The organism is Streptomyces sp. NPDC029169 (genome assembly GCF_055563935.1).
Window position 1 is genome coordinate 204,341 of record NZ_JBVHXA010000011.1, and the last position, 57,671, is coordinate 262,011.

Annotated in this window: 18 protein-coding genes (1 of these 18 cut by a window edge); 16 read left to right on the forward strand and 2 right to left on the reverse strand. The window is 72.0% G+C overall.

Translation table 11 applies throughout. The features are described from left to right. Window positions 1–307 precede the first annotated feature (307 nt). Window positions 308–955: an NAD(P)-dependent oxidoreductase gene (locus ACZ4VI_RS21860; RefSeq protein WP_468001453.1), complete on the reverse strand. Its 648-nt coding sequence runs from the start codon at window positions 953–955 to the stop codon at window positions 308–310. A 104-nt stretch (window positions 956–1,059) separates the two neighbouring features. Further along, the gene (locus tag ACZ4VI_RS21865) at window positions 1,060–2,067 is read right to left on the reverse strand and encodes a LuxR C-terminal-related transcriptional regulator (protein WP_468001454.1); all 1,008 of its coding nucleotides are present in this window, start codon (window positions 2,065–2,067) and stop codon (window positions 1,060–1,062) included. Between the two features lie 214 nt (window positions 2,068–2,281). Between ACZ4VI_RS21865 and ACZ4VI_RS21870 the strand changes: the two genes are divergently transcribed. From ACZ4VI_RS21870 to ACZ4VI_RS21945, 16 genes are all read left to right on the forward strand, one after another. Then, on the forward strand, window positions 2,282–2,443 hold the full coding sequence (locus tag ACZ4VI_RS21870; protein WP_468001456.1) for a hypothetical protein: 162 nt from the start codon (window positions 2,282–2,284) through the stop codon (window positions 2,441–2,443). A gap of 87 nt (window positions 2,444–2,530) precedes the next feature. Next, window positions 2,531–4,921, forward strand: coding sequence for a helix-turn-helix transcriptional regulator (locus ACZ4VI_RS21875; protein ID WP_468001458.1), 2,391 nt, complete (start codon window positions 2,531–2,533; stop codon window positions 4,919–4,921). Window positions 4,922–4,983: 62 nt separating this feature from the next. Beyond that, complete coding sequence (locus ACZ4VI_RS21880; protein WP_468001460.1) at window positions 4,984–5,742, forward strand: SDR family NAD(P)-dependent oxidoreductase; 759 nt, start codon at window positions 4,984–4,986, stop codon at window positions 5,740–5,742. Window positions 5,743–5,774: 32 nt separating this feature from the next. Beyond that, entirely contained in the window at window positions 5,775–6,986 is a 1,212-nt protein-coding gene (locus tag ACZ4VI_RS21885) for a cytochrome P450 (protein ID WP_468001462.1), read from the forward strand. Then, the gene (locus ACZ4VI_RS21890) at window positions 6,983–7,207 is read left to right on the forward strand and encodes a ferredoxin (protein ID WP_468001464.1); all 225 of its coding nucleotides are present in this window, start codon (window positions 6,983–6,985) and stop codon (window positions 7,205–7,207) included. The genes ACZ4VI_RS21885 and ACZ4VI_RS21890 overlap by 4 nt, the downstream gene beginning before the upstream one ends. Beyond that, a complete protein-coding gene (locus ACZ4VI_RS21895; RefSeq protein ID WP_468001466.1) occupies window positions 7,204–8,664 on the forward strand; it encodes an MFS transporter in 1,461 nt (486 codons plus the stop codon). Before ACZ4VI_RS21890 ends, ACZ4VI_RS21895 begins: the two co-directional genes overlap by 4 nt. Window positions 8,665–8,684: 20 nt before the next feature. Next, complete coding sequence (locus ACZ4VI_RS21900) at window positions 8,685–10,553, forward strand: 2-oxoacid:acceptor oxidoreductase subunit alpha (RefSeq protein ID WP_468001468.1); 1,869 nt, start codon at window positions 8,685–8,687, stop codon at window positions 10,551–10,553. Next, window positions 10,543–11,595 carry a 2-oxoacid:ferredoxin oxidoreductase subunit beta gene (locus ACZ4VI_RS21905; protein ID WP_468001470.1) on the forward strand — a complete coding sequence of 351 codons (1,053 nt, stop codon included), beginning with the start codon at window positions 10,543–10,545 and terminating at the stop codon, window positions 11,593–11,595. Before ACZ4VI_RS21900 ends, ACZ4VI_RS21905 begins: the two co-directional genes overlap by 11 nt. 242 nt (window positions 11,596–11,837) lie before the next feature. Next, on the forward strand, window positions 11,838–13,433 hold the full coding sequence (locus tag ACZ4VI_RS21910) for an FAD-binding oxidoreductase (protein ID WP_468001472.1): 1,596 nt from the start codon (window positions 11,838–11,840) through the stop codon (window positions 13,431–13,433). Window positions 13,434–13,447: 14 nt separating this feature from the next. Beyond that, window positions 13,448–14,239, forward strand: coding sequence for an SDR family oxidoreductase (locus tag ACZ4VI_RS21915; protein WP_468001474.1), 792 nt, complete (start codon window positions 13,448–13,450; stop codon window positions 14,237–14,239). A gap of 33 nt (window positions 14,240–14,272) precedes the next feature. Beyond that, window positions 14,273–15,379, forward strand: a complete 1,107-nt coding sequence (locus ACZ4VI_RS21920) for an NAD(P)-dependent alcohol dehydrogenase (RefSeq protein WP_468001476.1) — start codon at window positions 14,273–14,275, stop codon at window positions 15,377–15,379. A gap of 208 nt (window positions 15,380–15,587) precedes the next feature. Then, window positions 15,588–30,212 carry an SDR family NAD(P)-dependent oxidoreductase gene (locus tag ACZ4VI_RS21925; protein ID WP_468001478.1) on the forward strand — a complete coding sequence of 4,875 codons (14,625 nt, stop codon included), beginning with the start codon at window positions 15,588–15,590 and terminating at the stop codon, window positions 30,210–30,212. Window positions 30,213–30,278: 66 nt separating this feature from the next. Beyond that, window positions 30,279–38,759 carry a type I polyketide synthase gene (locus ACZ4VI_RS21930; RefSeq protein ID WP_468001480.1) on the forward strand — a complete coding sequence of 2,827 codons (8,481 nt, stop codon included), beginning with the start codon at window positions 30,279–30,281 and terminating at the stop codon, window positions 38,757–38,759. 150 nt (window positions 38,760–38,909) lie between these two features. Beyond that, window positions 38,910–49,730, forward strand: coding sequence for a type I polyketide synthase (locus tag ACZ4VI_RS21935; RefSeq protein WP_468001513.1), 10,821 nt, complete (start codon window positions 38,910–38,912; stop codon window positions 49,728–49,730). Window positions 49,731–49,790: 60 nt separating this feature from the next. Further along, the gene (locus ACZ4VI_RS21940) at window positions 49,791–55,427 is read left to right on the forward strand and encodes a type I polyketide synthase (protein ID WP_468001482.1); all 5,637 of its coding nucleotides are present in this window, start codon (window positions 49,791–49,793) and stop codon (window positions 55,425–55,427) included. 31 nt (window positions 55,428–55,458) lie between these two features. Then, window positions 55,459–57,671, forward strand: partial view of a type I polyketide synthase gene (locus ACZ4VI_RS21945; RefSeq protein WP_468001484.1) — the 5' portion only. The gene runs 1,678 nt beyond the window's last position; 2,213 of the gene's 3,891 nt are visible here — the first part of the coding sequence; its start codon is at window positions 55,459–55,461; the stop codon falls past the right edge of the window.

A 57,671-nucleotide genomic window follows, 5' to 3' on the forward strand; every position in this document is an offset into this window, starting at 1 on the left:
ACCCCCCCCCCCCCCCCCCCCCCCCCCCCCCCCCCCCCCCCCCCCCCCCCCCCCGCACCCCCCCCCCCCCCCCCCCCCCCCCCCCCCCCCCCCCCCCCCCCCCCCCTGTGCCGTACGGCCCTCTGGAAATGTCCGTACCGGGGTGCCGGCTTCTCATCCGGGAGCTTTGCCGACTGTTCATCAGATACGCCAATCACAGGGGGTGTTGGCGATTCCCGTCCGGTTGGTTTCTGCGTGCGGCCCGGACGGAAAGCGGGGGCGGGCGTGGGGCCCGGTGTTGGCCGGGGCCCACGCCTGAGGGCCTGGGTCAGTCGGCCACGGAAATGCGCGTCTGGTGGTGCTTCGGCGTCTCGGCCTCGTCCAGGAGGGCGACGGCGAGGTCGGCGTAGGACAGGTGGCTGGTGCCGTCCTCCTTGGCGAGGAACTGGTCGCCGCCGACCCGGTAGACGCCGGTCCGCGCGCCCTCGTCGAGGACCATGGGCGGGGTCACCACGAGCCAGTCGAGCTCGGTGGTCGCCGAACGGAAGACGTCCAGACCGGCGGCGTGGCCCTTGCTGAACTCCAGGAACCCCTCGGGGAATTCGGGGCCGTCCATGAGGCGCTGGCCCGGGGCCACCTCCAGGTTGGAGACCAGGCCGATGATCAGGGCACGCTTCACGCCGGCCTCGGGGAGGCTCTCCAGCAGGGCGTGCGCGGCGCCGACGAAGAAGGGCTCCGGCGCGGCGCCGGCGTCGTAGACCGCGCTGATCGCGACATCGTGACCGGCGGCCACGGCGGCGACGCTGCGCACGTTGGTGATGTCACCGGCCACGACCTCGACGTTGTCCGAGGCGAGGTCGTCGTACTTGGCGGGGTCGCGCACCACGGCGGTGACCTGGTGGCCGCGGGTCACGGCCTCCTTCAGAACCGCACGGCCCGCCTTGCCGCCCGCGCCGAACACCACAATCTTGCTCATGGGGAAAACCTTCCTTCACATCCGGGGCACCGTCGATCCGGCCCGCATAACGACCGTAGTGAGGCGGCCGTGTGTGAAGCAATGGCGATTGACCCCAGAATTTTCTAGGGGTTGGCACCGGTCTCATCCAGGAACTCGGACTCGTCGGTGGGTTGGACCAGGCCGTGCTGCCGGATGAGATATCCGGCCTGAAGTCTTGTACGTGCGTCGATCTCCTGCATGAGATCGGAGATTCTTCTCTGGCACGTTCTGGGTGAGATGCCGAGCTGGCGGGCGATCGATTTGTCGTCGTGACCGCTGACCAGCATGCGCAGGAGGGTCTGGTTCAGGGAATCGGATATCGAGCGTATCTCGTTGCGGTCGAATTGGGGACTGAACGGTTCTGCGGTGACCCATGCCCACTCGAACGCCTGCACGATGAAGTGGGTCAGTTCGGGGCTCCTGACCAGTGCCGCCCCCTTGGTGTTGTCCGGCAGGGAGATGACCGCGGTCTTGCGGTCGTAGATGATGGCCCGCATGAACCCGGTGCCGGTGGTGCGGACCTCGGCGCCGTTGCGGGAGATGCGGTCCACGTACGCGCGCGTGGGCTGGTCGAAGCGGGCCGTGTGCTGGTAGAGGGTCCGCATCTGCACGCCCCGGCCCAGGACTTCGCTGTCGCGCCGCGCGGCCTCCTCCAGGATCGCCTCGTCCCGGGCGCCGCCGGGCTGCGAGGTGATGACCTCGTGCTGGCACTCCTCGGCGAGCCGCCCGAGGATCCCGCGGACCGCGTCCAGGTCGTCGATCCGCTCCACCGAGGCGTCGCGGTGCTCCGTCGGGGTACTGGCCCGGTAGAGCGGCAGCAGGCTGTGCATCTGCTGCCGGACCTGTTCGAGGGCGTGCTGCCGCGCCCGTACCTCCTCGTCGTAGGGAGCGAGGAGTTGGAGCGAGGCCGACATGGGGTTGACCGCGATGTACTCGTCCGGGCTCCCCTGGGCCGGCAGGAGGAGCCGGAGCGAGGACAGTTGCGCCACGGCCTCCTCCACCTCTGCCGCGTCGAGCCCGAGGTCCCGGGCGCACGCGCTGAGGCGGATGCAGACACGACGGACGGCGTAGGCGTACACCTCATGGGCCACAACGCCTACCTGCGAGATATCAGAGATGTCCTGTATGTCCCTGTAGCTCACTGTTTGGATCCCCTCAACTTTCAGTCAGTCGGCAACTGGATCCTATGTTCTTTTGAAACCGCGCCACGGTTCTTGTGATGATTGCCGTGCGGAGATTCCTGCTGGTCAACAGCAGAGACCCGCGTCATTTCGTCTCCAATTTCTGTCACTACGGGGGTAAGTGATGAACCTTCTCAGCCATGCCGCACGCACCATGTCCGCCGCATTCCTCGCCGCAGCCGCGGTGGCCGGGATCGCACTGTCCGCCCAGGCCTTCGTCGTCACCGACACTCTTGTCGTCGCCGGCGCTCAGAGCGACTCCGGCGATGACCAGGGCTGGGGCTGACGGATCCACCACATATCGAGCGTATAAACGTCTCGTTACGCCGGGATGTGCATCCGGTAATGCAAGAGGGGGATCCTGATGGCTTCCATGCGATCGACATTCGGGTGGAAAGTGCTCCGCGACGTACTCGCCGACGCGGACGCGGGGCACGGGAGGACGGTCCTGATCACAGGGCCTGTCGCGGCCGGCAAGACGGCGCTGCTGGGCGAGTTCGCCGCCCACGCGGCGGAACACGGCGCGCACGTCGTCACCACCGGTTGCTCACGGTTCGGCGACAGCAGACCGCTCGGTGTCCTGAGCCGGCTCCTCGGCGCTCACGCGCAGAGCGCCGACGGAGACACGCCGGACGATCCCACCGAACAGCGGACGGCCGCGCTCGTCGACACAGTCGTCCGCAGGTCCACGCAGGGCACCGTCGTTCTCTGCATCGACGACCTGCGGTACGCCGACCAGGCGACCGCACGCCTGCTGCCGCGCCTGTCGGCCGCCGTCACCGACCGGCCGGTGCTCGTCGTCGTCACCGACCGCGCCGACTCACCGCACGACACCCACAAGCTGGCCCTCGAACTCGCCGGCCGCTCCACCTTCCGCAGGATCTCGCTCACCTCGGTCACCACCGAGTGGATCCAGGACCTCGCCCGGGCCGACTTCGGCCTGAGCCTCACCCCGGACACCGCGTCCCGCATGCTCCGGATCTCCAACGGCAACCTCCTGCTCGCCACCGCCCTGCTCCGCGACCTCGCCACGCCGGGCACAACCGAACCGACTCCTGCGGCGGCCCGCATCCAGGCCGCCGCGGGACCCGCCTATGCGCAGGCCGCCCTCGACTCCCTGTACCGCCTCGATCGCGAGGTACGCGAGATCGCCGAGGCCGTCGCCGTCGTCGGCGACTGCGGCTCGCCGCGCCTCATCGCCGAACTGTGCGGCACCGACCCCGCCGAGGTCGAGGAGGCTGTCCGCGAGCTCGTCGCCGCCGGGCTGCTCACCGAGAGCGGATTCCGCCACCCCGTGGCCCGCGACGCCGTCCTCCGGGACATGCCGCGACGCCGCAGAACCCGCCTCGGCCGCCGTGCCGCGGTCGCCCTCGACGCCGAGGGCACACCCGCCGAAGAGGCCGCCCAGTGGCTGGAGTCCTTCCAGCACGGCCAGGTGCCCACCCAGCCGCCCCTGCGGTTCTCCGGCGAGGACTTCCGGATCTCCGGCCGCCGTCTGGAGACCCTCCGCGACGCCCGTGACATCGTCGGTGGCATCGACCAGGGCATCCACCGTCTCACCTCCCGGGAGAACCTCAAGGTCATGGACCTGGAGGCCGGAAGGCTCCTTGTCGCCAGCGAATTCCCGGGCCTGCTCCGCCAGGCCGTCGAACAGCGGGCACCCCAGTCCCGTATCGACACCACCTCCGTCGCCGGCGCCCGCTACGCCGCCGCCTGGGCCCTCGCGGGCACCCTGACCCGGCGCACCGACCCGCGGCTCACCGCCCAGCTGGCCGACCGGGCCCTCGAACGCAGCATCCTCACCGACGAGACGGCGCCCGCCGTCGTGGCCGCGCTCGCCGCCCACCTGCACAACGGCAGGTCCGACCACGCCCGTGACTGGTGCGACCGTTTCCTCGCCGACACCCAGCCGGGCGACCTCACCCCGTGGCGGGCCCAGGTCACCGCATTACGGGCCGAAGCCGCCCTGCGACAAGGCGACTTCGCCACGGCCGTCGACGACGCCACCACGGCGCTCGGCACCCTGCCCGCGCACCGCTGGGGAGTACGCATCGGCGGCCCCCTGGGCACCCTCCTCCTCGCGCACACCTTCGCCGGCACCGCCACCCGGGCCGCCGGCCTGCTGAACCGCCGCGTCCCGGCCTCCATGTTCGAGACCCGCTACGGGCTCGGCTACCTCTACGCCCGCGGCCACCACCACCTCGCCACCGGCGAACACCTGCTCGCCCTCGCCGACTTCCTGCGCTGCGGCCGCCTCGTCGCCGACTGGGACCTCGACGGGCACCTGCGCACGCCCTGGCAGCTCTCGGTAGCCGCCACCTACATGGCCATCGGCGACTACAGCAGATCCGTCGAATACATCGTGCGCGCCCTCGACGGCCCCCGGCACGCCATCCTCACCGACGGTCTCACCGACACCGGCGAGCGCATCGACCTGCGGGAGGCCATCTTCGAGCAGCTCCGCGGCGTCACCGGAACGCCCATGCTGCCTGCCGTCGTCGCCGAACTCCACAGCGGCCGACTGCTCGAGAGCCTCGAGTCCGACACGCCGCGGTACAAGATCTACGACCGCAACACCGTGTGTCTGCAGCAGCTCAGCCCCTCCGAGCGACGCGTCGCCGTGCTCGCGGCCAAGGGGGTCTCCAATCAGAAGATCGCCCGCGAACTGTCCGTCACCGTCAGCACTGTCGAACAGCACCTGACGCGGACGTACCGGAAGCTCCAGCTCGCCGACCGGCGCGAGCTCCGCTCACGCCTGGGATGAACAACCGGTGGCGGCCGCCCAGCGGCCCCCACCGGACCGACGCTCAACAACAGAGGAACACGATGGATTTCGGACTCAAGGACAAGGTCGTCGTCGTCACCGGCGGCAGCGGCGGCATCGGCCGCGCGACCGCCGCGGCCTTCGCGGCGGAGGGTGCCCGCGTGGTCGCCACGTACCACAGCAATCCGCGTGGCGCCGAGGAGACCGTCCGCCGCGCCGGCGGCGAGGTCGTCGCCGAGCGCCTCGACCAGTCCGACCCGAACTCCATCAACCGTCTGGTGTCCGCCGTCACCGACCGGTGGGGCGGCGTCGACGTCCTCGTCAACAACGCCGTAGCCCTTCCCGACTTCCCCGCCCACGGCGAACTCTTCGAGACCGAGCCGCCGGAGCGCTTCGCCGCCTCCCTCCAGGCCAACCTCCACGGCCCGTACCTGCTCAGCCGCGCCGTCGTCGGCGGCATGCGCGCCAACAGGTGGGGCCGTATCGTGCACGTCTCCTCCACCTTCGCGGCGGACGGCTACCCCGGCCGCGTCGCCTACGCCAGCGCCAAGGCCGGCCTGCACGGCCTCACCCGGGTGATGTCCCGCGAACTCGGCCGCGCCGGCATCCTGACCAACGTCGTCGTGCCCGGCTTCACCCCCGGCGACAAGCCCATGTCCCAGGGCCTGCTCGACTTCACCGCCCAGGCCGCCGCCACCAAGCGGGTCACCACGCCCGAGGACGTCGCCAACACCATCGTCTTCCTCGGCTCCCAGGCGAACACCAACGTCACCGGGGAAGTCGTCCGGGTCGACGGCCACTTCCTCACCCCCGCCCCCTGACCGGCCACGACGCAGCGAACGGAGACACGCCCATGACGGAGACCGTCGCGACCGGGACCCCGGTCGACCTCCCCGACCTCCCCATGACCCGCAAGTGCCCCTACCACCCGCCCGCCGAGTACGAGGACCTGCGCGCCACCGCCCCCGTCACCCAGGTGCGGCAGTGGGACGGCCGGCCCGTGTGGGCCGTCACCGGACACGCCGAGACCCGGGAACTCATGTCCCACCCGGCCATGTCCGTCAACCGGTTCCACCCGAACTTCCCCATGCCGATTCCGGCGCTCACCCAGCTCCAGACCCCCCGCTCCGCCGCCATCGGCGCCCTCATCAGGACCGACCCGCCCGAGCACACCAGGCAGCGGCGCGACATCCTGCCCAGCTTCACCCTCAAGAAGATCGCCGGCATCAAGCCCGAGATCGAGCGGACCGCGGTCTCCCTCATCGACGAGATGACCGCCGCCGGCGACTCCGCCGACCTGCTCGAGGCCTACGTCAAGCCGCTCATCGCCATGGTCCTCTCCCAGCTCCTCGGGATCCCCTACGAGGACCGCGACTACTTCGAGGACCTCACCTACCGCCGCTTCGACCCCGAGCAGGTCGTCGACGCGATGAGCGCCCTCACCGACTACCTCGGCGACCTCCTCGTCGCCAAGGAGACCGAGCCCGGTGTGGGACTCCTCGACGACCTCGTCACCCAGGTCAAGGAGGGCACCCTCGAGCGGGACGAGCTCGTCCGCTACGCCCTCGTCCTCGTCATCGCCGGCCAGGAGACCACCGCCAACACCGTCGCCCTGAGCGTCCTCACCCTGCTCGAACACCCCGAGCAGCTCGCCGAGCTCAAGGCCGACCCGAACCTGTGGCGCAACGCCGTCGAGGAACTCCTGCGCTTCCTCTCCCTCACCGGCGGTCTCTCCCGCGTCGCCACCGAGGACGTGCGGGTCGGCGACGTCACCATCCGGGAGGGTGACGGCATCCTCTTCCTCAACCCGGCCGCCAACCGGGACCCCGCCCAGTTCGAGAACCCCAACGAGCTGGACATCCACCGCAACGTGCGCAACCACCTCAGCTTCGGCTTCGGTATCCACCAGTGCATCGGCCAGAACCTGGCCCGCGTCGAGGTCGACGTGGCACTGCGCACGCTGTTCGACCGCGTCCCCACCCTGCGGCTCGCCACCCCCATGGACGAGATCCCCGTCAAGCAGGGCCTGGTCTTCGGCCTCGCCGAACTGCCCGTGACCTGGTGAGCGGAACCGACATGACCCTGCACATCACGGCGGACACCGCCGTCTGCATCGGCGCCGGCCAGTGCGTGATGACCGCGTCGCACCTCTTCGACCAGGACGACGTGGGCACCGTCGTCGTCCTGCGCGACGAGACCGGGCCCGAAGACACCGAAGCGCTTCACGAGGCCGCCTACCTGTGCCCTTCCCGGGCCATCACCTACACCGAGACGAGCCAGACATGACCGACACCGTTGCCGGCACCGCGGGGAAGGAGGCCACCGTCAAGCGGGAGACCCGCTGGTGGGGTCTGGTGGTCATCTCCCTCGCCCAGCTCATGGTCTGGCTGGACGCCACCATCGTGGCCGTCGCCCTGCCCTCCGCCCAGCAGGCCGTCGGCCTGGACGACGTGACGCGCCAGTGGACCGTCACCGCCTATGCGCTGACCTTCGGCGGCCTGCTGCTGCTCGGCGGCCGCATCGGCGACGTCATCGGCGTCCGCCGCTCGCTCATGATCGGTGTCATCGGCTTCGCCGTCGCCTCCGCCATCGGCGGCGCGGCGACCAGCCCCGCCATGCTGATCGGGGCCCGCGCCGCCCAGGGCGTCTTCGCCGCCCTCATCGCCCCCTCCACCCTCTCCCTCATCAGCAAGACCTTCACCGACCCCGCCGAGCGGGCCAAGGCGTTCGGCATCTTCACCGCCATCTCCATGTCCGGCGGCGCCACCGGCCTCATCCTCGGCGGCGTCCTCACGGACTACCTCGACTGGCGCTGGTGCTTCTACATCAACATCGTGTTCGCCCTGGCCATCGTGGCCGGCGGCTACCTGTCCCTGGCCGCGCCGGTACGCAATCCGGATGCCAGGCTCGACGTGCCCGGTGCCTTCCTCGCCACCGGCGGCATGCTCGCCCTGATCTTCGGGCTCGGCGAGGGCGGCGAAAGGGGCTGGGGATCGCCCGAGATCGCCGGCTCCCTCATCGCCGCGGCCGTGCTGCTCGGCGCCTTCCTCGTCGCCCAGCGGAAGTCGGCGCACCCGCTGCTGCCGCTGCGCGTTCTCGCCAACCGCAACAGCGGCGGCGCGTTCCTCGCCATGGCGATCTCCGCGTTCTGCATGCTCGGCATGTTCCTCGGCATGACGTACCAGCTCCAGTCCGTCATGGAGTACTCGCCGTTGAGGGCCGGACTGTCGTTCCTCGCCTACATCGTCACGGCCGCCGTGTACTCCACGAAGGTCGCCAGCAAGCTGCTGCTCAAGGTGCGTGCGGGCCTGATGATCGTGGCCGGTCTGGTCATCTCCGCGGCCGGCCTGCTGGTCCTGACCCGCCTCACCCCCGAGAGCGACTACCTGACCGGGGTGTTCCCCGCCCTGTTCCTGTTCGGCATCGGCGTCGGCAACCTCGCCGTGCCCGTGTTCCAGACCGCCATGGCGTCGACCGAGGCCCGGGACGCCGGAATCGTGTCCGCGGTGGTCAACACCTCGCAGCAGGTGGGCGGTTCCATCGGCGCGGCCCTGCTGAACACGATCTCCACGAGTGCCGCCGCCGCCTGGCTCGGCGCGCACGCCGGAGCCGCCAACGCCGCCCAGCAGGCCTCTGTGCACGGCCTCGGCGTGGCGTGCGCGGTCGCCGCCGGAGTCGCCCTGGCCGGCGCGGTCGCAGCCGGTGTCCTGATCAACGCCCGGCCCAAGTCCCCCGCGGCCTGAGAGCGGAGGGGGCCACAGACATGGATACGCACTCGAAAGAGGTCCGCCGTCTGGACCGGGTGATCATCCGCTTCGCGGGCGACTCCGGTGACGGGATGCAGCTGACGGGTGACCGGTTCACCTCCGAGACGGCGACCTTCGGGAACGATCTCTCGACGCTGCCGAACTTCCCGGCCGAGATCCGGGCCCCCGCAGGAACCCTGCCGGGTGTCTCCTCGTTCCAGCTGCACTTCGCCGACCACGACATCCTGACGCCGGGCGATGCCCCGAACGTGCTGGTCGCGATGAATCCCGCCGCTCTGAAGGCCAACGTCGGGGATGTGCCGCGTGGTGGCGAGATCATCGTCAACACCGACGAGTTCGCCAAGCGGGCGATGGCGAAGGTGGGGTATGCGACCTCGCCGCTGGAGGACGGTTCGCTGGAGGGCTACCGGGTGCACCCGGTGCCGCTGACGACGCTGACGATCGAGGCCCTGAAGGACTTCGGCCTGTCCCGGAAGGAGGCCGAGCGGAGCAAGAACATGTTCGCGCTCGGGCTGCTGTCGTGGATGTATCACCGGCCCACGGAGGGTACCGAGAGGTTCCTGCGGCAGAAGTTCGCGAAGAGGCCGCAGATCGCCGAGGCGAACGTGGCTGCGTTCCGGGCGGGCTGGAACTTCGGCGAGACGACGGAGGACTTCGCCGTCTCCTACGAGGTGGCCCCGGCCACGAAGGCGTTCCCGACGGGGACGTACCGGAACATCTCCGGGAACCTGGCCCTGTCGTACGGGCTGATCGCGGCCTCCCGCCAGGCCGATCTGCCGCTGTACCTGGGCTCGTATCCGATCACGCCGGCCTCGGACATCCTGCACGAGCTCAGCCGGCACAAGAACTTCGGTGTCCGCACCTTCCAGGCCGAGGACGAGATCGCCGGTATCGGCGCGGCGCTCGGTGCGGCCTTCGGCGGCTCGCTGGCCGTCACCACCACTTCCGGGCCGGGTGTGGCGCTGAAGTCGGAGACGATCGGTCTTGCGGTCTCCCTGGAGCTGCCGCTGCTGGTCGTGGACATCCAGCGCGGCGGCCCGTCGACCGGTCTGCCCACCAAGACCGAGCAGGCCGATCTGCTCCAGGCGATGTACGGCAGGAACGGTGAGGCCCCGGTGCCGGTGGTGGCGCCGCGGACGCCCGCGGACTGCTTCGACGCGGCCATCGAGGCCGCCCGGATCGCGCTCACCTACCGCACGCCGGTCTTCCTGCTCTCCGACGGCTACCTCGCCAACGGCTCCGAGCCCTGGCGCATCCCGGACCTGGAGGACCTGCCCGACCTGCGGGTCCAGTTCGCCACCGGGACCAACCACGAGCTGGCGGACGGCACCGAGGTGTTCTGGCCGTACAAGCGCGACCCGCAGACCCTGGCCCGCCCGTGGGCGCTGCCCGGCACGCCCGGTCTGGAGCACCGTATCGGCGGCATCGAGAAGCAGGACGGCACCGGCAACATCAGCTACGACCCGGCCAACCACGAGTTCATGGTCCGCACCCGGCAGGCCAAGATCGACGGTATCGACGTGCCGGACATCGAGGTCGACGACCCGGACGGCGCCCGCACCCTGGTCCTCGGCTGGGGTTCCACCTACGGGCCGATCACCGCCGCCGTCCGCCGCATCCGGCGCGAGGGCGGCCACATCGCCCAGGCCCACCTGCGGCACCTCAACCCCTTCCCGAAGAACCTCGGCGAGGTCCTGGGACGCTACGAGAAGGTGGTGCTGCCCGAGATGAACCTGGGCCAGCTCGCCACCCTGCTGCGTGCCAGGTACCTCGTCGACGTCCAGTCCCTCACCCAGGTCAACGGCATGCCGTTCAAGGCGGAACACCTCGCGACCACGATCGGGGAGAGCCTCGATGCACGCTAAGTCCCTCTCCCTCGTGCCCAAGGCCGAAGCCGCCCAGTCGATGAAGGACTTCAAGTCCGACCAGGAGGTCCGCTGGTGCCCCGGCTGCGGTGACTACGCCGTGCTGGCCGCCGTGCAGGGCTTCATGCCCGAACTGGGCCTGGCGAAGGAGAACATCGTCTTCGTCTCCGGCATCGGCTGCTCCTCCCGCTTCCCGTACTACATGAACACCTACGGGATGCACTCCATCCACGGCCGCGCCCCGGCCATCGCCACCGGCCTTGCCACCTCGCGCCGCGACCTGTCCGTCTGGGTCGTCACGGGTGACGGCGACGCACTCTCCATCGGCGGCAACCACCTCATCCACGCACTGCGCCGCAACGTCAACCTCAAGATCCTGCTGTTCAACAACCGGATCTACGGACTGACCAAGGGCCAGTACAGCCCCACCAGCGAACTCGGCAAGATCACCAAATCCACGCCGATGGGCTCCCTCGACGCCCCGTTCAACCCCGTCTCGCTCGCGCTCGGCGCGGAGGCCTCCTTCGTGGCCCGTACCGTCGACTCCGACCGCAAGCACCTCACCGAGGTACTGCGGCAGGCCGCCGACCACCCCGGCACCGCGCTCGTGGAGATCTACCAGAACTGCAACATCTTCAACGACGGCGCCTTCGAAGTCCTCAAGGACAAGGACCAGGCCCAGGAAGCCGTCATCCGCCTCGAGCACGGACAGCCGATCCGCTTCGGCACCGCCCTCGACAAGGGCGTCGTCCGCGACCCGGCCACCGGCGACCTCAAGGTCGTCACAGTGACACCGGAGAACGAGGCCCAGGTCCTGGTCCACGACGCCCACACGGCCTCCCCGACCACCGCCTTCGCGCTCTCCCGGCTCGCCGACCCCGACACCCTGCACCAGACCCCGATCGGTGTCTTCCGGTCCGTGCGGCGCCCGGTCTACGACACGCTCATGGCCGACCAGCTGGACACCGCCATCGAGCAGCACGGAAAGGGAGACCTTTCCGCCCTCCTCGCGGGCAACGACACATGGACCGTGACCGGCTGAATACCCGCCGTATTCCCCTCGGCTCCCCTTCTGGGGTTTATTAGGGGGTTGTTTCAGGCCGGGCGCCGGTAATCTCGCCTTGAAATGATCGGGGACGCGCCCCCGATTCCCGCCGGGGCAGGTCCATCCCGACGCGTCACGGGCGGAGCCCATTCAGGGCCGGCCGCCCGCCGGGTGCGCGTTCTCGTTCCCTTTCCCATTCATCAGGGGGAATTCCTGTGTCCGTTTATGCCAGACGTAGCGTGCTCGTCGGTGCCGGTGCGGCCGCGGCGGGACTCGCGCTCGCCAAGCCCGCTCTCGCCGTCACGGTGCCGCCTTCGGGTGCGACCCCGGCCATCATCGTGCCCCCGTCCGACCCGCGGTACGCGGATCTGCAGCTGAGGAACTGGAACAAGTTCTACAAGGCGGCCCCCGAGGTGTTCCGCATCCCGCGGAACCCGTACGAGGCCGCCAGGGCGGTCGGCGACGCCTACGCCGCCGGCAAGCGCGTCGCCGTACGGTCCGGCGGACACGGTCTGGACGGCCTCGTCGAGGACCCCGCCATCCAGATGATCATCGACTTCTCCGAGATGCGCTCCGTGACGTGGGACGCCGACCGCGCCGCGTTCTGCATCGAGCCGGGCGCCACCCTCGGCCAGATCTACCGCGCCCTCGACCTCGGCTGGGGCGTCACCCTCCCCGCGGGCACCTGCCCGGCCGTCGGCGCCGGCGGCCACATCATCGGTGGCGGCGTCGGTGCGCTGTCCCGCCAGCACGGCCTCGTCGCCGACCACCTGTACGCGGTCGAGGTCGCCGTCGTGCGACCGGACGGCGTGGCCACCACCGTCATCGCCACCCGCGAGGCGAACGACCCGAACCGCGACCTGTGGTGGGCCATGGCCGGTGGCGGCGGCGGCAACATCGGCGTGGTCACCCGCTTCTGGATGCGCTCCCCGGACGTCACCACCACGACCCCCGACCGCGCGCTGCCGAAGCGCCCCGGCGCTCTCATGACCGGCCGCGCCATCTGGAACTGGGCCGACATGGACCAGGTCTCCTTCGTCCAGCTGCTCAAGAACTTCGGCACCTGGCACGAGCAGAACAGCGCCCCCGGCCAGGCCGGCAACCAGCTGTACGCCTCCCTGATAGCGCCCCGCAAGGAAGCCGGCCGCATATTCATCTCCGCGCAGGTCGACCCGACCGTGCCCGGCAACGAGACGCTCCTCAACAACTTCCTGACCGCGCTCACCACGAACGTCACCCCGCGCGCCACCATCATCAACACCGGCAAGCAGGCCTGGCAGTACACCACCGTCAACGCCCCCGACACGGCCGTCGCCATGGGTGTCACGGGCCCGCCGCGCTCCCGCACCAAGGGCGCCCTGCTCAAGCAGCGGTACACCGACGCGCAGGCCGCGACCGTCTACGACTACCTGACGTCCACGACGTACTCGCACACCGCGTCCAGCTTCAGCCTGGGCTCCTTCGGCGGCCAGATCAACGCCCGCGCCGAGTCGTGGAACGCCTCCGTCCACCGCTCCGCCATCATGCTCGCCTCGGTGTTCAGCTGCTGGGACGTGCCCGCCGACGACGCCAGGCACCTCGCCTGGAACCGCGAGTTCTACCGCGCGCTGTACGCGGACACCGGCGGCGTCCCGGTCCCCAACGACCGCTACGACGGCTGCTTCGTCAACTGGCCGGACACCGACCTGCTCGACACGACCAACTGGAACACCTCCGGCGTGCCCTGGTCGACGCTCTACCACAAGGGCAACTACGCCCGCCTGCAGCAGATCAAGGCGAAGTACGACCCGCACAACGTCTTCCGGCACAAGCTGTCCGTGCAGCCGCCGGCCTGAACCCGGAGTCCACCATGAGTGCATATGAGGACTCCGTCGTCCTGATCACCGGCGGCGCGAGCGGCATCGGCGAGGCCGCCGTCCGCAGATTCACGGGCCATGGCAGCCGCGTCGTCATCGCCGACGTGGACGCCACCCGCGGGGCAGCCCTCGCCGAGGAGACGGGCGCCCTGTTCGTCCCGACCGACGTACGGCTGCCAGAGGACAACGAGAAGGCCGTCGCGGCCGCCCTCGACCGGTACGGACGGCTCGACATCGTCCACCTCAACGCGGGCACCATCAGCAGCACATCGATCGGCGAGTCCTTCGACGCCGGGCGCTACCGCACCCTGATGGGCGTGAACCTGGACTCCGTCGTGTACGGCATCCAGGCGGCGCACGGGCCGCTGAAGGCGGGCGGCGGCGGCTCGATCGTCGTCACCGCCAGCGCCACCGGCATGCGGCCCTCGTACGAGGTGTTCTACTCGGCCAGCAAGCACGCGGTGGTCGGCCTGGTCCGCTCCCTCGGCCCGATCCTCGAGGCCGACGGGATCTCGGTCAACGCGCTCTGCCCCGGCCTGGTGGACACCCCGCTCATCGCCGGCCGCCTCGCCGAACTGGCCCGGGCGGGCATGGCCATCGCGGACGCCGAGAGCGTCGTCGACGCCCTCGAGACCGTGCTCGCCGACCCCCGTACCGGGCAGGCGTGGCTGGTCATGGCCGACCGGGACCTGGCCCCGTTCGAGTTCGCCGACCTTCCCGTACCGCACGAGAAGAACCTGGCGTTCGAGAACGGCGACGTCCGGGCGGTCGGGACGGCCGGCTGATCGCCGGCACGTAACCACTAGGAAGGAACTCCGATGTCTGTGACCAAGGCGGCGATCGTCCGGGAGAAGGGTGGCCCGTTCGCGATCGAGGACATCCACGTGGAGGAGCCGCGCGTCGACGAGGTGGCCGTACGCCTCGTCGCCACCGGCCTCTGCCACACCGATCTCCTCGCCCGCGACCAGGTCATGCCGCCCGCCGCACCGGCCGTCCTCGGTCACGAAGGCAGCGGAGTCGTCACCGCCGTCGGGGCGGGCGTGGACACGGTCGCCGTCGGCGACCGGGTCGTGCTCGCCCCGATGAGCTGCGGCCAGTGCCGCACCTGCCGCACCGGCCACCCCATGCACTGCACATCCTTCCTCGGCATGAACCTGTACGGCCGTAGGAAGGACGGCACCACCGCCTACCGGGACGCCGAAGGCGCCGAGCTCAAGGGGCACTTCTTCGGCCAGTCGTCGTTCAGCCAGGAGGTGGTCGTCCACCGGCGGAGCGTCGTCCGGATCGACGACAGCCTCGGCGACGTGCCCCTCGAACTCCTCGGCCCCATGGGCTGCGGACTCCAGACCGGGGCCGGCACCGTGCTCAACGTCCTCAAGCCCCCGGCCGGCAGCAGCGTCGTGGTCTTCGGGGCCGGCGCCGTCGGCCTGGCCGCCGTCATGGCGGCCCGCATCGCCGGCTGCGACCGCATTCTCGTCACCGACCTGCATGACGCCCGACTGGAGTTGGCCCTCGAACTCGGCGCCACCGACGTCTTCCGGGCCGACAGCGGCACCCTGACCCGGGACCTCTCGAACACCGCGGGCAACGGCGCCGACTACTCCATCGACGCCGTCGGCCTCCCGAGCACCGCACGGACCGCCGTCGACGTCCTGGGCATCGGCGGCACCGCGGCCGTCATCGGATCCGCCGGGACCGGACAGGACGTGTCCCTGTCCCTCTCCCAGCTCTTCGGCCGCACCGTGACCGGCGTCGTCGAGGGCGACAGCGTTCCCGCCCTCCTCATCCCCCGGCTCGTCGAGTTCCACCGGGCCGGCCGTTTCCCGTTCGACAGGATGGTGCGCACCTATTCCTTCGAGGACATCAACAAGGCCGCCGAGGATTCCGAACGGGGCGACACCGTAAAGCCGGTACTTGTCTACTGAATGAAAACTGAATGTTTCATTCCGGGGTGTGGGCGCCGTCACATTCGGCCCCACGCCCCTTTTCTGTGTCCGGCAAGCGTCTGAGGTGCAAGTGGTAGGGGATTGTTAGGGGCTCACAGGGGGGAGCCCTTTGGCTAGGCTGAAGTGCAAGGAAGCGGTAATGGGTCCATTGAATTCCCATGAATTACTTTCGTAGTGAGGTTGAGTGATGAGTGACGCTGCATCCGTCGTTAATGGCGACTCTGTCGATCAGAATGACGCGATCGCAGTGGTCGGGATCGCCTGCCGCTTCCCGCAGGCCCCGACGGCGGGATCGCTCTGGGAACTGCTCCGGAACGGGTCGCACGCGATCACCAAGGTCCCGGAGGACCGCTGGTCGGGCGACGGTTGGGGAGGCTTCCTCGACCGCATCGACGAGTTCGACCCCGCCTTCTTCGGCATCTCCGCCCGTGAAGCCGCCTTCATGGACCCCCAGCAGCGGCTCATGCTCGAGCTCGCCTGGGAGGCCCTGGAGGACGCCGGCACCGTCCCCGCCCGCCTCGAAGGCAGTCGCCTCGGCGTCTTCATCGGCACCATCTGGGACGACTACGCCAAGCTGATCTACCGCGACGGCGTCGACGGAACGACCCAGCACACGACCACCGGCATCCACCGCAGCATCATCGCCAACCGCATCTCGTACTTCCTCGGCACGAGCGGCCCGAGCCTCATCGTCGACTCCGGCCAGTCCTCCTCCCTCGTCGCCGTCCACCTCGCCTGCGAGAGCATCCGCAACGGCGAGTCCGAAACCGCCCTCGCCGGCGGCGTCAACCTCAGCATCCTCGCGGAGACCACCGAGCTCTCCGCCCGCTGGGGCGGACTCTCCCCCGACGGCCGCTGCCACACCTTCGACGCCCGCGCCAACGGCTACGTCCGCGGCGAAGGCGGCGGCGCCGTCCTCCTCAAGCCCCTCGCCCGCGCCCTCGCCGACGGCGACGACATCTACTGCGTCATCCGCGGCAGCGCCGTCAACAACGGCAGCGACACCACCCTCACCACGCCGAGCCGCACCGCCCAGGAGGACGTGATCCGCCGCGCACACGCGCGCGCCGGCGTCACCCCCGACGACGTCCAGTACGTCGAACTGCACGGCACCGGCACCAAGGTCGGCGACCCCATCGAGGCGGCCGCCATCGGCGCGGCCCTCAGCACCCACCGCACCTCCGGACAGCCGCTCCTCGTGGGCTCCGTCAAGACCAACATCGGGCACCTGGAAGGCGCGGCCGGCATCGCCGGCCTCATCAAGACGGCCCTCGCCCTCAAGCACCGCGAGATCCCGGCCAGCCTCAACTTCGAGACGCCCAACCCCGAGATCCCCCTCGACGACCTGAACCTCCGCGTCCAGCGCCGGCTCAGCCCGTGGCCCCACCCGGAGCAGCTCCTCGTCGCGGGCGTCTCCTCCTTCGGCATGGGCGGGACGAACGCCCATGTGGTGCTGGAACAGGCGCCGGAGATGGAGGACGCCGAGGGCGCCGATGCCGTTGTTCCGCCTGTGACGCCGTGGGTGGTGTCAGGGCGTACGGCTCCGGCGCTGGCGGACCAGGTGGCGCGGGTGCGGGAGTTCGCGGCCGGTTCGGATGTGCGTGCTGTGGACGTCGGTTGGTCGCTGGTGTCGACGCGGTCGGTGTTCGAGCACCGTGCGGTGATCGTGGGTGACGAGGTGGTCGAGAGCGGTACCGCCGCCGGTTCGGGTCGCCTGGGTGTGGTGTTCACGGGGCAGGGGTCTCAGCGGGCCGGTATGGGCCGTGAGCTGTATGAGGCGTTCCCGGTGTTCGCGGAGGCGTTCGATGAGGTGCTGTCGCATCTGGATCCGTCACTGCGGGACGTGATCTTCGCCGGTGAGGGTCTGGACGAGACCGGTAACACTCAGCCTGCTCTGTTCGCTCTGGAAGTCGCGCTGTTCCGCCTCGTTGAGTCGTGGGGCGTGAAGCCGGAGGTTCTCGCCGGTCACTCGATCGGTGAGATCGCCGCTGCCCATGTCGCGGGTGTGCTGTCGCTGGAAGACGCCTGCACCTTCGTCTCCGCTCGCGGGCGTCTGATGCAGGCGCTGCCGGCCGGTGGTGCGATGGTCGCGGTCCAGGCCTCCGAGGAGCAGGTTGTTCCGCTGCTGGCGGGTCGTGAGGCCGAGGCCGGTATCGCCGCCGTCAACGGCCCCACCTCGGTCGTCATCGCCGGTGTCGAGTCGGTCGTTCTGGAGATCGCCGCGTCTCTGGGGGTGAAGTTCAAGCAGCTGACGGTGAGTCATGCGTTCCACTCGCCGTTGATGGAGCCGATGCTGGACGACTTCCGCAGCGTCGTGGTCGGTCTGACGTTCAACTCCCCGCAGATTCCGATCGTTTCGACGGTGACTGGTCTCGCCGCCACCGCTGAGGAGCTGCAGTCGGTCGAGTACTGGGTGGAGCACGTTCGTCGCCCCGTCCGTTTCGCCGACGCCGTGCGCACCCTCGAAGCCCAGGGCATCGAGACGATTCTCGAACTCGGTCCGGACGCGGTGTTGTCCGCGATGGCGGCCGAGTCCGTCGACGTCCCGGCCGTCCCGGTCCTGCGCAAGGGCCGTCCGGAGGCGCACTCCCTCGTCGCCGCGCTCGGCCGTGCCTTCGCCCACGGTGTGGACGTGGACTGGTCCGCGTACTACGAGGGTTCGGGCGCCCGTCGCGTCGACCTGCCCACGTACGCCTTCCAGCGCGAGCGGTACTGGGTGGACGACACCCTGCCCTCGCCGCGCACCGGCGCGGACATCGCGGTGAGCGTGCTCGCGCAGCAGCTCAAGGGCCTCACGGCCGACGAGCGCACGGGCGTGGTCACCGAGCTGGTGACCGCCCACGTGGCCGCGGTGCTCGGCGCCGCCGACGGGATCGAGATGGGCCGGACCTTCAAGGCCCTCGGCTTCGACTCCTTCATGGCGGTCGAGCTGCGCAACAGCCTCTCGACCGCGACCGGCCTCCGGCTGTCGTCCGGCCTGCTCTTCGACCACCCGACCCCGCGGGCTCTCGCCGAGCACATCCTCGCCGAGGCCGAGGGTGTGGAGGTCGAGGTCGGCGCCGACCTCGTACCGTCGACTTTCGCGGCCGACGAGCCGATCGCCATCGTCGGCATGGCCTGCCGCCTCCCCGGCGGCGTGGGTTCGCCCGAGGAGCTGTGGCGGCTCGTCACCGAGGGCCGCGACGTGATCTCCGGCTTCCCGTCCGACCGCGGCTGGGACCTGGACGCCCTCATCGACTCCGACCCGGAGCGCTCGGGCACCACGTACGCCTCCGAAGGCGGATTCCTGCACGACGCGGGCATGTTCGACGCGGGCTTCTTCGGGATCTCGCCGCGCGAGGCGCTCGGCATGGACCCGCAGCAGCGGCTCCTGCTGGAGACCGCGTGGGAGACGTTCGAGCGCGCCGGCATCGACCCCGAGACGCTGCGCGGCAGCCAGACGGGCGTCTTCGTGGGCGCCACGGTCCAGGACTACGGACCGCGCATGCACGAGGCTGCCGAGGGAGTGGAGGGCCACCTCCTGACCGGCGGTACGCCGAGCATCATGTCGGGCCGCATCGCGTACTCCTTCGGCCTCCTCGGTCCGGCCATGACCGTCGACACGGCGTGCTCGTCGTCGCTGGTCGCCCTGCACCTGGCCGCCCAGGCGGTCCGCGCCGGCGAGTGCTCGATGGCCCTCGCCGGCGGTGTCGCCGTCATGTCGACCCCGGGCATGTTCCTGGAGTTCAGCCGCCAGCGCGGCCTGGCCCCCGACGGCCGCTGCAAGGCGTTCTCGGCGGACGCCGACGGCACCGGCTGGGCCGAGGGCGCCGGCCTCCTCCTCGTCGAGCGGCTGTCCGACGCGCAGCGCAAGGGCCACCGGATCCTCGCGGTCCTGCGCGGCACGGCCGTCAACCAGGACGGCGCCTCCAACGGCCTCACCGCCCCCAACGGCCCCTCCCAGCAGCGGGTCATCCGCCACGCGCTGCTCAACGCCCGCCTGACCCCCGCCGACGTGGACGTCGTCGAGGCGCACGGCACCGGTACGCGCCTCGGCGACCCGATCGAGGCCGAGGCCCTCCTCGCCACCTACGGCCGGGAGCACGACGACGACCGACCGCTGCTGCTGGGCTCGCTGAAGTCGAACATCGGCCACGCGCAGGCCGCCGCCGGCGTCGCCGGCGTCATCAAGATGGTCGAGGCCATGCGGCACGGCGTGGTCCCCAAGACCCTCCACGCCGACGAGCCGTCCCCGCTCGTCGACTGGACCGCGGGTGCGGTCCGGATCGCCACGGAGCAGCAGGCCTGGCCCGAGACGGGCCACCCGCGCCGCGCCGCCGTCTCCTCCTTCGGCATCAGCGGCACCAACGCGCACGTGGTGCTGGAGCAGGCGCCGGAGGCGGAGCAGCCGGAGGAGACTCCGGCCGTTGAGGGTGTCGCTCCGGCGGTGACGCCATGGGTGGTGTCGGGCCGTACGGCCGCCGCCCTGAAGGAGCAGGTCGAGCGGGTACGGGAGTTCGCGGCCGGTTCGGACGCGCGTGCTGTGGACATCGGCTGGTCGCTGGTGTCGACGCGGTCGGTGCTGGAGCACCGGGCCATGATCGTCGGCGACGAGGTCGTCGACGGCGACACCGCCGCGGGCTCCGGACGTCTGGGCCTGATCTTCACGGGTCAGGGTGCGCAGCGGGCCGGTATGGGCCGTGAGCTGTATGAGGCGTTCCCCGTGTTCGCGAAGGCATTCGATGAGGTGCTGTCGCACCTGGATCCGTCGCTTCGGGAGGTCGTTCTCTCGGGCGAGGGCTTGGACGAGACCGGTAACACTCAGCCTGCTCTGTTCGCTCTGGAAGTCGCGCTGTTCCGCCTCGTTGAGTCCTGGGGCGTGAAGCCGGAGGTTCTCGCCGGCCACTCGATCGGGGAGATCGCCGCCGCCCACATCGCCGGTGTGTTGTCCCTGAAGGACGCGTGCGCTCTGGTGTCCGCTCGGGGTCGTCTCATGCAGGCCCTGCCTGCTGGCGGTGCGATGGTCGCCGTCCAGGCGTCGGAGGAGCAGGTTGCTCCGCTGCTGGCGGGTCGTGAGGCCGAGGCCGGTATCGCTGCCGTCAACGGCCCCGCTTCCGTGGTCATTGCCGGTGTCGAGTCGGTGGTGTTGGAGATCGCCGGGTCTCTGGGGGGGAAGTTCAAGCAGCTGACGGTTAGTCATGCGTTCCACTCGCCGTTGATGGAGCCGATGCTGGACGACTTCCGCAGCGTCGTTGCCGGTCTGACCTTCAACTCCGCGCAGATTCCGATCGTTTCGACGGTCACCGGTCTCGCCGCTTCCGCTGAGGAGCTGCAGTCGGTCGACTACTGGGTGGAGCACGTCCGCCGCCCCGTTCGCTTCGCGGACGCGGTCCGCACCCTGGATGCCCAGGGTGTGGAGGTCTTGCTGGAGCTCGGCCCCGACGGTGTCCTGTCCGCGATGGCGGCCGAGTCCGTCGACGTCCCGGCTGTCCCGGTCCTGCGTAAGGGCCGCCCGGAGCCCGAGCAGCTGGTCACGGCCCTCGGTCGTGCCTTCGCCCACGGTGTGGACGTGGACTGGTCCGCGTACTACGAGGGTTCCGGCGCCCAGCGCGTCGATCTCCCCACGTACGCCTTCCAGCGGGACCACTTCTGGCTGCCGAGCACGACCGCTACAGCCGACATCTCCTCGGTGGGTCTGGCGTCGGCCGGGCATCCGCTGCTGGGTGCGGCGGTCGAGCTTGCCGGTGGTGAGGGTGCGGTGCTCACTGGCCGGCTGTCGTTGCGTACGCATGCGTGGCTTGCCGATCATGCGGTGTTCGACACGGTGCTGCTGCCGGGTACGGCTTTCGTGGAGCTGGCTGTGCGGGCCGGTGACCAGGTCTGCTGTGACGTGGTCGAGGAGTTGACGCTGGCGGCGCCGTTGGTGCTGCCGGAGCAGGGTGGTGTGCGGGTTCAGATCACGGTAGGGGCCGAGGATGCTTCCGGGCGTCGTGAGATGGCGGTGTTCTCCCGTCCCGACGGCGAGGACGCGGAGTGGGTTCAGCACGCCACGGCCGTTCTGTCCGCCGGCGCCGCCGCGGATGCCGTCGCGCCGCAGGACCTGACGGTCTGGCCGCCGACCGGGGCCACCGAGGTGGACCTCACGGACGTGTACGAGCGCCTCAGCGCCGAGGGTTACGCGTACGGGCCCGCGTTCCAGGGCCTGCGCCGGGCCTGGCGGCTCGACGGCGGTGATGTCCTCGCCGAGATCGCCCTGCCCGAGGACCAGGGCATGGACGCGTCCCGCTTCACGCTGCACCCGGCGCTGCTGGATGCCGCGCTGCACCCGCTGCTGCGGGGTGTCGTCGACGCCGACCGGCCGCGCGCCCTGCCGTTCTCCTGGTCGGGTGTGACGGTGCACGCCGCCGGGGCGTCCACCCTGCGGGTGCGGCTGACCTGGACCGCTGCGGAGACCGTGGCGCTCGCGATCGCCGACGGCACCGGCGCGCCCGTGGCCACCGTGCGGGAGCTGTTGTGGCGTGAGGCGTCGGCCGAGGCGCTGCGCGGGGCCGTCGGGGACGCGTACCAGGAGTCTCTGTACCGGATGGAGTGGGCCGCGCTGCCCGCCGTGCCCGTCGCCCCCACGGGGGCGGAGGCGGCCGGCTGGGCGATCGTCGGCACCGGCACGGTGCCGGGGCTGCCGGAGACGGCGGCCGAGTACGCGGATCTGGCCGCCATGGTCGCGGCCGTCGACGCGGAGGCGCCCGTTCCCGCGGTCGTCGTCGTGCCGGTCGCCGCGGGCGACGAGGCGGACGTTCCGGCGGCGGCCCACGCCCTGACGCTCGGGACGCTGGAGCTGGTGCGGTCGTGGCTGGCCGACGACCGGTTCGCCAGTGCGACGCTGGCCGTCGTGACGCGGGGCGCCGTCGCCACCGATCCGGCGGGCGAGGTCCCGGACCTGGCACAGGCCGCCGTATGGGGCCTGCTGCGCTCGGCGCAGACGGAGAACCCGGGCCGGTTCGTCCTCGTGGACCTGGACGGCGGCGAGGCTTCCGGTGCGGCGCTGGCCGCTGCCGTCGCCGCCGGCGAGCCGCAGCTCGCCGTCCGAGACGGCGCCCTGCTCGTCCCGCGCCTGGCACGGGCGGCCGCCCTGCCGGAGCAGTCGGCGGACGAGACCGGTTCCCCGCTGCTCGGCGGCCGGGCCGACGGCACCGTCCTGGTGACCGGTGGCACCGGCGGGCTCGGCGCCCTGCTGGCCCGTCACCTGGTGACCGGACACGGCGTGCGTCACCTGCTGCTGACCAGCCGTCGCGGTCTCGCGGCGCCCGGTGCGGAGGAGCTCGCCGCCGAACTGACCGAGCTGGGCGCGCGGGTGACCGTCGCGGCCTGCGACGTGGCGGACCGGACGGCCCTCGCCGGGCTGCTCGCGACCGTCCCCGCCGAGCATCCGCTGACGGCCGTCGTCCACACCGCCGGCGTCCTCGACGACGGTGTCGTCCACGGCCTCACGGCCGACCAGCTGGCGCGGGTGCTGCGGCCCAAGGTCGACGCGGCCTGGCACCTGCACGAGCTGACCCGCGACCTCGACCTGTCGGCGTTCGTCGTGTATTCGTCCATCTCCGGCCTCATCGGGGCCGCGGGACAGGGCAACTACGCCGCCGCCAACACGTTCCTCGACGCCCTCGCCCAGCGGCGCCGCGCGCACGGCCTGAACGCCGTCGCCCTGGCCTGGGGCCTGTGGGAGCAGGGCGGCGGCATGGCCGACACCCTCGACGCCCAGGACCTGGCCCGGATGGCACGGGCCGGTGTGGCGCCGCTGCCGCGCACCGACGGACTCGCCCTGTTCGACACGGCCGTCGCCGCCGGCCGTGAGCAGGCGTTGCTCGTGCCGATGGTCCTGGACACCGCCCAGCTGCGGGCCCAGGCGGAGCGCGGCGACGTCCACCCGCTGCTGCGCACCCTCGCGCCGCGTGCCCCGCGCCGCGCCCGCAACGCCGCCCGTGACACGGCCGCCGCGCCGCTGCGGCAGCGCCTGGCCGGGCTGACCCCGGCCGAGCGGCGGCGGACGCTGTCCGAGCTGGTCGGCGGCCAGGTGGCCGCCGTGCTCGGCCACGGCGACCAGGACGCGGTGAGCCAGGAGCGGGCGTTCAAGGAGCTCGGCTTCGACTCGCTGACCTCCGTGGAACTGCGCAACCGGCTCAACGCGGCCACCGGCCTGCGCCTCCCCAGCACCCTCATCTTCGACCACCCGAGCCCGAAGTCCCTCGTCGACCACCTCGTGGAGGAGCTGTCCGACGACGCCGGCGCGGTCCCCGGGCTGCCCACGGCCGCCGAGGCCGCCGCCACGGCCGACGAGCCCCTCGCCGTCATCGGCATGGCCTGCCGCTTCCCCGGCGGCGTCGGCTCCCCCGAGGACCTGTGGCGGCTCGTCGCCGACGGTGTCGACGCCATCTCCGAACTGCCCGTCAACCGTGGCTGGGCCGACGACCTGTACGACCCGGACCCCGAGCGGCCCGGCCGGACGTACGTCCGCGAGGGCGGCTTCCTGCACGACGCCGGCCTGTTCGACCCCGCCTTCTTCGGGATCTCCCCGCGCGAGGCGGTCAGCATGGACCCGCAGCAGCGGCTCCTGCTGGAGACCGCATGGGAGACCTTCGAGCGGTCCGGCATCGACCCGGCCACCCTCAAGGGCAGCCAGACCGGCGTGTTCACCGGCGTCATGTACCACGACTACGCGCCCCGCGTGGAGCAGATGCCGGAGGAGCTGGAAGGCATCCTGCTCACCGGCAACACCGGCAGTGTCATCTCCGGCCGCCTCTCCTACACCTTCGGCCTGACCGGCCCCGCCGTAACGGTGGACACCGCGTGCTCCTCGTCGCTGGTCGCCCTGCACCTGGCCGCCCAGGCCCTGCGCGCCGGCGAATGCGACATGGCGCTCGCCGGCGGTGTGACCGTCATGTCCACCCCCGGCACCTTCGTCGAGTTCAGCCGCCAGCGCGGTCTCGCGCCCGATGGCCGCTCCAAGTCGTTCTCCGCCGACGCGGACGGCACCGGCTGGGCCGAGGGCGTCGGTCTACTCCTCGTCGAGCGGCTGTCCGACGCACAGCGCAACGGCCACCGCATCCTCGGTGTCGTCCGTGGCACGGCCGTCAACCAGGACGGTGCCTCCAACGGCCTGACCGCCCCCAACGGCCCCTCGCAGCAGCGCGTGATCCGCCGGGCCCTCGCCAACGCCCGCCTCAGCGCGGTCGACGTCGACGCCGTCGAGGCGCACGGCACCGGCACCCGCCTCGGCGACCCCATCGAGGCCGAGGCCCTGCTCGCCACCTACGGCCAGGAGCACACGGACGACCAGCCGCTGTGGCTCGGCTCGCTGAAGTCGAACATCGGCCACACGCAGGCCGCCGCCGGCGTCGGCGGTGTCATCAAGATGCTCATGGCCATGCGCGAGGGCGTCCTGCCGAAGACCCTGCACGTCACCGAGCCGTCCCCGATGATCGACTGGGAGTCCGGAGCCGTCTCGCTGCTCACCGAGCAGCAGCCCTGGCCCGAGACCGGCCGCGCCCGCCGCGCCGCCGTGTCCTCGTTCGGCATCAGCGGCACCAACGCCCACGTCATCCTCGAGCAGGCCCCCGCTGAGCCCGCCCCGGCCCCGGCCGCACCGGCCGCCCCGGCCGCCCCGGCCGAGCCGGAAGCCGCCGCACCGGCCGAGCCGGAAAGCGCCGCACCGGCCGTCGTCCCGTGGATCCTGTCCGCCCGTGGCGAGACGGCGCTGCGCGCCCAGGCCGAACGCCTCCACACCTTCGCCGCCACCGACGAGGCGCCCCGCCCGCACGACACCGGCCTGTCCCTGGCCACCACCCGCGCCGTGCACGAGCACCGCGCCGTCGCCCTCGGAGCCGACCAGGACACGCTGCTCGCCGCGCTGCGGGCCGTCGCCGCCGGAGAGACCGCGCCGGGCATCCTCACCGGCACGGCGCCCGCCGTCCGCGACAAGACCGTCTTCGTCTTCCCCGGCCAGGGCTCCCAGTGGGCCGGCATGGCCACCGGACTCCTCGACACCTCACCGGTGTTCGCGGACACCATCCGGGCCTGCGCCGACGCCCTCGCCCCGTACACCGACTGGTCGCTGCTCGACGTGCTGCGCGAGGCCGCCGACGACCCGGCCGGCTCGTCCCTCGACCGCGTCGACGTCGTCCAGCCCACCCTGTTCGCCGTCATGGTGGCCCTCGCTGCCGTGTGGCGGGCGCACGGAGTGGAACCGGCGGCCGTCGTCGGCCACTCGCAGGGCGAGATCGCAGCCGCGCACGTCGCCGGGATCCTGTCCCTCGACGACGCCGCCCGTATCGTGGCGCTCCGCAGCCGCGCGCTCCTCGAGATCGCCGGCAAGGGCGGCATGATGTCCGTGCCGCTGCCGCACGACGCCACCGTCGAACGCCTCGCCCCGTGGGGCGAGCGGCTGTCCGTCGCCGCGGTCAACGGGCCGTCTTCCACGGTCGTCTCCGGCGACACCGAAGCCCTCGACGAGCTGTACGAGACGCTGGTCGCCGACGGCGTCAAGGCACGGCGGATCCCCGTCGACTACGCCTCCCACTCGGCGCACGTCGAGCAGATCGAGTCCCGGCTCGCCGAACTCCTCGCCCCCGTACGCCCCCGCCCCGCGCAGGTGCCGTTCCGTTCCACCGTCACCGGCGACTGGGCCGACGGCACCGGGATGGACGCCGACTACTGGTACCGCAACCTGCGCGGCACCGTCCGCCTGGAGACCGCCACCCGCGCCCTGATGGCGGACCGGCACGACGTCTTCCTGGAGATGAGCCCGCACCCGGTGCTCGCGGTCGGCATCGAGGAGACCGCGGAGGCGACCGGCACCGACACTCTCGTCCTCGGCTCGCTCCGCCGCGGCCGCGGCGGCCTCGACCAGCTCCTCACCTCCATGGCCACCGCCTTCGTCCACGGCGTGCCCGTCGACTGGACTGCCGCGTTCACGGGCAGCGCCGCCCGCCGGGTCGACCTGCCCACCTACGCCTTCCAGCACGAGCACTTCTGGCTCGTGCCCAGCACCGGCACCGGCGACGTCGGCTCCGCCGGACTCGACGCGGCCGGGCACCCGCTGCTCGGCGCCGCCGTCGAACTCGCCGACGGCGAAGGCCTGGTCCTCACCGGCCGGCTGTCGCTGCCGACCCACCCCTGGCTCGCCGACCACACCGTCTTCGACACGGTGCTGCTGCCCGGCACCGCCTTCGTGGAGCTCGCGACCCAGGCCGGCGACCGCGTCGGCTGCGACACCGTCGAGGAACTGACCCTCTCCGCGCCGCTGGTCCTGACCGAGCGCGGCGCCGTCCAGCTCCAGATCACCGTCGGCGCCCCGGACGACGGCGGCCGCCGCGAACTGGCCGTCCACTCCCGGCCCGAGGGCCAGGACCAGCCGTGGACCCGGCACGCCACCGCCGTCCTCACCACCGGCGCCCCCACGACACCGGCCGGGCTCACCGTCTGGCCGCCCGCCGGCGCCAACGAGGTCGACCTCACCGACGGCTACCAGCGCCTCGCCGACCAGGGCTTCGGCTACGGCCCCCTGTTCCAGGGCCTGCGCCGACTGTGGAAGCGCGGCGACGACGTGTACGCCGAAGTCGCCCTCGCCGACGAACTCACCGGCACCGCCGGGGACTTCGCCCTCCACCCGGCGCTCCTCGACGCCGCCCTGCACCTGCTGCTGCCGGGCATCGCCGACGACTCCCGCCAGGCCGGACTGCCGTTCTCCTGGACCGGCGTCACCGTCCACGCCACCGGCGCGTCCGTGCTGCGCGTCCACGCCACCCTGAACGGCGCCGACAGCGCCTCGTTCACCATCGCCGACGGCGCCGGCGCCCCCGTCGCCACCGTCGCGGGCCTGGACCTACGGCCCATCAGCCCCGACGCGCTGCGCGGCGCCGCCACGGCGCACCACGACTCCCTGTTCCGGCAGGACTGGGCCGCCCTCACGGCGCCCACCACGACCGGCCCGTACGACGCGACCGGCTGGGCCCTCGTTGCCGACGCCGGACATCGACTCGCCGAGGCGACCGGTGCCACGGTCCACCCGGACCTGACCGCACTGGCCGACTCGGTGGCCGGAGGCACCCCGGCTCCCGCGATCGTGCTGCTGCCCGCCACGGGCGGCGGCATCGATGCCCACATCGCGGGAGCCGGGGCGCACCGGACCCTCGCCATGGCCCGAACCTGGCTCGCCGACGAACGATTCACCGACACCCGGCTCGTCGTGCTGGTCGAGGGCGCCGTCGTCGCCCGCTCCGGCGAGAACGTCACCGACCCGGCCGCCGCCACCCTCTGGGGCCTGCTGCGCTCCGCGCAGACCGAGAACCCGGACCGGTTCGTCCTCCTGGACACCGACGGCGGCGACGTACCGGCCCGCGCCCTCGCCGCCGCCCTCGACGCCGGCGAGAACCAGCTCGCCCTGCGCGACGGCGAACTCCACGCCCACCGGCTCACCCGAGCCGCCGGCGGCCAGGCTCTGACCACCCCTGACGTGCCCGAATGGCGCGTGGTCGCCCCCGTCAAGGGCACGCTGCAGAACCTGTCCATCGCCCCCTGCCCCGAAGTCGCCGCCCCCCTCGCCGAGGGCCAGGTCCGCGTCGCCCTGCGCGCCGCCGGCCTCAACTTCCGCGACGTCCTGGTCGCCCTCGGGCTCGTACCCGAGAACGGCGCCCAGATGGGCCGCGAAGGCGCCGGCGTGATCACCGAGATCGGCCCCGGCGTCACCGACCTCCGCGTCGGCGACCGGGTCATGGGACTCTTCGACGGCGCGTTCGCCTCCGTCGCCATCGGCGACCGGCGCCTGATCGCCCGCATGCCCGACGGGTGGACGTTCGCCCAGGCCGCGTCCGTACCCGTCGTGTTCCTCACCGCCTACTACGGTCTGGTCGACCTCGGAAGGCTCCGTAAGGGCGAATCCATCCTCGTCCACGCCGCCGCCGGCGGAGTCGGCATCGCCGCCGTCCAGCTCGCCCGCCACCTCGGCGCCGACGTGTACGGCACGGCCAGCCCCGGCAAGTGGGACACCCTGCGCGCCCTCGGCCTGGACGACGACCACATCGCGTCCTCCCGCACCCTCGACTTCGAGGAGCACTTCCGCCGCACCAGCGGCGACCGCGGCATCGACGTCGTCCTCAACTCCCTCGCCGCCGAGTTCATCGACGCCTCCCTGCGGCTCATGCCGCACGGCGGCCGCTTCCTGGAGATGGGCAAGACCGACATCCGGGACGCCGACCGGCTCGCCGCCGCCCACCCCGGCGTCGACTACCAGGTGTACGACCTGACCGTCCTCGCCCGCACCGAACCCGGCGCCGAGGGAGGCATCCCCGACCGCGTCCAGGAGATGCTCGTCGAGATCCTCGCCCTCTTCGAGAAGGGCGTCCTCCAGCCGCTGCCCGTCACCGCCTGGGACGTGCGCCGCGCTCCGGACGCCTTCCGCTTCCTGCAGCAGGGCCGCAACGTCGGCAAGGTCGTCCTCACCATCCCGGCCGGCCCCGACCCCGACGGCACCGTCCTCATCACCGGAGCCACCGGCGGACTCGGCACCCTCGCCGCCCGCCACCTCGTCACCGAGTACGGAGTCCGCCACCTGCTGCTCACCAGCCGGCGCGGCCTCGCCGCCCCCGGCGCCGAGGAACTCGTCGCGGAACTCACCGCGCTCGGCGCCCACGTCACCGTCGAGGCCTGCGACGTCGCCGACCGCGACGCCCTCGCCGCGCTGCTCGCCACCGTCCCGGCGGAGCACCCGCTGACCGGCGTGGTCCACACCGCGGGCGTGCTCGACGACGGCGTCATCGCCGACATGACCCCCGAGCAGTTCGACCGGGTCATGCGGCCCAAGGCCGATGCGGCATGGCACCTGCACGAACTCACCGCCGGCCTCGACCTCACCATGTTCGTCCTGTACTCCTCCGTCGGCGGCCTCATGGGCGCCGGAGGCCAGGGCAACTACGCCGCGGCCAACGCCTACCTCGACGCCCTCGCCCAGCACCGCCGCCACCAGGGCCTGCCCGCCCTGTCCGTGGCATGGGGCCTGTGGGCCGAAGCCAGCGGCATGACCGGTCACCTCGACGAGACCGACCTCAAGCGCATGGCCCGCGGCGGCATCCTCCCGCTCTCCTCCGAGCAGGGCATGGACCTGTTCGACGCCGCCCACACCCTAGGCGAGCCGGTGGTCGCGGCCACCCGGCTCGACACCGCCGCCATGGCACGACAGGCGGACTCCGTACCGCCGCTCTTCCGCGCGCTGGTCCGCAGCGCGCCCCGGAGGGCCGCAGCCGCCGGCGCCACCGAGAGCCCCGTGTCACTCGAACAGCGCCTGGCGGGCCTTCCGGACGCCGAACGCGACAAGCTGCTCATCGACCTCGTCCGCACCCAGGTGGCGACCGTCCTCGGCCATGCCGATCCGGACACCGTCGACCGCGACCGCGCGTTCAAGGCGCTCGGCTTCGACTCGCTCACCTCGGTCGAGCTGCGCAACCGCCTCAACGCGGCCACCGGTCTCCGACTGCCCACCGCGCTCGTCTTCGACTACCCGACGCCCGCCGAACTCGCCGCCTATCTCAAGGAGCAGTTCGTCCTCGACGACGTCCCGGCGGCCGGGCCCGTTCTCGCCGAGCTCGACCGGCTCAAGGACACCCTGGGTTCCCTCTTGGACGACGATGCGGCCCGCACCGAGATCGGTGAGCGCCTGGCCGAACTCCTCGCCCTGTGCGGCGGAAGCCCGAAGACCGGCCTCGGCCCGGCCGACGACGGCGACGCACTCGACGACGCCACCGACGACGAGCTGTTCGCCCTCATCGACGGAGGTCTCGAGTGAGGCCCGGCACCCATCACCCCACGACCCTGCGACACCCCGAGCGACCTTCCGAGAGGCTGAATCCGCGTGGCTGAGGAACAGAAACTCCGCGACTACCTCAAGCGAGCCATCAACGACGCCCGCGACGCGCACCGGAAGCTCCGCGAGGCCGAGGAGAAGGAGCACGAGGCGATCGCCATCGTCGGCATGGGCTGCCGGTTCCCCGGCGGGATCGGCTCGCCCGAGGACCTGTGGCGCACCGTGTCCGAGGGCACCGACACCGTCGGCCCCTTCCCCGAGGGCCGCGGCTGGCCCGAGGACCTGTACGACGCCGATCCCGAGCGCTCCGGCACCAGCTACACCCGCGAAGGCGCCTTCCTGCACGACGCCGGCCACTTCGACGCCCCGTTCTTCGAGATCTCGCCGCGCGAGGCCCTCGCCATGGACCCCCAGCAGCGACTCCTCCTCGAAGTCGCCTGGGAGACCGTCGAACGCGCCGGAATAGCCCCTTCCAGCCTGCGCGGCAGCAGCACCGGCGTCTTCGTCGGCGCCACCGGGCAGGACTACGGCCCCCGCATGCAGGACGCCCCGCCCAGCGTCGAGGGCCTGGTCCTCACCGGCAGCACCTCCAGCATCATGTCCGGCCGCATCGCCTACCACCTCGGCCTCACCGGACCGGCCGTCACCCTCGACACGGCCTGCTCGTCGTCCCTGGTCGCGCTGCACCTCGCCGCCCGCGCCCTGCGGGCGGGGGAGTGCTCCATGGCCCTCGCCGGCGGCGTCATGATCATGGCGACGCCCGGTACGTTCATCGAGTTCAGCCGCCAGCGTGGCCTGTCCGCCGACGGCCGCTGCAAGTCGTTCTCGGCCGACGCGGACGGCACCGGCTGGGGCGAGGGCGTCGGCATGCTGCTCGTCGAGCGCCTCTCCGACGCCCAGCGCAACGGCCACCCCGTCCTCGCGGTCCTGCGCGGCACGGCCGTCAACCAGGACGGCGCCTCCAACGGCCTCACCGCCCCCAACGGCCGGGCCCAGCAGGCCGTCATCCGCCAGGCCCTCGCCGGGGCCCGCCTCACGCCCGCCGACATCGACGCCGTCGAGGCGCACGGCACGGGCACGCGGCTCGGCGACCCCATCGAGGCGGAAGCGCTGCTCGCCACCTACGGCCGGGAGCACAGCGACGACCAGCCGCTGTGGCTCGGCTCGGTCAAGTCGAACATCGGCCACACGCAGCACGCCGCCGGTGTCGCCGGCGTCATCAAGATGGTCGAGGCCATGCGCGCGGGCGTCCTGCCGAAGACGCTCCACGCCGAGGAGCCGACCCCCATGGTCGACTGGTCGGCGGGCGGTGTCGAGCTCCTTACGGAGGCGCGGGCGTGGCCGGAGACGGGTCGTGCGCGGCGGGCGGCGGTGTCGTCGTTCGGCGTGAGCGGGACGAACGCGCATGTGGTGCTGGAGGAGGCGCCGGAGGCCCAGGACACGGAGCGCGCCGAGGGCGCCGATGCCGTTGTTCCGGCGGTGACGCCGTGGGTGGTGTCGGGGCGTACGGCCGCCGCCCTGAAGGAGCAGGTCGAGCGGGTACGGGAGTTCGCGGCCGGTTCGGATGTGCGTGCTGTGGACGTCGGTTGGTCGCTCGCTGCGACGCGGTCGGTGCTGGAGCACCGGGCGGTGATCGTCGGCGAGGAGACGGTCGAGACGGGCGTGGCGGCCGGGGACGGGCGCCTGGGTGTGGTGTTCACGGGGCAGGGTGCGCAGCGGGCCGGTATGGGGCGTGAGCTGTATGAGGCGTTCCCGGTGTTCGCGTCCGCTCTGGACGAGGTGCTGTCGCATCTGGATCCGTCGCTTCGGGAGGTCGTCTTCTCGGGCGAGGGGCTGGACGACACGGCCAACACTCAGCCTGCTCTGTTTGCTCTGGAAGTCGCTCTGTTCCGCCTCGTTGAGTCCTGGGGCGTGAAGCCGGAGGTTCTGGCCGGTCACTCGATCGGTGAGATCGCCGCCGCGCACATTGCCGGTGTGCTGTCGCTGGAAGACGCGTGTGCTCTGGTGTCCGCTCGGGGTCGTCTGATGCAGGCGCTGCCGGCGGGTGGTGCGATGGTCGCCGTCCAGGCCTCCGAGGAGCAGGTTGCTGCGCTGCTGGCCGGTCGTGAGGCTGAGGCCGGTATCGCCGCGGTCAACGGCCCCACCTCGGTCGTCATCGCCGGCGTCGAGTCCGTCGTTCTGGAGATCGCCGCGTCTCTTGGGGTGAAGTTCAAGCAGCTCACGGTCAGTCATGCGTTCCACTCGCCGTTGATGGAGCCGATGCTGGACGACTTCCGCCACGTCGTCTCCGGCCTCACGCTCAACTCGCCGCAGATTCCCATCGTTTCGACGGTCACCGGCCTCGCGGCCACCGCTGAGGAGCTGCAGTCGGTCGACTACTGGGTGGAGCACGTGCGTCGCCCGGTTCGTTTCGCCGACGCCGTGCGCACCCTGGAGGCCCAGGGTGTGGAGGTTCTGCTGGAGCTCGGTCCGGACGCGGTGCTGTCCGCGGTGGCCGCCGAGTCCGTCGACGTCCCGGCCGTCCCGGTCCTCCGTAAGGGCCGTCCGGAGGCGCACTCCCTCGTCGCCGCGCTCGGCCGCGCCTTCGCCCACGGTGTGGACGTGGACTGGGCGGCGTACTACGAGGGTTCGGGCGCCCGTCGCGTCGACCTGCCCACGTACGCCTTCCAGCACGAGACCTACTGGTTGGAGCCGTCGCCCTCCGGCACGTACGCCGCCATCGCGCCGCTGGCGGAACGCAAGGCTCACCGCGCCCCCGAGGGTGCTGCGGACCTGCTGGAGGAGCTGGCCGGCCTGAGCGAGGCCGAGCAGGACCAGCGCCTGCTGAGGCTGGTACGCGAAGCCCTCGCCGACGTCCTGGGCTACGCCGACCCGGACACGGTCGGCTCCACCCAGGTGTTCACCGAGCTGGGGCTGACGTCCATGACGGCGGTCGAGCTGCGCAATCGACTGAACACCGCCACCGGGCTCCGCATCCCCGCCACCGTGGGATTCGACCACCCGACCCCGCAGGCCGTCGCCTCCTACCTCAAGGCGGAGCTGCTGGGCTCGGAGAGCGCCCCGCGCGCCGTCGCGACGACCAGGGTGAGCGACGAGCCCCTGGCGATCGTCGGCATGGCCTGCCGCTTCCCGGGCGGGGTCGGCTCGCCCGAGGATCTGTGGCGGCTGGTCTCCGAGGGCACCGACGCCATCGGCCCGCTCCCCGACGGCCGCGGCTGGGCCGAGGACCTGTACGACCCGGACCCCGACCGTTCCGGCAAGAGCTACACCCGCGAGGGCGGATTCCTCTACGGCGCTGACGAGTTCGACGCGGGCTTCTTCGGGATCTCGCCGCGTGAGGCGCTCGGCATGGACCCGCAGCAGCGGCTCCTGCTGGAGACCTCGTGGGAGGCGTTCGAGCGTGCGGGCATCGACCCGGAGTCGGTGCGCGGCGCCCAGATCGGTGTCTTCGCCGGCGGCAACGGCACGGACTACGCGTCCATGATGACCCGCGCCCCCGAGGGCGTCGACGGCTACCTGATGACCGGCAACGCGAACAGCGTCATCGCCGGCCGCATCTCGTACGCCTTCGGCCTTGAGGGCCCGGCCATGACCGTGGACACCGCGTGTTCGTCGTCGCTGGTCGCCCTGCACCTGGCCGCCCAGGCCCTGCGTTCCGGTGAGTGCGAGATGGCGCTGGTCGGCGGTGTGACCGTCATGTCGACGCCGGGCACGTTCGTCGAGTTCAGCCGGCAGCGCGGCCTGGCGCCCGACGGCCGCTGCAAGGCGTTCTCCGCGGACGCGGACGGCACCGGCTGGGCCGAGGGCGCCGGCATGCTGCTGGTCGAACCGCTCCGGCAGGCCCGCCGCAAGGGCCACCGGATCCTCGGTGTCGTGCGTGGCACGGCGGTCAACCAGGACGGTGCGTCCAACGGTCTGACCGCGCCCAACGGTCCGTCGCAGCAGCGCGTGATCCGCCAGGCTCTGGCCAACGCGCGTCTCACGGCGGCCGATGTGGATGCCGTCGAGGCACACGGCACGGGTACGCGGCTCGGTGACCCGATCGAGGCGGAGGCGCTGCTCGCCACCTACGGTCAGGAGCACGCCGAGGACCAGCCGCTGTGGCTGGGCTCGCTGAAGTCGAACATCGGCCATGCCCAGGCCGCCGCCGGTGTCGGCGGTGTCATCAAGATGCTCATGGCCATGCGTGAGGGCGTGCTCCCGAAGACCCTGCACGTCGCCGAGCCGTCGCCGCTGATCGACTGGGACGCGGGCGCGGTCGAGCTGCTCACGGAGGCGCGAGCGTGGCCGGAGACCGGCCGCCCCCGCCGGGCCGCCGTCTCCTCGTTCGGCGCGAGCGGCACCAACGCCCATGTGGTGCTGGAGCAGGCCCCAGAGGTCGAGGACGCCGAGGGCGCCGATGCCGTTGTTCCGCCTGTGGTGCCGTGGGTGGTGTCGGGGCGTACGGCCGCGGCCCTGAAGGAGCAGGTCGAGCGGCTGCGGGAGTTCGCGGCGGGCTCGGATGTGCGTCCGGTGGACGTCGGTTGGTCGCTCGCTGCGACGCGGTCGGTGCTGGAGCACCGGGCGGTGATCGTCGGCGAGGAGACGGTCGAGACGGGTGCGGCGGCCGGGGACGGGCGCCTGGGTGTGGTGTTCACGGGTCAGGGTGCGCAGCGGGCCGGTATGGGCCGGGAGCTGTATGAGGCCTTCCCGGTGTTCGCATCCGCTCTGGACGAGGTGCTGTCGCATCTGGATCCGTCGCTGCGGGACGTGATCTTCGCCGGTGAGGGCCTGGACGAGACCGGTAACACTCAGCCTGCGCTGTTTGCTCTGGAAGTCGCGCTGTTCCGCCTCGTTGAGTCCTGGGGTGTGAAGCCGGAGGTTCTCGCCGGTCACTCGATCGGTGAGATCGCCGCTGCCTATATCGCGGGTGTGCTGTCGCTGGAGGACGCCTGCACCCTCGTCTCCGCTCGCGGACGCCTGATGCAGGCCCTGCCGGCGGGTGGCGCGATGGTCGCCGTCCAGGCGTCGGAGGAGCAGGTTGCTGTGCTGCTGGCGGGTCGTGAGGCCGAGGCCGGTATCGCCGCGGTCAACGGCCCCACCTCGGTGGTCATCGCCGGTGTCGAGTCCGTCGTTCTGGAGATCGCCGGGTCTCTGGGGGTGAAGTTCAAGCAGCTGACGGTGAGTCATGCGTTCCACTCGCCGTTGATGGAGCCGATGCTGGACGACTTCCGCAGCGTCGTGGCCGGTCTGACCTTCAACTCCCCGCAGATTCCGATCGTTTCGACGGTCACCGGTCTCGCGGCCACCGCCGAGGAGCTGCAGTCGGTCGACTACTGGGTCGAGCACGTGCGTCGCCCCGTCCGTTTCGCCGACGCCGTCCGCACCCTCGAAGCCCAGGGTGTGGAGGTCCTGCTGGAGCTCGGCCCCGACGGCGTCCTGTCCGCGATGGCCGCCGACTCCGTCGACATCCCCGCTGTCCCGGTCCTCCGTAAGGGCCGCCCGGAGCCCGAGCAGCTGGTCGCCGCGCTCGGCCGTGCCTTCGCCCACGGCGTGGACGTGGACTGGTCCGCGTACTACGAGGGTTCCGGCGCCCAGCGCGTCGATCTGCCCACGTACGCCTTCCAGCGTCAGTCGTACTGGCTCGTCCCCGCCGCCGACGCGACCGACGTGGCCTCGGCCGGTCTTGCGGACGCCGGGCACCCGCTGCTCGGTGCGGCGGTCGAGCTGGCCGACGGGGAAGGTCTGGTGCTGACCGGGCGGCTGTCGCTGCAGACGCACCCGTGGCTGGCGGACCACGCCGTCGCCGGCGCGGTGCTGCTGCCGGGCACCGCGTTCGTGGAGCTGGCCGTCCAGGCCGGCGACCGGGTGGGTTGCCGGCGGATCGAGGAGCTGACACTCGCCGCGCCGCTGATCCTGCCGGAGCGCGGGGCCGTCCAGCTCCAGATCACCGTCGGCGCTCCGGACGACTCCGGCCGCCGTGACGTGGCGTTCTTCTCCCGCCCTGACGGCGAGGACGGTTACGGCGAGCCGTGGGTCCGGCACGCCTCCGGTGTCCTGGCGGCCGTCGCCGCACCCGTATCGGTCGACCTCGTCGCCTGGCCGCCGGCCGGGGCCGTCGAGGTGGACGTCGACGGCGCGTACGAGCGGCTGCAGGACCAGGGGTACGGCTACGGGCCCGCGTTCCAGGGGCTGCGCCGCGCCTGGCGGCGTGAGGACGAGGTGTACGCCGAGGTCGTCCTGCCCGAGGAGCAGCGAACCGAGGCCGACCGGTACGCCCTTCACCCGGCGCTGCTCGACGCGACCCTCCACGCCGTGATGCTGAAGGCGCTGGAGGACGCGGCCGAACCCGCGCTGCCCTTCTCGTGGGGCGGGGTAGCCCTGCACGCCGGCGGAGCCTCCGAGCTGCGGGTCCGGTTCGTCTCCACGGGGCCGGACACCGTGTCCGTGGTGATCGCGGACGTGGCGGGCAAGCCCGTGGCCGAGGCCGACTCGCTGCTGTGGCGGACCGTGTCCGCGGACGCGCTCAGCAGCGCCCGTACCGCCTACCACGACGCGCTGTTCGAGGTCGACTGGGCGGCCGTGCCTGCCGCCCCGGTGGCGGCAGGGGGCGCCGAGGGCTGGGTGCTGCTCGGCGACGACGTGCTCGGTCTGGCGGCCGGGCCGCTCGCCGGACTGAGCCGGTACGACGACGTGGCCGCCGTCCTCGGCGCAGCCGACGACGGCGCACCGGTGCCGCAGGTGGCGCTCGTGTCCCTTCCCGCTGAGAACGGCGATGTGCCGGATGCGGTGCGCCGGGCCACCTACCAGGCGCTGCGTCTGGCGCAGGACTGGCTGGCGGACGCGCGCCTGGAGGACTCGACGCTCCTCGTCGTGGCACGCGGCGCGGACAGCGGGAACCTCGCCCTCGCCTCGGCCTGGGCCCTGCTGCGCTCGGCGCAGACCGAGAACCCGGGCCGCATCGTCCTGCTCGACCTGGACGCCGAAGGGACGGACGGAGCTTGGGAGCCGTGGCAGGCCGTGCTGGCCGCTCCGGCCTCCGGGGAACCGCAGCTCGCCGTGCGCGACGGTGGCCTCGTCGCGCCCCGGCTGGCGCGTATCCCGGTCGACCAGGCCACGGAAGCCTCGGGCGGCGAGGCCTCGGCTGTCGAGGCGTCGGGCGGCGAAGCCTCGGCTGCCGAAGTCCCGGGTGCTCCCTTCGCCCCCGACGGGACGGTCCTCGTCACCGGCGCCACCGGTGTCCTCGGCGCCCTGCTGGCCCGCCGTCTCGTCACCGCGTACGGCGCCAGGCACCTGCTGCTGACCAGCCGCCGCGGCCTGGACGCGCCCGGCGCCAAGGAGCTGAGCGAGGAACTGACCGCGCTCGGCGCCGACGTACGGATCGCCGCCTGCGACGCCGCCGACCGCGCGGCGCTGGAGGAGCTGCTCGGTTCCGTGTCGCCGGAGCACCCGCTCACCGCCGTCGTGCACACCGCCGGCGTCGCCGACGACGGCGTCATCGGCTCGCTCACGCCCGAGCGGGTCGACACGGTGCTCCGCCCCAAGGTGGACGGCGCGTGGAACCTCCACGAGCTGACCAAGGACCTGCCGCTGTCCGCGTTCGTCCTGTTCTCGTCGGCAGCCGCCGTCTTCGGCGCCCCGGGCCAGGGCAACTACGCCGCGGCCAACGCCTTCCTGGACGCCCTCGCCCAGCACCGGCACCGTGCGGGCCTGCCCGCGACCGCCCTGTCATGGGGCCTGTGGGCCGAGGCCAGCGGCATCACCGGTCACCTCGGCGAGGCCGACGTCCAGCGCATGGTCCGCGCCGGCCTGGTGCCCCTGACCGCCGAGGACGGCCTGACGCTGTTCGAGTCCGCCCTCGCCGTCCAGGGCGGCCGGCCTTGGATGCTGCCGATGCGGCTGGACCTCAAGGCGCTGCGAGCCCAGGGGGACGGCCTCCCCGCAGTCCTGCGCGGCCTGGTACGCGTCGCCCCGAAGCGGAGCGCGGCGAGTGGTGGCACAGCCGGCACGGGCGAGGGCGGGTCCGCTCTCACCGAGCGGCTCGCCGCACTCCCGGAGACGGAGCAGCGCACCGTCCTGCGGGACCTGGTGTGCGGACAGGTCGCGACCGTCCTCGGCCACGCCGGCCAGGGCACCGTCGACCCGGAGCGGGCCTTCAAGGAGCTCGGTTTCGACTCCCTGACCGCCGTCGACCTGCGCAACAGGCTCAACGCGGCCACCGGGCTGCGGCTTCCGGCCACCCTCATCTTCGACTACCCGACTCCGCAGGCGCTCGCCGAGCACCTGCGCGAGGAACTGGTCGACACGGGGGTGTCCCCGGAGCGTCTCGTCACGGAGCGGATCGAGGAGCTCGAAGCCGCTCTGACAGCAGTGGAGTTGGACGACATCGCCCGTGCCGAGACCAAGGTCCGGCTGCAGGCGCTGATGTCCCTGTGGGATGTCGATCGGACCGCGGCGGAAGGCGCCGACGTGGCCGAGGAGCTCGCATCGGCGTCCGTCGAGGAAATGTATGAGTTCGTCGGCAAGGAATTCGGGATCACTTTCGACTGACAGCACCGGAACACGCACCGGAAGAACAGAACGAACCGGCGACACAGCGCCGAAGTGCCCAAGGACTTGCCGAACATGATGGGTGGGAAAGCGGAAATGCGGAACGATGAGAAGCTCCTCGGTGTATTCAAGAAGGTGACCGCCGACCTCGTGCAGACCCGTAACCGGCTGCAGGAGCTCGAGGAGAAGAACCAGGAACCGATCGCGATCGTCGGCATGGCCTGCCGTTATCCCGGCGACGTCGAATCCCCCGAGGACCTGTGGCGACTGGTCGCGGACGGCACCGACGCCATATCACCGTTCCCGGTGAACCGGGGCTGGGCCCAGGACCTGTACGACCCGGACCCGGAGGCCAAGGGCAAGAGCTACGCCCGTGAAGGCGGCTTCCTTCACGACGCCGACGCCTTCGACCCCGCCTTCTTCGACATGAGCCCCCGCGAAGCGCTCGGTGTCGACGCCCAGCAGCGCCTCCTCCTCGAGATCGCCTGGGAGACGTTCGAGCGGGCCGGCATCGACCCCGGCACCGTCAAGGACACGCCCGTCGGCGTCTTCACCGGCGTCATGTACGGCGACTACGGCCTCCGCTTCCGCGAGGTCCCCGACGGCTTCGAGGGACACATCCTCACCGGCAGCGCCGGCAGCGTCGCCTCCGGCCGCGTCGCGTACAACCTCGGTCTCACCGGCCCCGCCGTGACCGTGGACACCGCGTGCTCGTCGTCGCTGGTCGCCCTGCACCTCGCCGCCCAGGCCCTGCGTGCCGGCGAGTGCTCCATGGCGCTGGCCGGCGGTGTGACCGTCATGTCCACCCCCGGCACGTTCGTCGAGTTCAGCCGGCAGCGCGGTCTGGCGCCCGACGGCCGGGCCAAGTCCTTCTCCGCCGACGCGGACGGTGTGGGCTGGGGCGAGGGCGTCGGCATGCTGCTCGTCGAGCGGCTGTCGGACGCGCAGCGCAACGGCCACCGCATCCTCGCCGTCATGCGCGGCTCCGCCATCAACCAGGACGGCGCCAGCAACGGCCTCACCGCCCCCAACGGCCCCTCCCAGCGGCGGGTCATCCGCCACGCCCTGCTCAACTCCCGCCTCACCCCGGCCGATGTCGACGTCGTCGAGGCGCACGGCACGGGTACGCGGCTCGGCGACCCCATCGAGGCCGACGCGCTGCTCGCCACGTACGGACAGGAACGCGCCGAGGGGCAGCCGCTGCTCCTCGGCTCCGTGAAGTCGAACATCGGCCACACGCAGGCCGCCGCCGGCGTCGCCGGCGTCATCAAGATGGTCATGGCCATGCGTGAGGGCGTGCTGCCGAAGACCCTCCACGCCGACGCGCCCACGACCGAGGTCGACTGGTCCTCCGGCGCCGTGGAACTGCTGACGGACGCGCGGGCATGGCCGGAGACCGGCCGCCCGCGCCGGGCCGCCGTCTCCTCCTTCGGCATCAGCGGCACCAACGCCCATGTGGTGCTGGAGGAGGCGCCTGAGGCTCCGGAGGAGGCTTCGACTCCCGGTTCGGAGGGTGTCGTTCCGGTCGTGACGCCGTGGGTGGTGTCGGGTCGTACGGCTGCGGCGCTGACGGACCAGGTGGCGCGGGTGCGGGAGTTCGCGGCGGGCTCGGATGCGCGTGCTGTGGACGTCGGTTGGTCGCTCGCTGTGACGCGGTCGGTGTTCGAGCACCGTGCGGTCATCGTGGGTGACGAGATGGTCGAGAGCGGTACCGCCGCCGGTTCGGGTCGCCTGGGTGTGGTGTTCACGGGTCAGGGTGCGCAGCGGGCCGGTATGGGCCGGGAGCTGTATGAGGCGTTCCCCGTGTTCGCGGAGGCGTGCGACGAGGTGCTGTCGCATCTGGATCCGTCGCTGCGGGAGGTCATCTTCTCGGGCGAGGGTCTGGACGAGACGGGCAACACTCAGCCGGCGTTGTTCGCCCTTGAGGTGGCGCTGTTCCGCCTCGTTGAGTCGTGGGGTGTGAAGCCGGAGGTCTTGGCCGGTCATTCGATCGGGGAGATCGCCGCCGCGCACATTGCCGGAGTCCTGTCTCTGAAGGACGCTTGCACCCTTGTCTCGGCTCGGGGTCGTCTGATGCAGGCGCTGCCGGCGGGTGGTGCGATGGTCGCCGTCCAGGCGTCGGAGGAGCAGGTTGTTCCGCTGCTGGCGGGTCGTGAGGCCGAGGCCGGTGTCGCTGCGGTCAACGGTCCGACGTCGGTGGTCATTGCCGGTGTCGAGTCCGTCGTTCTGGAGATCGCCGGGTCTCTGGGGGTGAAGTTCAAGCAGCTCACGGTGAGTCATGCGTTCCACTCGCCGCTGATGGAGCCGATGCTGGACGACTTCCGCAGCGTCGTTGCCGGTCTGTCCTTCAACTCCCCGCAGATTCCGATCGTTTCGACGGTCACCGGTCTCGCGGCTTCCGCCGAGGAACTCTGCTCGGTCGAGTACTGGGTGGAGCACGTGCGTCGCCCGGTCCGTTTCGCGGACGCCGTGCGCACCCTGGATGCCCAGGGTGTGGAGGTCCTGCTGGAGCTCGGTCCGGACGCGGTGTTGTCCGCGATGGCGGCCGAGTCCGTCGACGTCCCGGCCGTCCCGGTCCTGCGTAAGGGCCGTCCGGAGGCGCATTCCCTCGTCGCTGCGATCAGCCGCGCCTTCGCCCATGGCGTGGACGTCGACTGGGCGGCGTACTACGAGGGTTCCGGCGCCCAGCGCGTCGACCTGCCGACGTACGCCTTCCAGCACGAGCGGTACTGGCTGCTGCCGCCGCAGGAGGTTGGAGACGTGACGTCCGCCGGTCTGGCGTCCGCCGGGCACCCGCTGCTGGGTGCGGCGGTCGAGCTGGCCGACGGGGACGGTCTGGTGCTGACCGGGCGGCTGTCGCTGCAGACGCACGCCTGGCTCGCCGACCACGCCATCCTCGACACGGTGCTGCTGCCGGGTACGGCCTTCGTGGAGCTGGCGACCCAGGCCGGCGACCGCGTCGGCTGTGACACGGTCGAGGAGCTGACGCTGGCCGCGCCGCTGGTCCTGCCGGAGCGCGGGGCGGTCCAGCTCCAGATCACCGTCGGCGCGCCGGACGACTCCGGCCGCCGCGACATGGCGTTCTTCTCCCGTCCCGACGGCGAGGACCGGTCGTGGACCCAGCACGCCACCGGCACCCTGGTGGCGACGCGCGCCGCGACCACCGAGAGCCTCGTCGTATGGCCGCCGGCGGACGCCGTCGAGGTGGACGTCGAGGACGCGTACGAGCGCCTCGCCGCGGGAGGACAGCACGGCTACGGTCCTGCCTTCCAGGGCCTGCGCAAGGTGTGGACCCTTGACGGCGAGATCTACGCGGAGGTCGCCCTCGCCGACGAGCAGCGCGCCGATGCCTCCCGGTTCGCGCTGCACCCCGCCCTGCTCGACGCCGCCCTGCACCCGCTGCTGCGCGGAGTCGTGGACGACGAGCGCCAGGGTGGACTGCCGTTCTCCTGGACCGGTGTCACCGTCCACAGCGGCGGCGCGTCCGTCCTTCGCGTACGCCTGACCCCGACCGGGGACGACACCCTGACCCTCGTCGCGGCCGACGGCACGGGCGCCCCTGTCGTCACCGTGCGCTCGCTGCTGTCGCGGGCCATCTCCGCCGACGCCCTGCGCAACGCCGGGACCTCGCACGGCGACGCGCTGTTCGGCCTCGAGTGGGAGAAGGTGTCCGTTGCACAGGGGGAGCCGGCCGCCGGCCTCACGGACTCCTGGGCGGTCCTGGGCACCGCCGACTCCGCCGCCGCGTCGCTGGTCCCGGGCCGCGGTCCGGACCGAACGTACGCGGACTGGGCGGAGCTGGACGCTGCTCTGGCGGCGGGCGGCAATGCGCCTGAGGTGCTGGTCGTCCCCTTCACGACGGACGGCCCCGACGCGTACGCCGCCTCCGCTGACGACCTGCCCCAGCGGGTCCGCGCCGCGACCCTGCGCGCTCTCGACCTGCTGCAGAAGTGGCTGGCTGACGAGCGCTTCGAGGGCTCCAAGCTCGCCGTGGTCTCCCACGACGCCGTCGCCACCGACCCGGCAGGTGTGAGCGACCCCGTCCTCGCCGCCGTCCGCGGTCTCGTCCGCACCGCCCAGAACGAGAACCCCGACAGGTTCGTGCTGGTGGACGTGGACGACACCGATGCGTCCCGGCAGGCGTGCGCCGCCGCCGTGGCGACCGGCGAGCCCGAGCTCGTCCTGCGCGACGGTGCAGCCTTCGCGCCACGCCTGGCCCGCATCACCGCAACCGCCGACGGCACCGCGACCGTTGGCGGCAAGGCGACCGCCGACGGCACCGCGACCGTTGGCGGCAAGGCGACCACCGACGGCACCTCGACCGGTGACGGCACCGCAACCGCCGACGGCACCGCGGACGCCCGGCCCGCCTCGTTCCGGGCCGACGGCACCGTGCTCGTCACCGGTGCCACCGGCGACCTGGGCACCCTTCTCGCCCGCCACCTCGTCGCTGAGCACGGCGTACGCCACCTGCTGCTGCTCAGCCGCCGCGGCGGAGCCGCCCCCGGTGCCGCCGAACTGGCGGCGGAGCTCGCGGAGCTCGGCGCCGAGGTCACCTTCGCCGCCTGCGACGCCGCCGACCGGGACGCGCTCGCCGCCGTCCTCGCGGACGTGCCGGCCGGCCGCCCGCTGTCCGCCGTCGTCCACACCGCCGGCGTCCTCGACGACGCCATCGCGGCCCGGCTCACCGCCGAGCAGGTCGACCGCGTCTTCCGGCCGAAGGTCGACGCGGCGTGGAACCTCCACGAGCTGACCCGGGAGCTCGACCTCGACGCGTTCGTGCTCTACTCGTCGTCCGCCGCGACCTTCGGCGGCCCCGGGCAGGCCAACTACGCCGCGGCCAACGCCTTCCTCGACGAACTCGCCCGCGTCCGCCGCGCCGCCGGCCTGCCCGCGACCTCCCTCGCGTGGGGCCTGTGGGCCCAGGCCGGCGGCATCACGGAGAACCTGTCCCAGAACGACGTCACGCGCATCGCCCGCGCCGGCATGACGCCGCTCACCGAGGACGACGGCATGGCGCTGTTCGACGCGGTCCTCGCGGCGGACCTCGCCTGGGCCCTGCCCACCCGCCTCGACCTGTCGGTGCTGCGCGAGCTCGGCGACCGCCTGCCCGCACTGCTGCGCGGCCTGGTCCGCGTCGCCCCGAGGCGCGGCACGGCGGCGGTCAGCGGCGGAGGTTCCTCCTCCATGCTGGCGCAGGAGCTCGCCGGACTCTCCGACACCGAACGCGAGCGCGTCCTCGTCGACCTCGTACGGGGCCACGTCGCCGCCGTCCTCGGGCACAGCGACCGGGACGCCATCGACCGCGAGCGTGCCTTCAAGGAACTCGGCTTCGACTCGCTCACCGCCGTCGAACTGCGCAACCAGCTCAACACGGCCACCGGGCTCCGCCTCCCCGCCGCGCTGATCTTCGACTACCCGACGCCGCTCGCCATCGCCCGGCACCTGAAGGACGAACTCGCCGGCACCGTGACGGCCGCCGCCCCCGTCCCCGCCCGCACCGCCCCCGTGGACGACGACCCGATCGCCATCGTCGGCATGGCCTGCCGCCTGCCCGGCGGGGTCACCTCCCCAGAGGACCTGTGGCGACTCGTCACCGACGGCGTGGACGCCATCACCGGCTTCCCGACCGACCGCGGCTGGGACATCGACGGCATCTACGACCCGGACCCGGAGGCGAAGGGCAAGAGTTACGCCCGCGAGGGCGGCTTCGTCGAAGGCGTCGACCTCTTCGACCCGGCGCTGTTCGGCATCTCGCCGCGCGAGGCCCTGGGCATGGACCCGCAGCAGCGGCTGCTGCTCGAGACCGTCTGGGAGAGCATCGAGCGTGCCGGCATCGACCCGGTTTCGCTGCGCGGCAGCCAGACCGGCGTCTTCGTCGGCGTCAGCGGACAGGACCACGGCGGCGTGCTCGCCCAGGTGCCCAGCTACGAGGGCCAGCTGCTCACCGGAAGCGCCAACAGCATCGCCTCCGGCCGTATCGCCTACCACCTCGGCCTCACCGGACCGGCGATCACCCTCGACACGGCCTGCTCGTCGTCGCTGGTGTCGCTGCACCTCGCGGCGCAGGCGCTGCGGGCGGGGGAGTGCGACCTCGCCCTCGCGGGCGGTGCCCTGCTGATGTCCACGCCGACGCTCTTCGTCGAGTTCAGCCGGCAGCGCGGCCTGGCGCCCGACGGCCGCTGCAAGGCGTTCTCCGCGGACGCCGACGGCACCGGTTGGGCCGAAGGCGTCGGTGTCCTGCTCGTCGAGCGGCTGTCCGACGCCCGCCGCAAGGGACACCCCGTCCTCGCGGTCGTGCGCGGCACGGCCGTCAACCAGGACGGCGCCTCCAACGGCCTGATGGCCCCCAACGGTCCCTCGCAGCAGCGGGTGATCCGCCAGGCCCTGGCCGGTGCCCGCCTGACCCCGGCCGACGTGGACGTCGTCGAGGCGCACGGCACCGGTACGCGCCTCGGCGACCCGATCGAGGCGGAGGCCCTCCTCGCCACCTACGGCCGGGAGCGCCCGGAGGACCAGCCGCTGCTCCTCGGCTCCGTGAAGTCGAACATCGGCCACACGCAGCACGCCGCCGGCGCCGCCGGAATCATCAAGATGGTCATGGCGATGCGCCACGGCCTGGTCCCGAAGACCCTGCACGTCGCCGAGCGCTCCCCGATGATCGACTGGTCGGCGGGCGCGGTGGAACTCGTCACCGAGGCGCGGGCATGGCCGGAGACCGGTCGTGCGCGACGGGCGGCGGTGTCGTCGTTCGGCGTGAGCGGGACGAACGCGCACGTGGTGCTGGAGCAGGCCCCGGAGATGGAGGACGCCGAGGGCGTCGATGCCGTTGTTCCGCCTGTGGTGCCGTGGGTGGTGTCGGGGCGTACGGCTCCGGCGCTGACGGACCAGGTGGCGCGGGTGCGGGAGTTCGCGGCCGGTTCGGACGCGCGTGCTGTGGACGTCGGCTGGTCGCTGGCCTCGACGCGGTCGGTGCTGGAGCATCGGGCGGTGATCGTCGGCGAGGAGACGGTCGAGACGGGTGCGGCTGCTGGTTCGGGTCGCCTGGGTGTGGTGTTCACGGGTCAGGGGTCTCAGCGGGCTGGTATGGGCCGTGAGCTGTATGAGGCTTTCCCGGGGTTCGCGTCCGCTTTGGACGAGGTGCTGTCGCATCTGGATCCGTCGCTGCGGGACGTGATCTTCGCCGGTGAGGGCCTGGACGAGACGGGCAACACGCAGCCGGCGTTGTTCGCCCTCGAAGTCGCCCTGTTCCGGCTGGTGGAGTCGTGGGGCGTGAAGCCGGAGGTTCTGGCTGGTCATTCGATCGGTGAGATCGCTGCTGCGCATGTTGCGGGTGTGCTGTCGCTGGAGGACGCGTGTGCTCTGGTGTCCGCTCGGGGTCGTCTGATGCAGGCGCTGCCGGCCGGTGGTGCGATGGTCGCCGTCCAGGCCTCCGAGGAGCAGGTTGCTGCGCTGCTGGCGGGTCGCGAGGCTGAGGCCGGTGTCGCTGCGGTTAACGGTCCGACGTCGGTGGTCATTGCCGGTGTCGAGTCGGTGGTGTTGGAGATCGCCGCGTCTCTGGGGGTGAAGTTCAAGCAGCTCACGGTCAGTCATGCGTTCCACTCGCCGCTGATGGAGCCGATGCTGGACGACTTCCGCCAGGTCGTCTCCGGCCTCACGCTCAACTCGCCGCAGATTCCCATCGTTTCGACGGTGACCGGTCTCGCCGCTTCCGCCGAGGAGCTCTGCTCGGTCGAGTACTGGGTGGAGCACGTTCGTCGCCCGGTCCGTTTCGCGGACGCGGTCCGCACCCTGGAGGCCCAGGGTGTGGAGGTTCTGCTGGAGCTCGGTCCGGACGCGGTGCTGTCCGCGATGGCGGCCGACTCCGTCGACATCCCGGCCGTCCCGGTCCTCCGTAAGGGCCGCCCGGAGCCCGAGCAGCTGGTCACGGCCCTCGGTCGTGCCTTCGCCCACGGTGTGGACGTGGACTGGTCCGCGTACTACGAGGGTTCCGGCGCCCAGCGCGTCGACCTGCCCACGTACGCCTTCCAGCACGAGCGGTACTGGCTGCTGCTGCCGGCGGCCGACGAGGCCGGCGATGTCACCTCGGTGGGTCTGGCGTCGGCCGGGCATCCGCTGCTCGGTGCGGCGGTCGAGCTGGCTGGTGGTGAGGGTGTGGTGCTGACCGGTCGGCTGTCGTTGCGTACGCATGCGTGGCTTGCCGATCATGCGGTGTTCGACACGGTGCTGCTGCCGGGTACGGCTTTCGTGGAGCTGGCTGTGCGGGCCGGTGACCAGGTCGGCTGTGACGTGGTCGAGGAGTTGACGCTGGCAGCGCCGTTGGTGCTGCCGGAGCAGGGTGGTGTGCGGGTTCAGATCACGGTCGGGGCCGAGGATGGTTCCGGGCGTCGTGAGATGGCGGTGTTCTCCCGTCCTGACGGCGAGGACGCGGAGTGGGTTCAGCACGCCACGGCTGTTCTGTCCGCCGGCGCCGCCGCGGATGCCGTCGCGCCGCAGGACCTGACGGTCTGGCCGCCGGCCGGCGCGGAGGAGATCGACCTGGCCGACGTGTACGGCCGACTGATCGACCAGGGTTACGGATACGGGCCCGCGTTCCAGGGCCTGCGCCGAGCGTGGCGGCTGGGCGACGGCGAGCTGCTCGCCGAGGTCGTCCTCCCCGAGGAGCAGCACGCGGACGCGGACCGGTTCACGCTGCACCCCGCGCTGCTCGACTCGTCCCTGCACGTACTGCTGCCGGGTGTCGCGGACGCGGACGGCCGACCGGGCCTGCCGTTCTCCTGGTCGGGAGTGGCCGTGCACACCACCGGTGCCACGGCTCTGCGGGTCCGCCTGACCCGTACGAAGGCCGACACCGGCCTCGACCAGGTGGCACTGACGATGACCGACCCTGCGGGCACTCCGGTGGCGACGGTGCGGAGCCTCCTGTCGCGCGAGGTGTCCGCCGACATGCTGCGGGGCGCCGGCGCCGCCGGCGGAGCCCACCACGAGTCGCTGTACCACGTGGACTGGACCCCCGTGCCCGCCCCGGACACCGCGGCTGACCTGACGACCTGGGCCGTCCTCGGTACGGACGAGCTGGGTGTCGGTGCCGTCCTCGACCCGTCGGGCGGCGTGCTGCGCGGCCACACCGACCTCGCCGCGCTGCGGCGTGCCGTGGACGCCGAGGGCACTGCTCCGTCCGTCGTCCTCGTGCCCTTGCGGCCGGCCGGTGACGGTGTCGAGGACGACGCCGCCGGGCTCGGCGAGGTCGCCCGGCTCACCTCGCACATGGCGCTGGAACTGGCCCAGGCGTGGATCGCGGACAGCCGGTTCGCCGACTCGCGGCTGGTCCTCCTTACCCGTGACGTCGTTCCCGCCGATGAGGACGCGGCCCTGGAGAACCTGGCCCTGTCCGGTGCGTGGGGCCTGTTCCGCTCCGCGGCGACGGAGAACCCGGGCCGGTTCGCGATGGTGGACGTCGACGCCTCCGAGCGCTCCGCACGGCTGCTGCCGGCCGCGCTCGCGTCCGGTGACCACGAACTGGTGATCCGCGACGGCGAGGCCCGTACTCCGAGGCTCGCCAAGATGCCGGTGACGGACGCGGCCGAGTCCGGCACCGCTCCGGTGTGGTCCCCGGATGGGACCGTCCTCGTCACGGGCGCAACCGGTGGCCTGGGCGCGCTGCTCGCCCGCCACCTGGTCACCGAGCACGGCATACGCCACCTGCTGCTGACGAGCCGTCGTGGTTCGGCGGCGCCAGGCGCCGCCGAGCTGGAGGCCGAGCTGACCGGCCTGGGCGCTCAGGTCACCATGGCGGCCTGCGACGTGGCGGACCGGGCGGCCCTCGCCGGGCTGCTCGCGACCGTACCGGCCGAGCACCCGCTGACCGGCGTCGTGCACACCGCCGGCGTCCTCGACGACAGCATCCTCGTGTCGATGACGGGGGAGCAGCTCGACACCGTGCTGCTGCCCAAGGTGAACGCGGCGTGGAACCTCCACGAACTGACCCGGGACCTGGACCTGTCGGTGTTCGTCCTGTACTCGTCCGTCTCCGGCATCCTCGGCCCGCCCGGACAGGCCAACTACGCGGCCGGCAACGCGTTCCTCAACGCGCTCGCCCAGCACCGCCGCTCCCGCGGCCTGCCCGCCACCTCGCTCGCCTGGGGCCTGTGGGACCAGGCCAACGGAATGATCGGGCACCTCGACGAGGCCGACCGCAAGCGGGTCGCCAAGGGCGGCGTGGTCCCCATGTCCGAGGAGGAGGGCATGGCGCTGTTCGACGCCGCCGTCGCCGAGGACCGCAACCTGCTCGCCCCCGTCCGCTTCGACACCGGCGCCCTGCGCGCCCTGGGCGACAACCTGCCCCGTCTGCTGCGCGGCCTGGTGCGCGTGGCACCGCGCCGGGCCGCGTCCGCGGCCGGAACGGCGGGCGCGCTCGGAACGGCCGGTGGCACGGGTGCCGAGGGCACGGCGCCGATCGCGCAGCGCCTCTCCGGACTCGACGCGGCGGAGCGGCAGACGGCGCTCGTCGACCTCGTCCGCGCCGAGGTGGCCACCGTCCTCGGCCACGCGGGCGTCGAAGCGGTCGACCAGAACCGCGCGTTCAACGAACTCGGCTTCGACTCCCTCTCAGCCGTCGAACTCCGCAACCGCCTCAACGCGGTCAGCGGACTGCGGCTGCCGGCCACCCTGGTCTTCGACTACCCGACCCCGGCGGCGGTCGCCGGATACCTCGCCGAGGAGATCCCCGTCCTCGGCGCCGCGCAGATCGGCTCCCTCGGGCAGGAGATCGACCGTCTGGAGGCCAGCCTCGCGTCGACGCCCGGCGAACGGGAGGAGTACGAGGCGGCCGTCGGACGCCTGGAGAAGATCGTGCTCCGCCTGCGCGAGTTCGCCGGCGCGAAGCCCGTCACCGTGTCCGAGGAGGACATCCACTCCGCCTCGGTCGACGAATTGCTCAACCTGATCGACGAAGAATTCGACCTCGCGTGAGGTCACGGAATATTCGGAACCTTCGACGTATTCGCCCCTCACGGCTGAGGAAGTGACACAGTGCAGGAAAAGCAGCAGCAGACCCAGCAGGAAAATCAGCAGGAAAATCAGCAGGAAAAGCTCGTCGACTATCTGAAGAAGGTCACCACAGACCTTCGGCGGGCCCGGCAGCGCGTGCAGGAACTGGAGTCGAAGGGCGACGAGCCCATCGCCATCGTCGGCATGGCCTGCCGCTACCCCGGCGGCGTCGGCTCGCCCGAGGGGCTGTGGCAGCTCGTCGCCGACGGCACCGACGCCATCAGCACGTTCCCCGTCAACCGGGGCTGGGACGAGGACCTCTACGACCCGGACCCCGAGCGGACCGGGAAGAGCTACACGCGCGAGGGCGGCTTCCTCCACGACGCCGACGCCTTCGACCCCGCCTTCTTCGGCATCTCGCCGCGCGAGGCCCTGGGCATGGACCCCCAGCAGCGGCTGTTGCTCGAGACCACCTGGGAGACGTTCGAGCATGCGGGCATCGACCCCGCCGCGGTCCGTGGCACCGACGTCGGCGTGTTCGCCGGAGTCATGTACTACGACTACGCGCCGCCCGTCCGCCAGATACCGCAGGAGCTCGAAGGCATCCTGATGACGGGCAACGCCGGAAGCGTCATTTCCGGCCGCCTCGCCTACTCGTTCGGCCTGACCGGACCGACCGTCACCGTCGACACGGCCTGCTCGTCGTCGCTGGTCGCCCTCCACCTGGCCGTGCAGGCCCTCCGTGGCGGCGAGTGTTCCATGGCCCTGGCCGGTGGCGTCGCCGTCATGCACACCCCCAGCACCTTCGTCGAGTTCAGTCGCCAGCGCGGTCTGGCGCCCGACGGCCGCTCCAAGTCCTTCTCCGCCGACGCGGACGGTGTGGGCTGGGGCGAGGGCGTCGGCATGCTGCTCGTCGAGCGCCTCTCCGACGCCCAGCGCAACGGCCACCGGATCCTCGGTGTCGTCCGTGGCACGGCCGTCAACCAGGACGGTGCCTCCAACGGTCTGACCGCGCCCAACGGGCCGTCCCAGCGCCGCGTGATCGGCCAGGCCCTGGACAACGCCCGCCTGACGCCGGCCGACGTGGACGTCGTCGAGGCGCACGGCACGGGTACGCGGCTCGGTGACCCGATCGAGGCGGAGGCGCTGCTCGCCACGTACGGCCGCAACCGGCCCGAGGACCGGCCGCTGTGGCTGGGCTCGCTGAAGTCGAACATCGGCCACACGCAGGCCGCCGCCGGTGTGGGCGGTGTCATCAAGATGGTCATGGCCATGCGTGAGGGCGTGCTGCCGAAGTCGCTTCATGCCGAGGAGCGTTCCCCCGAGATCGACTGGGCCGCGGGCGGTGTCGAGCTCCTCACGGAGGCGCGGGCGTGGCCGGAGACGGGTCGTGCGCGGCGGGCGGCGGTGTCGTCGTTCGGCGTGAGCGGGACGAACGCGCATGTGGTGCTGGAGGAGGCGCCGGAGGCTCCGGAGGAGGCTTCGGTTTCTGCTTCGGAGGGTGTTGCTCCGGTGGTGGTGCCGTGGGTGGTGTCGGGCCGTACGGCCGCCGCCCTGAAGGACCAGGTGGCGCGGGTGCGGGAGTTCGCGGCGGGCTCAGACGCCCGTCCGGTGGACGTCGGTTGGTCGCTCGCTGCGACGCGGTCGGTGTTCGAGCACCGGGCGGTGATCGTGGGTGACGAGGTGGTCGAGAGCGGTACCGCCGCCGGTTCGGGTCGCCTGGGTGTGGTGTTCACGGGGCAGGGGTCTCAGCGGGTCGGTATGGGGCGTGAGTTGTATGAGGCGTTCCCGGTGTTCGCGGAGGCGTTCGATGAGGTGCTGTCGCACCTGGATCCGTCGCTGCGGGACGTGATCTTCGCCGGTGAGGGCCTGGACGAGACCGGTAATACTCAGCCGGCGCTGTTCGCTCTGGAAGTCGCCCTGTTCCGCCTCGTTGAGTCGTGGGGTGTGAAGCCGGAGGTCCTGGCTGGTCATTCGATCGGTGAGATCGCTGCTGCGCATGTTGCGGGTGTGCTGTCGCTGGAGGACGCGTGTGCTCTGGTGTCCGCTCGGGGTCGTCTGATGCAGGCGCTGCCGGCGGGTGGTGCGATGGTCGCGGTTCAGGCCTCCGAGGAGCAGGTTGCTCCGCTGCTGGCCGGCCGCGAGGCTGAGGCCGGTATCGCCGCCGTCAACGGCCCCACCTCCGTCGTCATCGCCGGTGTCGAGTCGGTGGTGTTGGAGATCGCCGGGTCTCTGGGGGTGAAGTTCAAGCAGCTCACGGTCAGCCATGCGTTCCACTCGCCGCTGATGGAGCCGATGCTCGACGACTTCCGCAGCGTCGTGGCCGGTCTGACCTTCAACTCCCCGCAGATTCCGATCGTTTCGACGGTGACCGGTCTCGCCGCTTCCGCCGAGGAACTCTGCTCGGTCGAGTACTGGGTCGAGCACGTGCGTCGTCCGGTCCGTTTCGCCGACGCCGTCCGCACCCTCGAAGCCCAGGGCATCGAGACGATTCTCGAACTCGGCCCGGACGCGGTGCTGTCCGCGATGGCCGCCGAGTCCGTGGACATTCCCGCTGTCCCGGTCCTGCGTAAGGGCCGTCCCGAGGCGCACTCCCTCGTCGCCGCGCTCGGCCGCGCCTTCGCCCACGGCGTGAACGTCGACTGGTCCGCGTACTACGAAGGTTCGGGCGCCCAGCGCGTCGACCTGCCGACGTACGCCTTCCAGCACGAGCGCTACTGGCTGGTGACCGCTCCCGACAAGGGCGACGTCACGTCCGCCGGCCTGGCCGAGGCCGGGCACCCGCTGCTGGGTGCGGCGGTCGAGCTGGCCGACGGCGACGGCTTGGTGCTGACCGGGCGGCTGTCGCTGCAGACGCACCCCTGGCTCGCCGACCACACCATCCTCGGCGCCGTTTCGCTTCCCGGCACCGCCTTCGTCGAGCTGGCCGTTCAGGCCGGCGACCGCGTCGGCTGCGACACGGTCGAGGAGCTGACGCCGGCCGCGCCGCTGGTCCTGCCGGAGCGCGGGGCGGTCCAGCTCCAGATCACCGTCGGTGCGCCGGACGACTCCGGCCGTCGTGACGTGGCGTTCTTCTCCCGTCCCGACGGCGAGGACCGGCCGTGGACCCAGCACGCCACCGCCGTCCTGGCCGCGGCAGGCCCGAGTGAGGAACCGGAGGGGCTGTCGGTCTGGCCGCCGGCCGGGGCCGTCCAGGTGGACGTCGAGGACGCGTACGAGCGCCTGGCCGAGCAGGCGCAGCACGGCTACGGTCCCGCCTTCCAGGGCCTGCGCAAGCTGTGGACCCGCGACGGCGAGATCTACGCCGAGGTGGTCCTCCCCGACGAGCAGCGTGCCGAGGCCGAGCTGTTCACCCTCCACCCGGCGCTGCTGGACGCCGCTCTCCAGGCCGCCGTGCTCACCGGCCGGGCCGCCGGCCTGACGGACGGCGGGGACGAGTCCCGGGCCGTCGTCCCGGACTCGTGGTCCCGGGTCAGCGTGTACGCGACGGGCGCCTCCGTCCTGCGCGTGTGCCTGACGCCTGACGGCGCGGGCGCGGTCTCCGTGCGCGCCGCCGACGGCACGGGCGCCCCGGTAGCCTCCGTCGACGCCCTGACCTGGCGGACGGTGCGGGCACAGGAGCTGCGCGGCGCCCTGCCCGCCGTCCAGGGCGGCATGTTCCGGCTCGACTGGCAGCCCCTTCCGGCCACGCCGGCGGAGCAGGGGACGGAGGAGGCGGACATGGTCCTGCTGGCCGGCGAGACCGCCGGTCCCGAGGGCCTTCCCGGGATCCCGGGCGTCGCCGGACTCCGTACCGTTCGTGATCTCGCGGAGCTCGCCCAGGAGGCGGACACCGCGGCCGCGCCCGTGCCGGCCTTCGTCGTCGCGACCGTGTCCACGTCGCCTGACCCGGCCGGCGATCTCGCCGGCACCGCCCGTGGCACGGCCCACCGCGTCCTCGCCCTGCTGCAGGAGTGGCTGGCCGACGAGCGGTTCATGGGCTCGCGGCTCGTCCTCGTGACCCGGGGCGCGGTGGCGGCGGGCGAAGGGGCGCCCGCTCGGGACGGCCTCGCCGCCGCCCCGGTGTGGGGACTGGTGCGGTCGGCGCAGACCGAGAACCCGGGCCGGTTCGTCCTCGTGGACCTGGACGACGCCGAGGCGTCCGGCGCGGTGCTGGTCGCCGCCGTCGCCGCCGTCGCCGCCGGCGAGCCGCAGCTCGCCGTCCGAGACGGCGCCCTGCTCGTCCCGCGCCTGGTCCGCCTGCCGGCGGACCCGGACGCGACCGTCGACGCGGACACCGATGCGGGCACCGGCCTGGCCGCCGAAGCGCGGTTCGACGCCGACGGCACCGTACTGATCACCGGCGCGACGGGCGCTCTCGGCACCCTGCTGGCCCGTCATCTCGTGACCGAGCACGGCGTGCGTCACCTGCTGCTGACCAGCCGTCGTGGGCTCGAGGCTCCCGGCGCCACCGAGCTGGCGGCGGAGCTGACGGAGCTGGGCGCGCAGGTCACCGTGGCGGCCTGCGACGTGGTGGACCGGGACGCGCTCGCCGGACTCCTCGCGACCGTGCCGGCCGAGCACCCGCTGACAGCCGTCGTGCACACCGCCGGCGTCACCGACGACGGTGTGTTGGCCTCCCTCACCGCCGACCGGCTCGACACCGTGCTCCGGCCCAAGGCCGACGCGGCGTGGAACCTGCACGAGCTGACCCGGGACCTGGATCTGTCCGCGTTCGTCCTGTACTCCTCCGTGTCCGGCCTCCTCGGCGGCGCCGGACAGGCCAACTACGCGGCCGCCAACGCCTTCCTCGACGCACTCGCCGCCCGGCGCCTCGCCGACGGCCTGCCCGCGCTGTCCCTCGCCTGGGGCGCCTGGGGAGGCGCCGCAGGCATGGCCGGCGAACTGGGGGAGGCGGACGTGACACGGCTGCGCCGCACCGGCATCGTGCCCCTCACCCCCGAGCAGGGCCTGGCCATGTTCGACGCGGCCGTCACCCGACGGGACCGGTCGTCCCTGCTCGTTCCAGCCCCCCTCGACACGGCGGTCCTCGCCCGGCACGCCGACGCACTGCCCGCCGTCCTGCGCGCGCTCGTGCCCGCCACCGCGGCCCGGCGCAGTGCGGCGGAAGGCGGCGACGACGCCGAGTCGCTGACCCGCCGCCTCGCCGCCCTCCCGGCCGAAGAGCAGGAACGCGAACTGACCGCACTCGTCCGCGGCCACGTCGCCCGGGTCCTCGGGCACACGGGCAGGGACAGCGTCGATAGCGACCGGGCGTTCAAGGAACTCGGCTTCGACTCCCTGACGTCCATCGAACTGCGCAACCGCCTGAACGCCGCCACCGGCCTGCGCCTGGCGGCCGCCCTGGTCTTCGACCACCCCACGCCGGCCGCCGTCGCCGCCCACCTGCGCGCCGAACTGCTGTCCAGGCTCGGCGGCGTCGCCACCGACACCGACGGCACCGAGGACCCGCAGGACAAGCAGCTGCGCAGGGCGCTGACGAGCATTCCGCTCGACCGGATCCGCCGCGCCGGACTCCTCGACGTACTCCTCCAGCTCGCCGACCCCGACGGGGGTACGGCCGTCGCAGGGCAGGGCCCCGCGACGTCGACGGGCACCCCGGCCGACGTACTGGACGCGATCGACGACATGGACGCCGAAAGTCTGCTGCGGATGGCGGCCGGCGGCGCCGCCGCGTGACGACGGCCGCCACCGCCCCGGAAAGGTCACGATGACTACTTCGAACGAACAGTTCGTCGCCGCACTCCGGTCCTCCCTCAAGGAGGTCGAGCGGCTGCGACAGCAGAACCAGCAACTGATCGCCGCGTCCCAGGAGCCCATCGCCATCGTCGGCATGGCCTGCCGGTTCCCCGGCGGGATCGGCTCGCCCGAGGACCTGTGGCGACTGGTGTCCGAGGGCACCGACGCCATCGGCCCGTTCCCCGAGGGCCGCGGCTGGCCCGAGGACCTGTACGACCCGGACCCGGCCCGGTCCGGCACCACGTACGCACGCGAAGGCGGATTCCTGTACGACGCGGACGCGTTCGACGCCGCGTTCTTCAGGATCTCGCCGCGCGAGGCCCTCGCCATGGACCCCCAGCAGCGGCTCCTCCTCGAAGTCGCCTGGGAGACCCTCGAGCGGGCCGGCATCGACCCGGTGTCGCTGCGCGGCAGCCGCACCGGCGTCTTCGTCGGCGGCAACGGGCAGGACTACCCGCTGCTCCTCACCGACCCCCCGAAGGAGGTCGAGGGCCTGCTCATCACCGGCAACGCGGGAAGCGTCGCCTCCGGCCGGATCTCGTACACCCTGGGCCTGACCGGCCCGGCCGTCACCCTCGACACGGCCTGCTCGTCGTCGCTGGTCGCCCTCCACCTGGCGGTGCAGGCCCTGCGCGCGGGCGACTGCTCGCTGGCCCTGGCCGCCGGTGTGACGGTGATGTCCACGCCGTCCGGCTACATCGAGTTCGCCCGGCAGCGGGGTCTCGCGCCGGACAGCCGGTGCAAGGCGTTCTCGGCGGACGCGGACGGTGTGGGCTGGGGCGAGGGCGTCGGCATGCTGCTCGTCGAGCGGCTGTCGGACGCGCAGCGCAACGGCCACCGCGTCCTAGCGGTAGTCCGCGGCACGGCCGTCAACCAGGACGGCGCCTCCAACGGTCTGACCGCGCCCAACGGGCCGTCCCAGCGCCGCGTGATCGGCCAGGCCCTCGAGAACGCCCGCCTGACCCCGGCCGACGTGGACGTCGTCGAGGCCCACGGCACGGGTACCCCGCTCGGCGACCCCATCGAGGCCGACGCGCTGCTCGCCACCTACGGCAAGGAACGCCCGGAGGGCCACCCTCTGCTCCTCGGATCGGTGAAGTCCAACCTGGGCCACACGCAGGCCGCCGCCGGCGTCGCCGGCGTCATCAAGATGGTCGAGGCCATGCGGCACGGCGTACTGCCGAAGACCCTGCACGTGGACGAGCCGACCTCCGAGGTCGACTGGTCCTCCGGGGCCGTGGAGCTGCTGACGGACGCGCGGGCATGGCCGGAGACCGGCCGCCCGCGCCGGGCCGGCGTGTCGGCCTTCGGGATCAGCGGCACCAATGCGCATGTGGTGCTGGAGCAGGCGCCTGAGGCTCCGGAGGAGGCTTCGACTCCCGGTTCGGAGGGTGCCGTTCCGGTCGTGACGCCGTGGGTGGTGTCGGGGCGTACGGCCGCGGCGCTGACGGACCAGGTGGCGCGGGTGCGGGAGTTCGCGGCGGGCTCGGATGCGCGTGCTGTGGACGTCGGTTGGTCGCTCGCTGTGACGCGGTCGGTGTTCGAGCACCGGGCGGTTCTGGTCGGGGACGAGGTGGTCGAGAGCGGTACCGCCGCCGGCTCTGGTCGCCTGGGTGTGGTGTTCACGGGTCAGGGGTCTCAGCGGGCCGGTATGGGCCGTGAGCTGTACGAGGCGTTCCCCGTGTTCGCGGAGGCGTTCGACGAGGTGCTGTCTCATCTGGATCCGTCGCTGCGGGACGTGATCTTCGCCGGTCAGGGCCTGGACGAAACGGCCAACACTCAGCCTGCTCTGTTCGCCCTCGAAGTCGCCCTGTTCCGCCTCGTTGAGTCGTGGGGTGTGAAGCCGGAGGTCCTGGCCGGTCATTCGATCGGTGAGATCGCCGCTGCCCATATCGCTGGTGTGCTGTCGCTGGAAGACGCCTGCACCCTCGTCTCCGCTCGCGGGCGCCTGATGCAGGCCCTGCCTGCCGGTGGTGCGATGGTCGCCGTCCAGGCCTCCGAGGAGCAGGTTGCTCCGCTGCTGGCCGGCCGCGAGGCTGAGGCCGGTATCGCCGCCGTCAACGGCCCCACCTCCGTGGTCATTGCCGGTGTCGAGTCGGTGGTGTTGGAGATCGCCCAGTCTCTGGGGGTGAAGTTCAAGCAGCTCACGGTCAGTCATGCGTTCCACTCGCCTCTGATGGAGCC

Bases quoted from the DNA above. Each gene is read 5' to 3' on its own strand.
- ACZ4VI_RS21860 (WP_468001453.1), bottom strand. From the start codon at position 955: ATGAGCAAGATTGTGGTGTTCGGCGCGGGCGGCAAGGCGGGCCGTGCG.
- ACZ4VI_RS21870 (WP_468001456.1), top strand. From the start codon at position 2,282: ATGAACCTTCTCAGCCATGCCGCACGCACCATGTCCGCCGCATTCCTC.
- ACZ4VI_RS21875 (WP_468001458.1), top strand. From the start codon at position 2,531: ATGCGATCGACATTCGGGTGGAAAGTGCTCCGCGACGTACTCGCCGAC.
- ACZ4VI_RS21880 (WP_468001460.1), top strand. From the start codon at position 4,984: ATGGATTTCGGACTCAAGGACAAGGTCGTCGTCGTCACCGGCGGCAGC.
- ACZ4VI_RS21885 (WP_468001462.1), top strand. From the start codon at position 5,775: ATGACGGAGACCGTCGCGACCGGGACCCCGGTCGACCTCCCCGACCTC.
- ACZ4VI_RS21895 (WP_468001466.1), top strand. From the start codon at position 7,204: ATGACCGACACCGTTGCCGGCACCGCGGGGAAGGAGGCCACCGTCAAG.
- ACZ4VI_RS21900 (WP_468001468.1), top strand. From the start codon at position 8,685: ATGGATACGCACTCGAAAGAGGTCCGCCGTCTGGACCGGGTGATCATC.
- ACZ4VI_RS21905 (WP_468001470.1), top strand. From the start codon at position 10,543: ATGCACGCTAAGTCCCTCTCCCTCGTGCCCAAGGCCGAAGCCGCCCAG.
- ACZ4VI_RS21915 (WP_468001474.1), top strand. From the start codon at position 13,448: ATGAGTGCATATGAGGACTCCGTCGTCCTGATCACCGGCGGCGCGAGC.
- ACZ4VI_RS21920 (WP_468001476.1), top strand. From the start codon at position 14,273: ATGTCTGTGACCAAGGCGGCGATCGTCCGGGAGAAGGGTGGCCCGTTC.
- ACZ4VI_RS21925 (WP_468001478.1), top strand. From the start codon at position 15,588: ATGAGTGACGCTGCATCCGTCGTTAATGGCGACTCTGTCGATCAGAAT.